Genomic DNA, 57,671 nt, shown 5'->3' with positions numbered 1-57,671 from the left:
GAAATAGCTACCAAACTGCTACCTACAGTAAATGCGACCTCTGGGCGGTCTTGCAAAAAATAAGCCCAGACTGTGGCGATACCACCTAACATTATTCCTAAAAAAGCCCCGGCGATCGCTTCTCTGCCAATTACCTGCCATACTCCCAGGGATCTGATTTCATCGGTACTCATGCCGCGAATGACCACTGTAGAAGATTGAGCGCCCACATTACCACCAGTACCTGTGAGCAAAGGGATAAAGGCCGTCAGTATTACCACTTGTTCTAAGATATCTTCCTGGGACTTAATAATTGTGCCAGTGATTGTATTAGTGATGAGTAAGACAAACAACCATAGTACCCGCTTCCGGGCAACTTGTACCAAACTCATTTGAAAATAGTTGTCACCATCGGACTGCACACCACCGCCCAGGGCGTAGATATCTTCAGTAGTCTCCTGTTCGAGAATATCAATCACATCATCAACCGTGACAATACCTACTAGACGCTGTTCTTTATCCACCACAGGTAGAGCTAAAAAATCATATCTTTGAATTAATCTAGCGACTTCTTCTTGGTCTGTATCAGTGTAAACAAACACAACTTCACGGGTCATAATTTCGCCAATGGTTTGCTCTGGCTGAGATACTACCAACTCTCGTAAAGAAACAATACCCGTCAAACGCCTGACGCTATCGGTAACGTAAAGGTAGTAAATCGTTTCACTCAGATGAGCCAGACGGCGAATGCGTTCTATGGCTTGAGATACCGTCAGACGTTCTTTGATATAAATTAACTCTGGGGTCATGATCCGCCCAGCTGTACCCGCTTCATAACCTAAGAGTTGGGCTGTAGCTTGACGTTCTGCTGGGCTGAGTTGTTCTAGCAAGCGGTTGACAACTTTGGTTGGTAACTCGTCAAATAATCTGGCGCGGTCATCCGGGGACATTTTATCTACAATGTCACGGACATCCTGGCTTTTGAGTTCCTCAATTAAATGTTCTTGAACACTATAGTCGAGATATTCATACACCTCAATAGCCTCAGTTTTAGGAAGCAAGCGAAAAACCAAAGCTTGCATTGCTTCTGGTAAACCTTCAATGGCCTCAGCAATATCCGCAGGTTGTACGGGTCTGAGAATAGATTTTGCTGCTTGTAAGTCCCCCAATTCTAGGAACATTCGTAGCTCATTTCGCACCAGGTCTTGCAATTCGCTACGGCTGACATTTGGAGTGGTGAAGTTGAAATTATTTGTTTCAGTCAAAATCTACTTTCCTCATGCAGTTGCAACAGGTTTACTACTTTTAGTTTAGGGGAATAATGAGTTTTATTGACGTAAATTTAACTCAGGCACTCTGTGGTACATCGCCGGTCAATTATTAATCTGCTTATGGCTAATTTCCGCCATTCCTACAGTTTCCCTGAGAGTTTTTTGGGCAATTTTTGTGATATATACTGTTATGGCAATAGTGGCAAGTAACCCAATTATTTGCATGACCCATTGCCAGATTTGCGCTTGTGGATGACTGGGCTGATTGGGAGTATTGACCATGGCTAAATCACCGGTCTAAGGAACCTATATAAACGTACATAACTGTACCGGGAATTATGCCCAAGGAACCTAAGATATAGTCTTTTAGAGAAACTTGTGTAACTCCAAAGGCGTAATTTAACAAGTTGAATGGGAAGATGGGAGATAAACGCGTGAGTAAGACAATTTTCCATCCCTCTTTAGCGACTGCTAAGTTAATGGCTGTAAATTTAGGATATTTATCAAGCTGTCGAGACACCCAATCACGGCATAAATAACGTCCGATCATAAAGGCTACAATTGCTCCGATCACTGCTGCAATTAAGACATATACAGACCCCCAAAACAGACCAAATAAGCAACCACCTTTGATAGTTAAGACAGAACCTGGTATAAATAATATAGTTGCTAAGTTGTAAATTATCATATAAGCTATGGGTGCTAAAATACCAAGACTTTGCACCTGTGAGATGGCATCATTGAAAACTTGTTTAACTGGGAAATATTGCGCCAAAATAATTAGGCTAGCAACTAGAAAACTAATTATTAATAATTTAAGTCTTCTATGTAATTGGTTTTTTGTATCCATAAAATATTTCTTTAATCCTAAGGTACTAAAACACAAAGGTAATTTAATAAAAGATGAATGGTATCCAAATATTAAGATGTTTAATTTTTGGATATATTAATATAGGATATTTATCAAGTTTTTATCGCCGATACCAGCGGCGAATGCGTTTCGGTGATATACCCAGAAGGTAAGCAGTAATCACTATTTGATTCAGGATTGTAGTGTAAAATACTCCTTTTTGCAACCATCTCCGCGCAGAAGTAATAACTGGTACAGGGATGATGATAATTTTGCCGATGCTTTGTAAACGACGGATGAGTTCAAAATCCTCCATGATAGGTAAATCTGGAAAATGACCAACTTGATCGAATACTTCTGCTGTTAAAAATATTGCCTGGTCACCATAGGGCATTTGACAAAAACGCGATCGCCAATTTACTCCTTTTTCTACCCCTCTCAAAGTCCACAGGGTGGCATTAATCTGTAAAGCAAAGGCTCCCGCTACCATCTGCGGCTGTTGTACCGCTGTGCGGATCATACCATCAAAGCCAGCCGGTAAGCGTGTATCGGCGTGGAGAAACAGGAGGATGTCCCCACTTGCAGCCATAGCACCTGTATTCATTTGAGTAGCACGACCAGGAGCCGAGGCGATGACCTTGACGTTTAAAGACTCAGCTATGGTAACAGTGTCATCTTGTGAGCCTCCATCTACCACTATTAACTCTACATTAGTGCTGGGTTGAGTACAAGCGATCGCCTCTCGAATATTTCCTGCTTCATTATAGGTGGGGATAATAATTGAAATTTTGTTATACACTGCTTTTGTGAAGTCTCACAAGAGGTTATTTTAGAGGATATTTAGAATAATACTTGGAATTGAAATACCCCCTTCCGTGTATGACAGGAAGAGGGTTAGGGTTATCTTATCTACTTAATTACGAATTACCTTGGCGTAGCGCTTCCGCAGGGAAAAGGAAATATGAGCGATTATTTCAGTATCCGCCTTCTTCTTCGTATTCTGGCTGTCTTTCTTTGATTTTCTTGGGAATATTCACTGGCTTTGGTGCATCCTCCCAAGCATCGCCTTCTACATCATCATCATCGTCGTATTCGTTGGTGTAAGCTTGGGTTTCATATCTAGGTTTAGGTGGCTCTTGATATCTATCCCTAGGAGTAACTTCACTCCAGTTATCTTCCTCGTCTTCTTCGTATGGAATAGATTCGTACTGTTGGGCCCGCATGACTTGACGACGGGGGATTTCTTCTTCCACATAGTCCTGGGTCCATTCCTCCTGTTCCACAGGTTCAGGAGCGCGGACTCTGGTTTTAGGTGGTTGTAATGGTACTCCACTAGGTAGCTGATTCGTTGGTGAAACTGTGCGGGGAATATAGCCATATTCCTCTTCTGCTTCTCTTTCCCAGGGTGCTTTACCGATACCTAAGCGCTCTAGTACGCCCACTGTTAACTGGTTAACTCGCTCTTCGGCTCCTTCAAATACAATCAACCTACTCGGTCCGGTGCTGACGACTTCATCCATCGATAACTCGTAGGTGCTGAGAAATTGGTCAGGAATTTGGGGGACTCCTAAAGAGGCGACGACTATGGAAAGAATCCGACCAGTTTCGCCATTGAACTTGAAACCCCGCACTCTCCCTAATACTTCACCCGTCTCTGTGATTACTTCCCAGTTAATCAGGTTGCTTAAACTCTCAATCTCAATATCTTCGATCGCATCTTCGTTATCAACTAGAATTACATCACCAATTTGGTTGATAGTGTTGAGGTACATATAGCGTGGCAGACCCGAAATAGAGATCAGGCTGTCTCGCAAACCAAGAGCCACAACCTCTCTTTGATCAATATCAACCCAAAGTTGATTGACGATACCGAGCCGTTTGCCGTTATCGCGAGTAATCACCTGGGTGTTTAATATGTCGGAACGCCTAATTATCTGTTCAGAGGTCATTCTATACCGAGTCCTGATCTCGAATCCGGTTTATCTATACACTATTATTAACAAAATCTCAAGCAGATGCATTGGATGATTTTAATTTAATCCCCAATACTTGAGTGTAAGCTCCTCGTGCTTGAGTAACGCCAATAGTCCGTTCGGCCGATTCTATCATCGGACGGCGTAAACTCACAACTATAAATTGGGCTTGTTGGGCTTGTTGTTTAATCATTTTAGCTAATCGCTCGACGTTGGCACCATCTAAAAACATATCTACTTCGTCAAAAGCATAAAATGGGGAGGGGCGGTAACGTTGTAGAGCAAAGATGAAACTTAAGGCTGTGAGGGATTTTTCCCCCCCGGACATGGACGCAAGGCGCTGTACTGGTTTACCTTTGGGGTGGGCGACTAGATTTAGCCCACTGTTAAAAATATCTTCGGGATCTTCTAGTTGCAAATAGCCGTCACCTTCGGAAAGAACGGCAAAAATAGATTGAAAGTTGGTGTTGACCGCATCAAAGGCTTCTTTAAATGCTAGCTGTCGCAATGTGGTAAAGTTTTCAATCCTTAGGAGTAATTCTGTGCGTTCGCCTTCTAGGGTCTGTAGTTTTTCCGTTAGTTCTTCTAGGCGGTTCTGGGTGCGTTCGTATTCCTCTAAGGCCAACATATTCACTGGTTCCATGGCCTGTAAGCGTTTGGTTAGGCTGCGCAGTTCTTTTTGCAGTTCCTCTAAATCTACCTGGTCTGGTACTTCTGGTAAGGGATTGGGCAATTCTGCGCCGGTTTCTCGTAATTGGTTTTGCAATGCTTTTAACTCTTCGATCCGTTTGTGTTGGCTTTCTTGGAGTTTTTCTATTTCCCATTGCAGTTGTTGTTGATGTAAAAGTTGCGATCGCAATTCTTGTTCTATTTTGTCCCGTTTTTGTTTCTCTAACCCTAAATTTTCGCTGATTTGCTGTAAATTGACCTGGTTTTGATTAATTTCACTGCTGAGGTTAACTGATTGACTATTCAGGGAATTTAGTTGATTTTCTTGGCTGGTTTGTTGTTGCTGATATTGCTGGATTTTAGCTTCAGCTTCTTGGATGCGTTCTTGCGATCGCTGTTGTTGAGTTTGACAATTTTTTAATTTTTCTTCCGCTTCCCTTAATTCTCTCTCTTTTTGTTGTAGTTGTTGCTCTTGGTTTTTAATAGTTATTTGCATTTCTTGCCATTCTCTGGGGGTTTGAGATGCTTCTAATTCCCCTAACTCTTGTCGCAATTGTTGTAACTCATTTTCTTTTATTGGTAATTCCCGATCTAACACTGATAAACGGGATTGGGCGCGGCTGATTTTTTCGGTATTTTGGGTCAGTTGCGATCGCGTCCCATGCAATTGCTCTGTTAAATTCTTGACTTCTTTTTGCAGTTGTTCCCATTGTAACTGCTGTTCTCTCCGGGTTTGTTTTGCTTCTGCGAGTTCCTGGGTGTATTGTTTAGTTTGAGCCGATAAAGTAGTTATGGACTCAGTACAACGTAATAAAATTCGCTCAATCTCTCCCAAGCGCCCCTTTAAAGCTATAGCTTCCTCAGATTCCGCTGACTCAGTTTTCCCAAACCGCAATACAGAACGCTGACTATTACTCCCCCCTGTCATAGCGCCGCTAGTTTCTAACAATTCCCCATCTAAGGTGACAATCCGATACAAACCCATATTTTGCCGGGCTGTTTGGATACTCGTAAATACTACAGTATTACCGAATACATAACTAAACACATCTTGATAACGGCGATCGCATTCAATTAAATTCATGGCATAATTGACAAACCCGTGGGCATAACGCAAGGTGGCATCCTGAGTAAATTTACTAGGTTTTACCTTATTTAAAGGTAAAAAAGTTGCCCTTCCTGCCCGTTTTTGCTTGAGTAATTCAATTCCCGCCGCGGCTACGCTGTCATCTTCTACGACAATATGACCCAAACGCCCACCAGCGGCAATTTCCAAGGCTAACTGATAGCGGGGGTCTACCTTACCCAACTGTACCACCAAACCGCACAACCCCGGCAGTCCCGACTGTAAAATTACCTTACTGGCTTGGGTTCCCTGTACCTCCTGTTGGGCTTGGGCTTGGGCTTCAATTTTATCTAACTGGCGTTGTTTTTCCCGTTGTTCTTGTAAAAGTCGCTTTTGGGTTTCCTGTTGGATTTGTAACTCTTGTTCTGTAGCTGCGAGAGTTGCGGTTAAATTGGCTATGGGTTCGCCCCCTCCCTGAAACTCCATTTCCCAGCGACTACATTCAGCTTGTTTACCACTTAACTCCGGTTCCCAACTATTAACCAGCTGAGTTTGTTCAGTAATTAGCTGCTGTAACTGCTCATAGCGTTCCCTCAGTTGTGCTTGTTCAGTGCGTTGGGGTTCCAGGATTTGCAGTAAAGATTCAATTTGACGATTAAAAGCTGTTTGTTGCTGTACCCAAGCTTCCGAAGCTGAAGCGATCGCCGCAGCTGCTGACCTGGAAGCATCTAAAACCCCTTGGGCTTGATTTCGTGCTTCCACACAACCCAGAATAGATTCTCTGGCTAAAACCTCAGTTTGGGCTAAACTTGTTAATGACTGCTGATATTGTGCCACATCCTGGTGAGTTTGGCTCAATTCTTGGGTTGTTTGGGTGATGGCTGCGGTTAATTCCTGTTGTCGGCGCTGGAGTTGTTTAAATTCCGCCTCTTGGGTGGCTAAAGTAGTTTGGAGCGCCAAGAGTTCCTCCTCACCCAAAGCTTTGACATAAGCATTGAGTTGTTCTAGTTGCTCCGTCTGGAGAGTAATGGTAGAATTGAGGTTATTTAACTGAGTAGTAAATTCAATATAACTGCGATCGCCCCCTTGAATTTGCGCCACCAAATTTTCTTGCTGTGCTTGAAGAGAGCGCCAAGATAAAACCGCCTCCCAGGACTGCTTACACTGAAACTCACTGCGGAGTACTTGATACTTTTGCGCCTTAGCACGGGCTTGAGATAGGCGATCGCGCTGTATAGTTAACTCAGTCTGAATAATCCGACAACTATCCTCCTTGTCCTTCACCTCATCCAGAGTTTTCTTAGCTTGGACAATTTTACGGTCAAAAGCCGCCACCCCAGCCAACTCATCAATAATTTCTCGACGTTCCCTAGCATTCATAGAGATAATACTAGTAACATCCCCTTGTAACACCACATTGTAACCCTCTGGATAAATCCGCAGGTTATTCAACTCCTCATGTAACTCCGTCAGAGTACAAGGCTCACCATTAATATAATAGTTAGAGGTATAACTACCCTGCTGACTTACCCGCAACCTCCGGGTTACAGTCCACTCAGTGACAGCACCCTCCCCAATCTGGGTTTGTGTCCCGGATACATCCCCCGACAAATCAAAGGTTACCGTCACACTGGCCTCAATTCCAGCGCGTCCTTTAGGCTTTTGAGCATTATTCACCAAATCCGGTAACCTATCCGCTCGCATTCCCTTAGAACTAGAAAGCCCTAAACAAAACAGCAACGCATCCAGGATATTAGATTTACCCGAACCATTCGGCCCAGAAATGACGGTAAACCCCGGTAATAGAGGAACCGAGGTAGTACCACCGAAGGATTTAAAGTTAGTGAGTTCCACGCGCTTGACGTGTACCATAGATGCTGCTTAACTGGGCTAATGTAGCATAAGTGTATCAATTAATTAAGATTTGGCAATAGGGATAAGACCACTTTTTAGCATCCTCTAGGGGAGAACCAGATTTAGGTTAAGTATGAGTTGACATTAAGCTGTTTCAGAATGGAGAATCATCATTCAGATATTTAATTCTATCCATAGCAGTTTGATAGTCTTTTGTTTTTCCTTGTCTTTTATATATATTGGCAGCAGTCTCAAAATCATCAATTGCACTGTGCTTGTCTCCTAAAAGATAGCGAGCTAACCCCCGGTTGAAGTAAGCATTAGCAAGATTAGGGTCAATCTGAATAGCTTGGGTATAGTCATCAATTCCACCCTGGTTGTCTCCTAACTTAGAGCGAGCATTCCCCCGTCCGTAGTAAGCTAGAGCATCATTAGGGTCAATTTTAATAGCTTGGGTATAGTCATCAATTCCACCCTGGTTGTCTCCTAACTTAGAGCGAGCTAACCCCCGGTTGTTGTAAGCTAGAGCAAAATTAGGGTCAATTTTAATAGCTTGGGTATAGTCATCAATTCCACCCTGCTTGTCTCCTAAGTCAGAGCGAGCTACCCCCCGGTTGTTGTAAGCTAGAGCAAAATTAGGGTCAATTTTAATAGCTTGGGTATAGTCATCAATTCCACCCTGGTTGTCTCCTAAGTTAGAGCGAGCATTCCCGCGGTTGTTGTAAGCTAGAGCAAAATTAGGGTCAATCTTAATAGCTTGGGTATAGTCATCAATTCCACCCTGCTTGTCTCCTAAGTTAGAGCGAACTACCCCCCGGTTGCAGTAAGCTAGAGCAAAATTAGGGTCAATTTTAATAGCTTGGGTATAGTCATCAATTGCACCCTGGTAGTCCCCTAAGTCAGAGCGATATACCCCCCGGAAGAAGTAAGCATCAGCATAATTAGGGTTAATTTTAATAGCTTGGGTATAGTCATCAATTCCACCCTGCTTGTCTCCTAAAAAATAGCGAGCTAACCCCCGGTTGTTGTAAGCTTGAGCAAGATTAGGGTCAATCTGAATAGCTTGGGTATAGTCATCAATTGCACCCTGGTTGTCTCCTAAAAAATAGCGAGCTACTCCCCGGTAGCAGTAAGCTTGAGCAAGATTAGGGTCAATCTGAATAGCTTGGGTAAAGTCATCAATTCCACCCTGCTTGTCTCCTAAGTTAGAGCGATCTACCCCCCGGTTGAAGTAAAATTGAGCATTTGGCACAGGTTTATCAACTGGGGAAACTGTCAAACTTTCTAAATAGCCCCGTAAACCCCCACAATAGAGCAACTCATTGATTTTTACCCTGGCTTTCCCCCCGGTCACAGTGGTCATATTAGTGGGTAAAAACCCTGCTAGGACTAAATGATATTGATTTTGTGCCTCATTGACTTCCTCTTCAATTAAAATACAAACCAAAACAGCATTTTTGTGAATTTCTTCTTGACTAATTGACCATTCAATCTGATTAAATCTACCCTGACGGGCTTTTACCTGAATACCAATAGATGAATCAGCGGTGAGGGTAAAGTCTACCTTACCATCACCACCCTGATATTGTTCATAGTCAACCTCCGTGAGCAGATCACCTAAACGGGTTTTAACTACCTCCTCCCCTAGCTTTCCCTTCATGTTGTTAACAAACACATCCTCACTCTTAGAGTTACTACGTTTATATTTATCAACCATGCGCCAGCAAAACCGCCGTAATTGCTGTAAGGAGTCACCGGTGATCACCGTTAACTCACTGTGCTGTCCTGGTTGGTCACACTGGAGTAAATTACCGGATTCCAGTCGGTTGATGAAGTCTGTCTGTTGGGCTTGTAATATAGTTTTCCAGTCCATTAGTAAAAATTCGCCTTCATCTGACAAGGAATATTAACATCTTGAGGAGATATGCAGACGCGGGAAAAATCACAACCATCAAAAACCCAAGGGTGTCCTTGAGGCTTTGGAGCATTATTCACCACATCCGGTAACCTATCCCCTCCCATTCCCTGAGAACTAGAAAGCTCTAAACAAAACAGCAACCCATCGAGAATATGAGATTTTACCGAACCATTGGGGCTAGAAATGACGGTAAACCCCGGTAGTAGAGGAACCGAGGTAGTACCACCGCAGGATTTAAAGTGAGTGAGTTCCACGCGCTTGACGTGTACCATAGATGCTGCTTAACTGGTCTATTATAGCACAAGTGTATCAATTAATTAAGCCTTGGCAATAGGGACAAGACCATTTTTTAGCATCCTCTAGGGGAGAACCAGATTTAGGTTCAGTATGAGTTGAGATTAAGCTGTTTCAGGATGGAATATCATCGTTGAGATATTTAATTTTATCCATAGCAGTTTGATAGTCTTTTGTTTTTCCTTGTCTTTCATATATATTGGCAGCAGTCTCAAAATCATCAATTGCACTCTGGTAGTCTCCTAAGTCAGAGCGAGCTAACCCCCGGTTGTAGTAAGCTTTGGCATAATTAGGGTCAATGTGAATACCTTGGGTATAGTCATCAATTGCACCCTGCTTGTCTCCTAAGTCAGAACGAGCTAACCCCCGGTTGTAGTAAGCTTGAGCAAGATTAGGGTCAATGTGAATAGCTTGGGTAAAGTCTTTAATTCCACCCAGGTTGTCTCCTAACTTAGATCGATCTACCCCCCGGTTGTGGTAAGCTTGAGCCAAATTAGGGTCAATGTGAATAGCTTGGGTATAGTCATCAATTGCACCCTGCTTGTCTCCTAACTTAGAGCGATATACCCCCCGGTTGAAGTAAAATTGAGCAAAATTAGGGTTAATGTGAATAGCTTGGGTAAAGTCTTTAATTCCCCCATGGTTGTCTCCTAACTTAGAGCGATATACCCCCCGGTTGAAGTAAGCTTGAGCCAAATTAGGGTTAATGTGAATAGCTTGGGTAAAGTCTTTAATTCCCCCCTGGTTGTTTCCTAACTGAGAGGGATATACCCCCCGGTTGAAGTAAAATTGAGCATTTGGCACAGTTTCATCAAGTGGGGAAACTGTCAAACTTTCTAAATAGCCCCGTAAACCCCCACAATAGAGCAACTCATTGATTTTTACCCTGGCTTTCCCCCCAGTCGCAGTGGTTATATTAGTGGGTAAAAACCCTGCTAGGACTAAATGATATTGATTTTGTGCCTCATTGACTTGCTCTTGAATTAAAATACAAACCAAAACAGCATTTTTGTTAATTTCTTCTTGACTAATTGACCATTCAATTTGCTCAAATTTACCCTGACGAGCTTTTACCTGAATACCAATAGATGAATCAGCGGTGAGGGTAAAGTCTACCTTACCATCACCACCCTGATATTTTTCATAGTCAACCTTCGTGAGCAGATCACCTAAACGGGTTTTAACTACCTCCTCCCCTAGCTTTCCCTTCATGTTGTTAACAAACAGATCACGAACAGAAGAGGACTTATTTGTATACTTGTCAGCCATTTCCCAGCAAAAATCCCGTAATTGCTGTAACTGGTCATCGGTGATCACCGTTAACTCACTGTGCTTTCCTTGCTGGTCACACTGGAATAAATCACCGGATTTCATTCGGTTAATAAAGTCTGTCTGTTGGGTCTGTAATATAGTTTTCCAGTCCATTAGTAAAAATTCGCCTTCATCTGACAAGGAATATTAACACCTTGAGGAGATATGCAGACGCGGGAAAAATCACAACCATCAAAAACCCAAGGGTGTCCTTGAGGCTTTTGAGGATTATTCACCACATCCGGTAACCTATCCCCTCCCATTCCCTGATAACTAGAAAGCTCTAAACAAAACAGCAACCCATCGAGAATATGAGATTTTACCGAACCATTGGGGCTAGAAATGACGGTAAACCCCGGTAGTAGAGGAACCGAGGTAGTACCACCGCAGGATTTAAAGTGAGTGAGTTCCACGCGCTTGACGTGTACCATAGATGCTGCTTAACTGGTCTATTATAGCACAAGTGTATCAATTAATTAAGCCTTGGCAATAGGGACAAGACCATTTTTTAGCATCCTCTAGGGGAGAACCAGATTTAGGTTAACTATGATTTATGACTTTTGATCGCCGTTGCGTGAGAGCAGTTCAATTTTATCTACAGCATATTGATAGGATATTTCATCCCCTGCTGTTTGATAGATATATGCAGCAGCTTTCCAGTCATTAATCGCACCCTCGTTATCTCCTAAATCACAGAGGGCTAACCCCCGGTTGAAGTAAGCAGAAGCATAATTAGGATTAATCTTAAGGGCTTGGGTATAATCTGCAATTGCTCCCTGATTGTCGTCTAAGTAATAACGGGCTGAACCGCGGTTATTATAAGTATCAGCATCATTGGGGTTAAGTTTGAGGGCTTGGGTATAATCTGCAATTGCTCCCTGTTCATCTCCTAGGTCAGATAGAATATTCCCCCGGTTATTGTAAGCATCAGCATCATTGGGGTTAATTTTGAGGGCTTGGGTATAATCTGCAATTGCTCCTTGGTTATCTCCGGCATCATAACGAGCTAACCCCCGATTGTAGTAAGCTAAAGCGTAATTAGGGTTAAGTTTGATGGCTTGAGTATAATCATTAATTGCGCTCTGGTTATCTCCTATATCGGAGTGAGCTAAACCCCGGTTGTAATAAGCTAAAGCATCATTGTGGTTAAGTTTGAGGGCTTGGGTGTAATCTGCAATTGCAGCAATGGTTTCTCCTAAGTGATAGTGAACTAGACCCCGCAAGTAGTAAGCTGTGGCGAAATTAGGGTTAATTTTGAGGGCTTGGGTATAATCTGCAATTGCTCCCTGGTTATGTCCTAAGTAATAACGAGCTTTTCCCCGGTTGTTGTAAGCATAAGCTAAATTAGGGTTAATGCTGATGGCTTGGGTATAATCTGCAATTGCATCAGCGGTTTCTCCTAAGTAATAGCGAGCTACTCCCCGGTTGTTATAAGCATAAGCATCATTGGGGTTAAGTTTCAGCGCTTCGGTATAATCTTTAACTGCTAATTGCCTATTCCCTAATTTACTGTAAGCATTACCCCGGTTGTTATAAGCATAAGCGTCATGGGGATTAATTTTAATGGCTTGGGTATAATCTTCAATGGCTGCGCTGATTTCTCCTAAGTAGTAGCGCGCTTTACCCCGCTGGAAGTAAGCGCCAGCATTGTCTGGTTTTAGTTGTAATGCTTGATTACAATGAGCGATCGCACTCTCATAATCTGTTTTATTAAGGTATTCTTTAGCCATATCAATATACTCCTCAACTTCCACAGATGTCTAAGTTTCTAAATAACTATACAAATCTTAGCATTTTACCTCAAGTCACAAAAATTACTCGTCTTTGGAAAATTAGGCTGATGGGGTGATAAAATCAACTGGAACCTCACCTGAACACCCCTGGTTGATTTGACGCGGGTATGTGTGGTATTCTGCAATTTAGTTGCTAGGATTCGTGAAGTGTATCTGTAGGTGATGCCTTAGTTTGGAGTAAGTTCAGTTCTTGGCGTGCGTCACGAAGACTATTTTGATCTCCAGTTTTTTGGAAAAGTTTAATAGCTTGTTGAAAATCGGCGATCGCACTTTGTGTATTTCCCTGTTTTGTGTGATTCACAGCCCTGTTATAATAGGCTAACCCATATTGAGGATTAATGGCGATCGCCTGAGAGTAATCTTTATCCGCAGCTTTGTAATTTCCCAATTGTAGGTGAACATTACCACGATTATTGTAAGCCGCTACATCCTGAGAATTGAGTTCAATAGCTTTAGTATGGTCTGCAATTGCACCTTGGTAATTTCCAAAAGAAAGACGATGAATACCTCGGTGATTATAAGCTGCTCCCCACCGGGGATTTAGCTCTAAAGCTTGATCATAATCTTTACCAGCTTTTAATCTATATCCTAACTCGCTGTGCATATCGGCCCGTCGGAGATAGGCGACTGCTTGAGGATGGCGATTAATGGCGTGAGTATACTGCCGAATGGCTGCATATTTTTGATTTTTGCTAGCGTAAATTAAACCTTTTTGATAATAAGGTCTAGCATCACCGGGATTAATCTTAATGATAGCATCAAAATCCTCCATAGCGGTTTGGTAAATTCTCAGACGACGGCGGAGAATACCCCGTTGTAAATAAGCCTCAATATAATTAGGTCGCAGCCTGATGGCCGTGCTAAAATTCTCATTAGCGCTTCTATTGTCATTCATCTGTACTAAGGCTAAACCCCGAGCATAATAAGCATAGGCATGACGAGAATTTAAGGCGATCGCTTTGGTATAATCAGTAATTGCTTCTTGGTATTTACCCAATCCATATAAAGAAAATCCCCTATCATAGTAAGCATCAGCATTTTCTGGGTTTAATTCAATAGCTTTAGTAGCATCTATCTTTGCTTGCTGATAGTTTCCCAACCGGTAAAATGTATTTCCACGGCTCTTATAAGCCTGATAATTGCTTGAGTCTAGTCTAATAGCTTGGGTAAAATTCTCAACTGCAGATTGATAGTTTCCCTCTTGATATTTTCTCAATCCCTCCTGGTATAGTTGCTCAAATTTTACTGGAGAAGCAATAGTTATCAGTGATGAAACTAACCTCAATACTGTCACTATCCCTATAAAACCTATTCCCCCTAGGATTAACCAAACTTTTGGGAGTTGCTTGTAAGTAAATTCATGAGTTTCCACCTGCTCTATATCTTTTAAAACTTCAATTACTGACTGGTATCGCTTCTGATAGTCAAAGCGTACCATTTGATCTAAAATTTTTCCTACCTCCTGACAAATTTGAATATTTTTCCGCCGCCAAATAATTGCCCCTGTTAGCAAACCTTTCTGCTGTTGTAAGGTTGATATTTCCTGCTCTGTTAAACCCATAATTGCCGCAATGACAATTATCCCTAAAGCATATATATCACTATTATATTGAGGTTGACCGCGCAATTGTTCTATAGGTACATATTCAAGATTAGCGACGGTATTGGTTATCAGTTCGGGAATAGCGCCAAAATTAACTAAAACTAATTTGTGATCTGACTCTCGACGGATGATATTTGCGGGGTTAATATTCTGGTGAATCACTCCCCGCTGATGTGCAAATACCAAAACTTCTAATACTTGAGATAAAACACTAATTACCTCTTCCTGTGTTAAAGGTATGCCCTGTAAAATCTCATTGGTTAAGGTATTACCAATAATATATTCTTCAACTAGATAGAATTTTCCATCTTCTTCAAAATAATTGACTAGATTTTGGATTTGGTCATGTTCCTGACTAAGTTGCTGTAACTTGTGTCCCTCATGGAGAAATAACTCTCGCAGTAGATTTAAACCCGGGAGAGTATCACCATCAGGATGTAGCTCCTTGACTACCAATTGACGACCGGGAACGATAGCATCTTCAGCCAAATAGGTTTGTACCTTCTCCTCTACATTCAGGACTTCCAGGATGTGATAACGCGTATCTAAGATTCTACCAGTCATAAGTCTATCAGTGATTACACTTATAATAATGCCTATTTCCTCAAAGCAATTGTAGTCATGAATCACTGAAGACCTAGGCAGATATTCAATGAATAATTAGGCGGGAACTACAAACTTTTCGGTACCAGCTAACCCAAAGGCGCTGTGAATAACCTGCAAAGCTTTGACACCATCTTCTTGTGCTACAACACAACTAATTTTGATTTCTGAGGTAGCAATCATTTGGATATTAATTTGGTTTTCGGCTAAAGCGTCAAACATTTTCGCCGCAATACCTGGTTGTCCCACCATCCCTGCACCAACGATACTTACCTTGGCGATCGCATTATCTAAGACAACCTCACCCCATTCTAATTCTCCCGCCACTTGAGTGAGCATTTTTTGTGTACTTTCCCCATCCATCTGCGAGACAGTAAAAGCAATATCCCTTCTAGGAATACCGTCAACTATTCGACACCGTTGAGATTGAATAATCATATCCACACTGACATTATGCTGTGCTAATAGTCCAAATAACCTGGCCGCCATCCCTGGTCGGTCGGGTACTTGACGAATTGCTAGACGTGCTTGGTTCATATCGAGGGCGACACCACGCACTGCGGGAGCAGATAACACAGCAATTGCTTCTGGTTTCTTAATATTCTGGTCTTCTGCAATTTCAAAAGCTTGACGCAGTGCAGCCACAGCGCGATCGCACTCTGTCGCATCTACTACACAACTAACTTTAACTTCACTAGTAGAAATCATCTGAATATTTACTTGTGCTGCGGCTAAAGTCGCGAACATTTTAGCTGCTACCCCGGGACGCCCAATCATTCCCGCCCCAGCAATACTGACCTTAGCAATATTTTGCTGTACCATCACCTCAGCCTCATCAGAGTTGGGGTGATTTCTCAATGCTGGGGCGATGGCGGATGCTACCGCTTCCGCGCGTTTTAATATCGGTGCTGTGACGGTGAAAGCAATGTCATTAGTATTACCTTCATGTATAGACTGAATAATCAAATCTACATCTACATCTTGCCGGGATATTTCTCCAAATAACCGCGCTGCTACCCCTGGTTTATCGGGGACGCGCAACAATGCCACCTTGGCTTGGTCTGTATCAAACTCTACATCATCCACAGGGCGGGCAATTTCTAGATTCACTAGCGATCGCCCTTGGGGTTTAGGGGATGTTACCCAAGTACCAGGGTCATCACGCCAACTAGATTTTACCACCAGTGGCACCCCATAATTGCGGGCAATTTCCACAGCGCGGGGATGTAAAACTTTCGCCCCCAGGCTTGCGAGTTCGAGCATTTCATTACAGCTAATCTCCTCCATTAACTGAGCTTCTGCTACCAGGCGGGGGTCTGTAGTCAATATACCAGGGACATCGGTATAAATTTCACAAAAATTTGCCCCTATAGCCGCAGCAATAGCCACAGCGGAGGTGTCGGAACCACCCCGACCCAAAGTAGTAATCTCCATATCTCTGAGACTAGATATACCCTGAAATCCAGCAACTACAACCACTTTCCCTTGAGCAATTTGATGACGCAGCCGTTGGGTTTCAATATGTAAAATTCGCGCGCGGGTATGTTCAGCTTCAGTCACAATTCCTACTTGACCACCAGTCATAGAAATTGCTGGCTGTCCAATTTCTTGCAATGCCATACTAACTAAAGCAATAGTGACTTGCTCCCCAGTAGAAAGCAACATATCCATTTCCCTGCGGTTGGGATGGCGAGAAACTTCCTGAGCCATTTTCACCAGTCCATCTGTGGTTTTACCCATCGCCGAAACCACGACGACCACAGAGTTACCCGCCTTAACAGTCTTGTAAACACGCTGTGCAACAGCTTGAATACGTTCTACAGAACCAACAGATGTACCACCGTATTTTTGAACTATGAGCGCCATAAGTTTATATGTAATCAATGCTGCCTACTTTGATCAATGCCCCCCAGGGGAAGCCGAGAAAGTATTCCTGGTTGTTTAGTTTATTAATATCAGAATCAGCGCCGACAAAAAACCAGTAATTTCGCTTTGTTGGTAATACTGTGTTCCCTGTTCGGTGTGTTCCCTGTTCGGTGTTCCCTGTTCCCTCAGATAAAAATTACCTGTTGAAAACTTATTATCAAACATCCTCTCAGACACTGTTGTTACAAATTGGCACATTTGTTTTATAATTCTTAAACATCAGCATAATTTTGTCACTAATCTGTAGAAGTCAACAGCCGGGTGTATAAGAAGCTGTTGCAGGGCTGTAACACAGTAAAATTGAGGGATGCAAAATGTCAGATAGCCCAGGATTATATATTCTACTAGTCAGTGTTCACGGGTTAATTCGGGGTAAGAATCTAGAATTAGGGCGAGATGCTGACACCGGGGGACAAATTAAATATGCGGTAGAACTGGCTCAGGCTTTAGCAGCGAACCCACAAGTAGAACGTGTAGACCTGGTAACTCGTTTAATTAATGATCCAAAAGTTAGTTCCGATTATGCTCAACCGGTAGAAGTTCTGGGTGACAAGGCCCAAATTATTCGTGTTAATTGCGGTCCCCGGCGCTATCTGCGCAAAGAAGTTCTCTGGCCGCATTTAGATAATTTTGCCGATGAATTACTCAAGCACCTGCGCCAAGTGGGAAAACTACCCGATGTCATTCATAGCCATTACGCCGATGCTGGTTATGTAGGTTGTCGGGTTGCTGGTTGGTTAGGTGTACCGCTTGTGCATACTGGTCACTCCTTAGGACGCGTGAAACAACAACGACTTTTAGACCAGGGTGCTAAAAGGGAAACCATTGAAAGCACTTATCACATGAGTACCAGAATTGAGGCTGAGGAAACCACTTTGGCCAGGCCGCTTTAGTTATCGCTAGTACCCATCAAGAAGTCACCGAGCAGTACGGTATTTATGACCACTATCAGCCTGATAGAATGGTGGTCATTCCGCCGGGGGTAGCACTCAAGGACTTTTACCCGATTCCAGAAAATTGGCGGGAACCAGGAATTTACCAGGATTTAAAACGATTTCTCAATCATCCGGAAAAGCCGATGATTATGGCGCTTTCTCGTCCAGCAATTAAGAAAAATGTCGGTACTCTGGTGAAAGCTTATGGTGAAGATCCACAGTTGCGTCATTTAGCAAATTTAGTCCTGATTTTAGGAAATCGCGATGACATCAGCACCATGGAATCAGACCCACGCCATGTGTTTGCAGAAATTTTTCACTTAATCGATCGCTACGACCTTTACGGATACGTCGCCTACCCCAAACACCATTCATCTGATGAAGTTCCGGAACTATATCGATTGGTGGCGAAAACACGGGGAGTGTTTATCAATCCCGCATTAACTGAGCCATTTGGTCTCACCTTAATTGAGGCTACAGCCTGCGGTGTGCCAATTATCGCCACATCGGATGGTGGTCCACGAGATATCCTGGAGGTCTGCCACAATGGAATGTTGATTGATCCTCTAGATGTGACACAGATCCAGGATGCTCTGCGTACAGCCATCACGGATACAGAACAATGGCAAACTTGGTCTGAAAATGGATTACATCGAGTGCGGGATAATTTCTCTTGGTCTAGTCACGTAGAACGTTATCTCGAACAGGTGCAGCAGTTATCTCAACGACCAGTGCAATCTCAGCTGAGTCCCCTACCAAGGGCTTTAGCAAGTGACCTCCCTGATTGGAATATCCCTGACCAAAACCGGTTACCGATCGCAGATCGGTTTCTGGTTTGTGAAATTGATAATACCTTGTTAGGCGACCAAGAAGCTTTACACAAACTGATTGAGCGAGTACATCAGGAAGGTCAATCTACCGGCGTGGGTATTGCTACAGGGCGGAATTTGCAAAGTTCTTTGGATATGTTGGAAGAATGGGACTTTCCCAGACTAGATTTGCTGATTGTCTCGGCTGGTACTGAAATCTATTATGGACCCCAGGTAGTCCCAGATAGTAACTGGCAAAGACATATTAGTTACCATTGGAATGCTGAGGCTGTCCGTCAAGCAATGGAGACACTACCGGGTGTTTCTCTGCAACCCCCAGAAGCTCAAGGTCAGTTTAAAGTCAGTTACTTTATTGATGAAGTGAAATGTTTAAGCTTTAAGGAAATTATGCGTCATCTGCGGCGGCATAAGCTCCATGTTAAAGGAGTCTATAGCCATAATATGTATCTTGATTTGTTGCCTATCCGGGCTTCTAAGGGAGATGCTATTCGTTATTGTGCTTTGAAGTGGGGACTACCAATACAACGATTTTTAGTAGCAGGTGCATCTGGTAATGATGAATCAATGCTGTCTGGTAATACTTTGGGTGTGGTTGTGGGTAATTACAGCCGTGAACTGGAAAAGTTACGGGAATATCCACAAATTTACTTTGCTCAAGGAAATTATGCCTGGGGTATCTTGGAAGCACTAGACCGCTATGACTTCTTTGGCAGTCTATCTACAGCACAGATGCATAGTCTAGCAGATAATTAGCTGATTGTCAATGGATTTTCAGGACTACTAATGTCATATCATCGGTGTTTTGCCTTTCACCACCGATAAATTCCAGAACTTGCTCAAACAAATAATCTACAATTTCCTCTGGTCCACTGCAATACCTGCAAGCGGCATTAAAAGCAGCCACAAAATTCTCTTCATCGAAGCGATCGCCACTAGCCGCCGCCGCATCAGTCAAACCGTCTGTATAATAGATGACTGTATCCCCAGGTTCTAAATGTGCCTGGGCATTTTCGTATTGGCTATTGGCATCTAAACCAATCAGCATTCCCAAAGTATCCAAGCGGGTAATAGTTTTCGTGGCTGCGTGCCACCACAACGGAGGATTGTGTGCGGCATTACTATAAGATAAAACCCGATTTACAGGATTATATTCTGAGTAAAAAAGAGTCACAAAGCGATGGGAATTTTCCAAATCCGCATACATAACGCGATTCAAATTTTGCAGAATTACACATGGGGAATTACCATGGAACACTTCGCCACGAAGCATTCCCCGCATCATGGTCATAATTAGTCCTGCTGGGACACCTTTACCCATGACATCGCCAATTACCAAACCCCAGCCCCTTGTTTCCTGGGTAGTTTTACCATTTACCTGTACTTGATTGTGATTGGTGGGGATAAAGTCATAGTAATCTCCACCCACACGATTAGCGGGTTTACAGCGTGCGGCCAGGGTCGCACCGGGAATAATCGGACATTGACGGGGTAGAAGTCGCCGTTGAATTTCTGCCCCAATTTCTAGTTCTTGATCTAAGCGCTCTTTTTTCCTCAATTCTACGGCTAGTTCTTCGTTTTCAATGGCTACAGCTGTTTGATCTGCTACCAGTCTGACTAACTTTTGTCTGGTATCCGTCCAGCTATATTCAGGATCGCGGCTGAGGACGTAAAGCCAACCCCGTTCTGTATGCTTGACGAGAATTGCTGTGCCAAAGATTTGCACATCTGGATCTAAGTAGCGATGGATTTGGTCATCTAACATCCCTGTAGCTGTTGCTAAAGGTCCTGTATGAGATAGAAGTGTGATTTGACTACTAGCTGTTTCTAGAGCTTTGCGGATATTCTTACGCTGGCGGCTATCCTGCCAGTGTAGTTGCTCTAAGCGAATTTGACCATTAGGTTTATGTAGGAATAAAGCACTACCATCTGCATCTGTGACTCGAGTGGCGATCAGTGGTATCAGCTGCAAAAACTGGTTCAAATTATTGAAACTTCTGAGGGCAAATCCTAAAGAACTGAGTAAATCTTGGATTTTATTTTGTTCTCGGCGCAACCGTTCCACAAGTTCTTTGAGTGCCACAACTGGTGTGACATCCGTCTTAGCACTACTATTAGTATCAGTGGGTTGAGAGGGCAGTTGAGACACAGGCAAAGGTATGATTGCACTTAATATAGAGTTTAGGTTACTGAATAAATCAAGTAAATTGCTAGGTTATATTGGGACAAGGTGGATATTTTTAGCAATAGTCACAAGACTTAACATCGAACTAGAGAGAATTATTGTATTTGCTTATGATATCTCTAGCTAAATATTGATGCAATTTCCATCAACAATGAGTAGGTAAAAATCCGCCAATACTCTCATAACATATAAATACCCTAATTTTTCTAGAACTTAATTAGCAAATCATACATCTTTGGAGCCAAAAAAATTTTAATTTTATTATTGCCCACAGGTTTCTCATCCCCCACAGTAACTTTTATAGGCAATTACTCCTTACCTTAATTATTGAGTGTTCTGTTTGTATTTGGCTCTGGGTGGGGCAAAAACCAACACCGCTGAGATTTATCAATCCGTGATGTGGGGAAAACCAACACACCAGGACAGATGTCTGAGGGGATGAAACAATTTTTGCCGACTGAAACACCAGCTAAATGGGGGTCTGTGCCCCCACAGGAGACGAATCAGCCAGACCCAGAAGAAATATTAACTAAAAAAATCGCAATTAGCCACTCAAGAGAGCTTCAACAAATTCGTAGCTAGAAAAAGGACGCAAATCTTCCATACCTTCACCAGCACCAATAAAGCGAATGGGCAAACCCAGCTGCTGCACCACGGCTAAGGCAACACCTCCCTTGGCTGTACCATCTAGCTTAGTTAAGACTACGCCCGTGAGTTGGGCGGCTTGGGAGAAAACTTGAGCTTGGCGCAATCCATTTTGACCTAAAGTGGCATCTAAAACCAATAGGGATTCTATTTTGGCATTAGGGGCTTTTTTGTCGATGATCCGGCGGACTTTGCCGAGTTCGTCCATTAAGTTTTTCTTATTTTGCAGTCGCCCGGCGGTGTCTACCAATAGTAACTCGGTTTCTCGTGCTTGGGCGGCGGCGATCGCATCAAAGACCACGGCGGCGGGGTCTGTATTTTTCCCCGGATTAGCAATGACTTCCACACCGCTACGCTGGCCCCACACCTTCACCTGTTCCACTGCTGCGGCCCGAAAGGTATCTGCGGCCCCAATCAAGCATTTATAACCAGATTTTTGGGCTAGGTGGGAGATTTTGCCGATAGTAGTGGTTTTCCCTGCCCCATTCACCCCGGTAATCAACCAAATATTCAAAGTTTCCTTTTCTGGGGCGAAGCTGAAACTTGGGGCTTTTTGTAGTGGCGCGTCTAACATATCGCGCAAAATTTGTTTCAGGTAGGCGATCGCCTCTTCTGGGGGCGTTACCTCTGCTAACAGTTTTTTCTGGAGGGTATTCACAATGTAATCTGTAGCCTCCACACCCACATCAGCTTGGAGAAGTGCGGCTTCTATTTCCGACACAGCCGCTTGATTGAGTCCTTGGCCGACAATTGCCTTAAGTTGGTTAAGAATATTGCGGCGGGTTTTGTCTAAACCTTGCCGGAGTTTTTTCAGCCAGGTAATTTCCTCCACAGAAATATCTTCTGCTCGCCTACCTTGGGCGGCCAATACTTCTGCTGACCAGAGAAAACCTTCATCAAAAGCTAATGCTTCTTGATCTGGGGTAGTTTCTGCGGTGGTAGCTGGGGTTACCACCTCTGGTTGAGCCACTTCAATAGCCGCGGCTATCAGCCTTTCTTGCTTGGCTTGCCGTTCTGCGGCCGCCCGTTCTAAAAAGGATAAATTACTGGGGGCTGTGGGTTCTGGTGTAGCTGCATCTAGACTCAGGGAGTCTATAGTGGCAGTTTCCACATCTAACTCTGCTGTAAGGGCGACTTCACTGACTACAGGGGCGGTGTCTAGCACAGTTTCTATTGTTTGTGCTTCCACATCTGCGACTTCTGGTGCTGTTGTTACTGGTGAAGCTTGTTGTTTTTGCTGGATATTTTTATAAGCAGATTTGGCAAAGGCCAATAAATCTTCTGTGGGGTCTACTTGGGGTTCTGTTACTGGAGGAGTTACCTCTTGTTTTTCGGCGGCTGGGGTATCAGAAGAATCCTGATGTTGACGCTGGAACCAATTAAAAGCCATTACATCTATAAGTATTAGTTGATGATTTATTTTGATGATTTTAACTAAATATCCTCAAGGGTCTTGAGGATATTTGGGGGGGGGTGAGAAAATTTGCGCTTTAATCTACACAGGTGCTTTTTGTTCGGTAAATCGGCGCAGAACACCATTAATAAAACGATGACCCTCATCTCCACTGTAGCGTTTAGCTAGCTCTACAGCTTCATTAATAGCTACTCTGTCAGGCAGATTGAAAAACATCATTTCTGCCACTGCGATCCGCAAAATATCTCGGTCTATTTGAGCTAGGCGAGTCACTTGCCAATCTACTAAAGCTGAGGAAATATGTTCATCGATAATCACTCGGTGTTCGTTGACTATTTTCACCAGTTTAATGGCATATTTGCCAACTTCCTTATCTTGATTTGCTAATTGAATCAATTCTGGGAACTCAACTGCAGCTCCCAGTTGATTGATGGCGGTTTGGGTGTAGTTAATGGCCTCTTTCAGGAGGTTTCTGGCCGTATCGATGTCTGAAGCACGAGTTTGGCTAGTTAAGAGGCGATCATTACTGCGTTGTAGTTCTCCAGTAGCATTATCTAGAGTATCTTGCACTTCTGATCTCAGGGTGCGGACTGTGGCTAGTATTAATTTTGGTAGATGCTCTTCTGTTAATTTTTTGGGGTTAATTGGCAACTGGCTGAGACTTAAAAGTGCCAATTCACGGGCAATTTGCTGGGGTTTTCGTTCTTGCATGGAAGTATGTGCTTAAGCACTAATGAGAAAGGTGAGTATAGCCGCAATGGTGGCAAAGTCAAATAATCATACTATCTATTGACTGGAAACTTTGCCGTTTTCAGGGTTGTGTTTCTATATTGCGCTCCTGAGGTATAACTAGGGGGGGTAGAGTCTTATTCTCAGCGATAATCCCTCCAGAGACTAATACTTTAAAAGCATCTTCTATGGGGATAGATAGAGTTACTACCTCATCTTCTGGAACTATGGCATACCAGCCGGTGGTAGGATTGGGGGTACTGGGAATAAACACACTCAACATGGGACGGGGCATATGAGCTTGAATATCGGTACTGATATTACCCGTAACGAAGCCGATCGCCCATATTCCTTTTCGGGGATACTCTATTAGAATTACCCGGCGAAACTTGTCGCTGGAATCTTTGACCAGGGTTGCTAACAGCTGTTTGAGAGTTTTGTATACCTGCCCCGCTAGGGGAATTGCCTGCAATAGGCGCTCTCCCAAATCCAATAACCAACGCCCAGCAATGTTCCTAGCCATCAACCCTATTAAAAGAATACTTAGTAAAGGGACTGCCAGCCCCACAGCTAAATTCAGTATATTTACTACTATAGGTTGGAGTCCGTCAAAGGGATTGAGTTGTTTAGGAATTTTCGTCAGGAAGTTGATTACCCAATTAGCAATGGTAATAGTTAGCCAAATAGTTGTTGCTAAAGGAATAACTACTAATAAACCGGCAATTAGGTCATTTTTTAAGTCTTGTTTTAGCTGATTAATTCCCCAGTCTCTATGCTCCTGTTTGAGATTACTAGAATTTTTGTGATTGCTATTCATACCAGCACACTTATCAAATTCTCAAGAGTTAATTGTAATATTTCATACTTTAGCTAGAGGGTAAAGATTGCTAGCATCTGGAATAATGCTGTAAAAATATACACTTGCTGCTCAGGAAACAGCATTTTTCTAGTCGGGTGCATATAGAGATTGACTAAGGAAGAACATGGGGGATGGGATGTGTGAGACTTGTAAACCATTATTGCAAGTCTCTAATATACTACTGATCCTATCGCGCTGAGTGAAAACCTGCTGAAAATTCTGTAAGTCTTAGATTACAGCTAAAGAAGGATGATAATTTGTCACTGAGCGGGGGTTTTTTTTGTGAAAATTAAGTTAATAATATTTATCTTCACTAGTGACCGAGATATGTTTCATCCTTCTTAAACCTGTCCAGCCAATAATGATATATCCCAGGGATAAGAGCAAACTACTCACACCAATTCGCAGTCCAGACTTCCAAGCGTTTCCTCTGGCTTGTTTTTCAGCTTCTTCGCGACGTTGGCGAATTTCGGTTAATCTTTGATTTGCTTGTGCTTGGGGGTCTGTTTGCTGGGCGATAAAAGTCTCGAGTTCTGAGGGATTGGCTTTAAATTTCTTGAGTAATTCTTTCTGTTGTGCGGGAAGTTGAGGGTTATTGAGTGCTTGTTGGTATGTTTGGTCATTTTTGAGCAGCTCGGTAAACTGACTTCTGAGTTGGTTGCGCAGTTGTTCTAATTGAGCTTTTCCTTGCTCATTGTTGATTTGGGCTTGGAATTGGGATAACCGATTGTTAACTTCATTTTCTGCTTGTTGAGCTTCTTGGCGGATTTGGCCGAGACTGTTGGCGCTCGCTTGTCGGACATTATTCAAGTGTAAGGGGAAAATTAAGAGGAAAATTAACCCTAAAATACTGGAGAGTATCAAGATAGGAAATCTGATATCTATAGGTTTGGGGCCATCGCTATGATGAACAGTATCAGCCCAATAACCGGCGAATAGCATTCCTATACCCACTAAAGGTACAATACCTCTGTCAACTAATGAGGTAGCTAAATTGATTTGCCATCCCGGATCGGTGGGTTGGAAGGGTAAAATCACAATTAAAAACTCTAGGAAGAAGGACAAAAGTAAAATTATCCCCACTACCTTGAGTGTCAAAGCAGCATTACCCGCAGCAAGACGATTAGTCATAATTATTTTTCGTGTATGAAAGTAATTTTCCTATTTAAAGTTACCTGAATATTGTTGCCAAATCGCTAAATCCTCTGGAAGATCCACATCACCTAAAGGAGGTAGGAAAGAAACTGATATTTTCAGGTTTTCAGCAATATTCATAGTTTGTTGTAAGACTTGAGAAGTTCCCCAATGGATATTAAACAATAATTCTGGGAAGGGACGACACAAGCCAATCAAGTAATAACCGCCGTCAATGGCCGGACCCAATACCAGGTCATGGGTGTGTAGCTGCTCAAAAGCTTGGGTGAGAATGTGAGCATTGATTCCGGGACAATCTACACCAATAATAATTACTTTTTGAGCGCCAGATTGCCAGGACTCAGTTAGCGATCGCCCCATGCGGGAGCCTAGATCTCCTTCTCCTTGGGTATGGTAGAGTAAATCATATCCTAGCCAATCTGCCATCAGTTGCAAGTTACCACCGGTGAAACGTACTTCCCAGGATATAGGAGTAGTTTTTTGTAGTGCTTGCACCTGAAGTATTGTATGTTCTGTCATCTGCCGTTGTAAATTGGCAGCACCCACAGCACCCAAAGCAGGTATAAGTCGGGTTTTGGTCTTACCTGGTTCTGGGTAGCGAGTAAAAATAATTAAGTGCTGTTGCTGAATATCTAAAAATTTTAGCACATTCTATATTAAGTAATTATTCGTTGATTAGCTTGATAATTTAGGGATTGTCCCAAATTGAAAAAACCCCCACTTGGGGGGTATAAGTATTCTCTCTCAGGTAAATAGTAAAAATTAAATCTTGTACTTGATACCTTTTTTCACAGCTTAGTAATGATTAAGATTAATTCCGGCTTCTTTAGCCATGGCTTCTAAGCCTTTGGTTTCTAGGGTTTTGATGGCTTTGGTGGAGAGCTTCATTTTTACCCAGCGATTACCACCGGCCCACCAAACACGCTTATTTTGTAGATTTGCGTGTTGTAGGCGTTTGGTACGGCGGTGAGAGTGAGAAATATCAAAGGCATTGTTAGCTTTTTTACCAGTTAATTCGCAGCGACGAGACATAGCAACTATCTCCAAGTTTTTATTTGAATACAACCTTTCTATTGTAGTCCCCAAAAGGGCGTGTGTTTCTATTTGCTGGCTTGTTCTGTCAGCTTAGTCAGCACTTCATTGGAGCGTTCAACAAAGGATTTCATTCCTTGGGGGTCAAATCCTTTTTGAGTCATGAGGGCTAAATCATAGACGTGTTGACAAATCATGGTAACTAATGGCTCTGTAGATGATTGACCATCTCCCTGAATAATACTACCTTGGTTGAGATTTGCTAGGTTTTGAATCAGAGGATGAGCGGTATTCACCAATAAAATATGGTCTTCGGGGAATTCTACATTTTGTTGTTGCATCATGGCGCTCATTTCCCGCATACGACGCAGAATTTCTGGTAAGAGTACCATTGCGGGTGGTGTTCCTTGGGGGTCTTCTGATTTTAAGGCTTCGGTGCGGATGTTAACCTTGGGTTTGTTGAGGGATTTTTCAAAGAGTTCTTTAATGGTCTCGCTCTTGGTTTTGTTGGTTTTGGGGTCAACTATTTCCCCGGTTTTGTCTTGGTCTAGCAGGGTATTATCTAGGTCGGAGTCTACCCGGGTAAATTTCACATCGGAGTATTCCCGCTCTAGGAAGTTAATAAAGTGGGTGTCGATGAATGAGTCCATAAATAGAACTTCTAACCCTTGGTTTTTGTGGAGTTCTATATATGCGGATTGACTGGTTTCATCGGTGCTGTAGAATACGCGGTTTTTATGGCGTTCTTCGTTACGTTCCAGGTATTCTTTCAGGGTTGTGTATGGTAGCGCAGATGAGTTTGAGGTGGTAGTTTCCCACGCATCCCCTTCTGATGTGGGGGTTTCGGCTTTTTCTTCCAGTTTGGCTGTGGTGCGGAAGATGATGATGTCTTCGATTTGTTTTTTAAATTTCTCGTCGTTGAGAACACCGAATTTTACAAAGGTGCCGAGGTCTTTCCAAGCGTTGATGTATTGGTCGCGGTGGTCGCGGTATAATTCTTTGAGGCGATCGCCTACTTTCTTGGCTATATAGTCGCCGATTTTGCGGACTGTGCGATCGCCTTGTAATGCGCTGCGGGAGACATTCAAAGGAATATCTGTACTATCAATTACACCCCGCATGGGCATAAGAAACTGTGGTATAATTTCTTCACAGTTATCGCTGACAAAAACCTGATTACAGAACAGCTTAATTTGTCCTTTAGTCACATCCACATCGGGTCGCATTTTAGGGAAATACAAAATCCCGTTAATAATAAAGGGGTAATCAGTATTCAAATGCACCCATAACAGTGGTTCTTCCTGAAAGGGGTACAAATAGCGATAAAATTCTAAATAATCTTCCTGAGTGAGGTTATGAGCAGACTCCCGCCAAGGTGCCTTTTGCCTATTCAAAACTTCACCTTCCAGTTTAATCGGTACTGGCATGAAGTCGCAATAAGTCTTGACAAGATTCCTAATTCGTGCTGCTTCTAAAAATTCTTCTTCCTCTCCTTGGAGGGTGAGAGTAATAGTAGTACCGCGTGTGCTGCGGGTGGACTCATCTAAAGTAAAAGCTGGGGAACCGTCACAGGTCCAGTGAACAGCTTCGGCCCCTTCTTTATAGGACAGTGTATCAATTTCTACTTTTTGCGCCACCATAAAGGAGGAGTAAAAACCCAAACCGAAGTGACCAATTATCGGTTGGTCTGATTTACCTTCATACTTGTGAATAAATTCTTCAGCACTGGAGAAAGCCACCTGATTGATATATTTCTTCACTTCTTCGGCGGTCATACCAATGCCATTATCACTGATGGCTAGGGTTTTTTTACCTTTATCGATGGTAATGTGAATTTCTGGTTCACCGATATCGCCGCTAAATTCCCCAGCACGGGATACCATATTCAGCTTTTGGATGGCGTCAACGGCGTTAGATACTAATTCCCGGAAGAAGATTTGATGGTCTGAGTACAGGGACTTTTTGATAATGGGAAAAATATTTTCAGTATGAATACTGATGGTGCCTTGTTCGAGCATGACTGGTAAATTTGATGTTAATATCTGATTTTAGCTGTCAGTAGGATTTAGAGATTCCTACCTATAGAATTTTAAAGGTATAGTCCCGGCTATTGCACCGTAATTTGGGCATTGTTTCCCCCCCATGGTATGATTCGGATTTCCGTATCTTGGCTGAGATAGTTAGGTCTACCCTAGGGGAGAACAGAACTTTTTACTGGCTTTTTGACTCTAATACTGTGAGGGTGGAGGGTGAAATGGTCACTTTGAGGGGGACTGTTTTACTAAAGGTTAAACCCTGGTCTTGTTTATCGATGTAAATAGTATCTCCAGGGATGAAGGTATTTTCTAGTAATTTGGTAGCTAGGGGGTTTTCTACTTCTCGCTGAATTGCTCTTTTTAAAGGACGTGCGCCGTAAATTGGGTCATAGCCTACTTCTACTAAATAATCACAGGCGGCGGCGGATATGTCAAAGGATATTTTCTGCTCTTGTAAGAGGTTTTCTACCCGTTTTAGTTGGATGCGGATGATGTCGCGCATTTCTGCACGGCTCAGGGGGTGGAAGAGGATGATATCATCTACCCGGTTGAGAAATTCTGGGCGGAAGTGCGATCGCAGTGCATCTGTGACCCGTTTTTGCATCATTTCATACTTACTGTCATCCCCAGACACATCTAAAATATATTCGCTACCGATGTTACTAGTCATGACTATGACGGTATTTCGGAAATCTACGACTCTACCCTGAGAGTCGGTAATTCTCCCATCATCTAAAACTTGCAGCAATATATTAAATACATCGGGGTGGGCTTTTTCGACTTCATCTAGTAGCACCACGGAATAGGGGTGACGGCGCACAGCTTCGGAAAGTTGACCCCCTTCCTCATAACCCACATATCCTGGAGGCGCACCCACTAGGCGAGATACAGAGTGTTTTTCCATATACTCGGACATATCCAAACGGACTAAAGCATCATCGGAATCAAAGAGAAACTGCGCTAAAGCCCTCGCTAGTTCAGTTTTACCTACCCCTGTGGGTCCCATAAACAGGAATGAACCAATGGGACGGCCGGGGTCTTTCATTCCCGCACGGGCGCGACGAATGGCTGCGGATACGGCGGTGACTGCTTCCTGCTGTCCAATTACCCGTTGATGTAAATGTTGTTCTAGTTTTAGGAGTTTTTGGCGTTCCGAGGCTAAGAGGCGATTCACCGGTATACCAGTCCACTTAGCGACAATTTCGGCGATGTCGGCTTCGGTGACTTGTTCCCGCAATAATGTAGAGCCTTGGCTTTGAATTTTTAATAGTTGGGCTTCTTTAGCTTCGCGATCGCGTTGCACCCCTTCGAGTTTACCATACTTTAACTGGGCTGCTTTATTCAAATCATAGGCTCTTTCTGCCTGTTCAATTTGCACCCGTAAAGCGTCCTCTTCTTTTTTTAAGCTACTAATAGCCTCTAATAACTGTTTTTCCCCTTGCCATTGTTCATTAAACTGTTGCTGTTTCACCGTCAAACTGGCAATTTCTTGTTCAATGCGCTCAAAGCGCTCCCTAGCTGGGGCGGTTTCCCGTTCTTCCCCCGCCAAAGATAGCTTTTCCATTTCCAACTGCATCAAGCGGCGGTCAATAGCTTCTAATTCCGCTGGTTTAGAGGTAATTTCCATTTTCAATTGAGCCGCGGCTTCATCTACCAAGTCTATGGCCTTATCTGGTAAAAAGCGGTCAGCAATATAACGGGCGGACAAAGTAGCAGCGGCGACTAAAGCTGAGTCAGAAATTTTGACATTGTGGTGAACTTCGTACCGTTGCTTTAACCCCCGGAGAATAGAAATGGTGTTTTCTACACTGGGTTGACCGACGACAATCTGCTGAAAACGGCGTTCTAGAGCTGCGTCTTTTTCAATAAATTTCCTGTATTCATCTAAGGTAGTCGCTCCAATACAGCGTAGTTCTCCCCGTGCTAACATGGGTTTGAGTAAGTTACCCGCGTCCATGGCTCCTTGTTGATTGGAACCAGTACCGACAACGGTGTGTAGTTCATCGATAAATAGGACAATTTGACCGTTAGACTCGGTGACTTCCTTGAGAACCATTTTCAGGCGTTCTTCAAATTCCCCCCGCAATTTCGCCCCGGCGATTAAACTACCAATATCTAAGGAAATCAATTGACGAGTTTTTAGAGACTCCGGGACATCGCCATTAACCATACGCTGTGCTAGAGCTTCGGCGATCGCAGTTTTACCCACCCCTGGTTCCCCAATCAGCACGGGGTTATTCTTACTGCGGCGAGATAATACCTGAATTACCCGGCGAATTTCGTCATCTCTCCCAATTACCGGGTCTAATTTTCCTGCTTTAGCTTGTTCTGTTAAATCTCTGCCAAATTTTTGTAGTGCTTCATAGCGAGATTCTGGGTTTTGGTCTGTCACCTTTTGGGTACCGCGAACACTTTTAATGTGAGTTGCTAACTTAGCGCTATCTGTGTCAAAACTTTTGAGAATCCGTTTTCCAATCCGTTCATCATCGGCAAAAGCCAAAATGATGTGTTCTACTGAGATATAACCATCCTCCATTCTTAGCCTGGTTTCTTCTGCCTTATCTAGTAACATATCTAAAGAGCGACCCAGATAAAGCTGATCATTTTTCCCAACTTTGGGTTGACGCTTGGTAAAGGCTTCTAACTGCTGTTGTAAACGCAGGGTATCAATCTCAGCGCGAGTAAATATCCGCACAGCTAAACTGGTAGGTTCTTGTAAAAGGGCTATAATTAAATGTTCTACTTCTAATTGTTGTTGTTGATATCCACGCACTATATCCTGAGATTTGACAATCGCTTCCCAGGCTGTATCAGTAAATTTATTGGGATCTGTAGGCTGCATCTTTAAAGGGTTTGAGATTGGGTAGGTTCAGAAAAGTGTTAATCTGTGAGTTTTGGGTGACGGTCGGGCGCAGGTTTCTGACGCTCTCGCCGTCTCCTCTGTAATTAGCCTAGGATGAAAATATTGTTTAGTCATCCTCAATTATTTTAATGATTTTGCCAGTCACCACTTCCCATACAGTTAGGATAAAACTCTTGTCATGGGGTGAAGATTGGGAGGAATTTCCTGAGCAATTGTAGCCGATGAGTGTCAGACCCAAAGCCGCCCATCCCTGACAGACTATCTTATCTAGGTGCTGACCCTTCCCATCTGAATTAGTTCAATTTTATATCCATCTGGGTCTTCTACAAAAGCAATAACTGTAGAACCGTGTTTCATCGGTCCTGGTTCCCGGGTTACCTTACCGCCCCGTTGTTTAATTGCCTCACAAGTGGTATAAATATCATCTACACCCAAGGCGATGTGACCATAGGCGTTACCTAAGTCGTACTTTTCTACTCCCCAATTATAAGTTAATTCTATCACGGTGTTTTGGCTTTCATCGCCGTAGCCGATAAAGGCCAAGGTAAATTCCCCACCAGGGTAGTCTTTTTGGCGTAACAATTTCATCCCCAGGAGTTCGCAGTAAAATTTCAAAGATTCTTCTAGGTTACCTACTCTGAGCATTGTGTGTAGTAATCGCATATTCACCTTACTGTTAATTCTGACTTGTATTTTATTCTTCTATTCTAAAGCCAGACTGCTGTAGGCGATCTGCTTGCAGCAGCGCTTCGCGATCTGCTTGCAGCAGCGCTTCGCTATCGCCTAGGGTAAGTTGTAGCCATTATCGCTGTAAATTCGATACTAGATGACAATGGGATTTGCTCAGGCGCCGGGGGTTAGAAACCCCCGTCTAAAAGCGGAAGTCGGATGAATCCGACTGAATGAGTGTTAAATATAACATTATAAATCGGGTCTGGGTTGCCTAGACTATCCTATGTAACCTAATAGTCCACTTTTAGTGGACTTTGGCTATCAGACAGGGAATTTATTCCCCGGATGCACTGAGCAGCAGAGATCACGCGATCTGCTTGCAGCAGCGCTTCGCGATCGCTGCCAATTTTAAGATCACCGGACTTTCTAGCAGATTTTGACGTACCCAAGGTTAATAGTAGATTTCCACTAATACAAAAGTAAAAATAATCGCTTCCATAATGTGCGATCGCTGATTCACATTAATCGGCAGTTTCGCGGTTGTTTTCGCTTTTTGCCATCGCCTATTCAGCATTTAAGCTTTTAAGAATTTTCTGAGCTAACAATTCCTTAATTTCTGTATGTCTTGGTACAGCTTCAATGACTCCGGTTTCAGGGTTAATCCACAGAGAATGAGAAGCACCGTAACTTTTGTTCTAATTCCTTACGTTTCATGGAATTGAAATAGTCTCTTCTATTGATTCCTCTGTTAGTCCCCTGCGGATATCTGCGACACGATCTTCAAGAATCATTTGAATAGCAAGTTTTAAGTTTTCTTTGGCTTCTTCTATGCTTTCACCTTGTCCATTAGCACCGGGAATTTCTGGACAAATTGCCCAGTATCCTCCTTCCGTTGCTTTTTCAATGATGGCAGTTAATTCTGCTTTCATATCAATTTTTTTAGAACTCTACTATATTTTAAATGATAATTCGTGACAAGATCAGCGATCGCATCGCCGGTGTAAATTCGATACTATAGTCATCCTATTTGAGTTGAGAAATTATCAGTGAGGAAAGGGAACACACCGAACAGGGAACAGGGAACAGAAATTGTTCAGAAATCGAATAGGAGTCCTATATGTGACAATGGGATCTGCTCAGGGAGTCGGGGGTTAGAAACCCCCGTCTAAAAGCGGAAGTCGGATGAATCCGACTGAATAAGTGTTAAATATAACATTATAAATCGGGTTATGGGTTACCCAGAGTATCCTATGTAACCTAATAGTCCACTTTTAGTGGACTTTGGCTATCAGACGCTTAATTTATTCCCCGTCTGCTGGGTGCCGCAGCCCTAGTGCGATCGCCCCTTTTGCGCTCTGTGCGATCTGCTTGCAGCGCTTCGCGTAATGATATATTTAAATAACATAAAAGGGTGATCGCGTGAGGGCTAACCAATGCAAATTACCTTAAACTTACCTGAGAGCCTTAGCCAGACCGAAACTTTTAACCAGAGCGACTGGCTGCGGGAGATTGCCATTGCTCTGTTTGTGCAAGAGCGAATTTCCCTGAGCCGCGCGAGCAAAATTGCAGGGATGGAAACCATGGACTTTCAAAAACTGCTCTCAGAGCGGGACATTTGTATCCACATCTCCAGTCAGGGGTGCAAAGGTGCGGTAAGCTGCTAATGCTGCTTGTTTGACTGGTTCGGGAACAATGGGGAATGTGGTGAGAATATAACTAAATTCTGCTTCTGTTAAACCGTAAAGATGGGCTATGATTCCATCTAGTTCTGCACGCAGTTGGGCGCGTTCTGTTTCGTTGGTTACGCCATTTTTATGAGATTCTAGTCCAACTTCTTGGGCGAGTTCGTCAAATTCTGGTGTGGTACAAATAAGTTTGGCTGCCCGTTGTACTATGTCGTTAAAGTATTTGTCTCCTTCTGTTAAGCGGGGTACTGGTAGTTGGTAAACAAAAAACATATTCAGGTTAGTAGTTACTTTTTGGCGTAAACAATAATCAATCACAAAACTATTAAATATTGTTATTCCAAATAACATTTCTTGGTTATTTATAGCAACTTTATAATCTTCTGAATATATTTGTGACACCAATAATGAGTTACCACAAAATACAGATTGAGGTACAATACTTGAAATTAGTGAACGCTCATTTGTACTAGATGCTACTGAACGAAAACCAAGTCTATATGTTTGATAATCTAAACTTTGACCCTCATCAATTTCTTTCTTTCCTAATAACGCTTTTCTCCCTTTCTGTTCATCTACCCAATACCTGGGTTCAGCATAAAGGTGAGTAAACTGATGAATCATTTTCCCTTCATAAAGTGGTAATTTCCCCTTCCCTGGTTGCTGCTGAAATAACTTGCTATCATTTGTCATATCAAATTCACGAGTTAACCGCAAATTCCACTTACCGTTTATCTTTTCACCAAGTAAGGGAAACTTAAGCATTTTTTCAGCAATGCAGATATCTAGCTCTTTCTTAAACTCCATCACAGAGAGAGAATCAGGTGATAATCTACGAATTAGGGGAACTGAAATTTTAATATGTTCATCATGATTTTGTAAAAATAGCTCAATTTCATTAACTCGCACAGCTTCTCGTGGGTCGATACGAAATGCAGACCTAAATGAATTTGTCACTCCTCCTTTTTCAAAAGTTAATAAGCAGAATTTAAAGCGATGGTCTACACCTTCAAAAATAAATCTTTCATTAGACAGTCCAAATACTGCATCAATCTTAGTTTGGGTAAATAACATTTCCCTGAGTTGCTTAGTACCCAAATCTGTGTAAATACCAGAGGGAATAATAATCCCACACTCCCCACCTTTGCGTAATAGGTTAAAACATTGTTCTACAAATAATTTATAAAGATTAATATCTGTACCAGACTTTTTACCGTTCACAACAGAAATCTGATTTTTATACTGTTCTGCTGAACGATAGTAAGCACTGACATGGGGAAATTCACTCTGATATTGTAACCAAGCTTCAGCAATTTTAGGAGTTTGTAAAAGTTTCTTTTGTTCTTTCTCAAACTCTTTAATATTCATTTTGGTTTTTCTCACTAATTCATTATGCTGAAGGAAAAACTCTCTAGCATTAGGTTTAAATATTTCCCAAGGTGGGTTAGTAATAATTGCATCGAAACCTTTTTTATTCTTTTGTAAAATTTCATCAAACTCGTAACCCCAATGAAAAGGTTGAAAAGCTTCAATATCAGCCAGTGTTAAATCCCGTTTTTGTGATTTACCATTTAATTGTACTTCCTCGTATTTAATTCTTAATTTTTTAAACTCTTGCAACAAAATATCATTCAAAGTCTTTTGTGCTTCTGCTTTTTTAGCATCAATATCTTGACGTAATGCTTGTAAATCTTCACTATAACTACTAGCATGACGATAAGCAGAAATCAGGCGATTTTTTTCTTCTAATAACTGACTGTAAGTCTTACTGAATAAATCCAACTGTCCCCGACGAGAAGAATCATAATCTGCTTCATTTATCTGCATCAAACCAATTAAAGAATTACCTGCCATAATATTAAAATCAATATTAGGTAATGGTTCTAATTCATCCACAGTATGAGCAGAAGCAACCAATTCTAAAAATAACCGCAGTTTGGCAATTTCTACCGCTTCCGGCATAATGTCAACGCCGTAAAGATTATTAGTGATAATTTGCTTTTTAATATAATATTGTAGAGAAATATGTGCGGATCTGTCTTTATCTAGACGCTGTTTAAGACTCGGATCTTTAATTCTAATTTCAATCGTGGCAATTACACTAGAATAAATGTAAATCAGCGTTTGCAGTGCCGCAATCAAAAATGCACCAGAACCACAAGCCGGATCTAATAAAGAAAGATTTGGTAAAATATCATAAAGTAACCGTTGACATAAATTACTATCTAGTTTGGTAATTAAATCATTAATACTGTCAAACTTGCGGGGTGCTACTAATTGGTTTACCCGGTCGAGAATGAGTTTATTGATGGTTCTGTCGCATAAATAAGAGGTAATTTCAGGACGGGTATAGTAAGCACCGAAAGCTTTTTGGTTAATATACTTTTCAAAAATATAACCTAATACATAGGGATTAATTTCATTATCATTACCTCCTAGTGTATCATCCAAATTCCAAGAGAATTTAGCAAATAAATTCAATACATTTTCAAAAGCCGAATCTGGAATAGAAATATTATTGTATTCTTGCTCAATTTTATGCTTTAAAAATAATCCACCATTCAAATATTTAACATCACCAATTAATGCTTTAGCGGGTTCAAGACGTTGTGATTCTGGTTTCGCAAACCCTTCAAAGAACAAAGCGTTTAAAAATTCTTGAAAAAATAAATTTTCACCTCTTGCTTGACTTTTTTGTAATTGATTTTGCAAATAGAGAGTATTATCAACATCATCTGCAAACCCCCTAATAAATCCCTTGCGTTGGAGAAAATAGACAAGCATTAAGCGGTTTAGTAAAACCGAGGTATACCAACGCCTATCCGCCTCATTATCAATCCCCTTAATTAAACTTAAAAAAGTAGTATGTTGTTGTTGAAATTCATTGAAAAATTTCTTGGTTACTCGTTCAACATCGAAACCTCTTTGTAAGCGTTCTGCAATATCAATAACTGTAATATTTTCTAATTCCTCAATGGGAACTCGCAAAGCACTAATTTTACCTAAGAGTAAATCACCGGCTTGACTTTTAGTATAAACATGGTTGCGGGGATAAATTTTATTTCCTTCTCTCTTCACCCAATACCATAATGATTGAGTGCGCTCACTATCAATAAAAATTAACAAATTTTCTAAATGTAATTCAGCGATTTCTCTATAAATTGCCTCAAGGGTCTGACTATTAGGTATTTGACCAGAATCAGAGGTAATTTGCAATACAACTGCCCCCGCTAATTCTGCTATTTTACTACGGGTGTAATTTTCGCCATCAACTTCCATCACCACAGGTTTTTCTCGTCCTGGAGACTCCCACCCTAGTTGTTGGATGAATAAGTCCTGAAAATTAAAATTTTGCAGCAGTTCGCGGCTTGAGGTGAAGTCAATGGACATATTATTTAAGATAAAGAAACTGCATGAACCAGCCATAGTCCCCAAATACTTTGATGGTGACTAGCATCATTAGTTTTTAATTATACACAATAGGTGTAATATATGTCATGTTAAAAAAAGTGAAGATTAATTTACATCTGTTACGCTTGAAACAATCCCAATGAACAAATAATTTGGGGTTCTCGCTTCTCTACTTCTTCACTGACAATACACAAGCGTTCGTCCATTCGCAGTGCTACCACTAAATCCGCCAACTGCTGATTACTGATACCGCTTCGTAGTTGCCGATTGAGAGTATCAATTGCTGACTGTCGCAAGGGATAACGGTAAATATCATCAATAGCTTTCAGCAGTTCATCTGTGACAAAAAGTGTACCTTTCATCTCCTGTGCATAACTTTTGAGTCGTTCATAGGTACGGAATCTTGCACCAGAAGGTCTTCCCAACTGACCACCAGCATTTTTTTCTTCTTGGGCAATTAATTCCGCACCCTTTTTCACTAATTCATGGTGCTGCTGATTTTTAGGTATAGCTGGTGTAGATTCTGCACAGGCCGCCGCCCTCAGCACTCCCAATTGGGATTGAGTAACGCTGTTACCTTCCCTGTCAACATAAATTAACGAATCATTACCATCGGTGGTTTTCATGTACAGTAGTACGCCTTCTGGTTGCACAGGTTGGGGAGTATGAGCGCGGGTGGAATAAACCACACTTGGCATTTCCTCAATTATCTTTTTCAAAGCTGGGTTATTATCAGTGGCTTTTTTCCAAATTTGAAATGCTTCTGAGGTTAAATCTACTTCTGCATCTTCTTCCCCATCTAAAATTCCCGATTTTTCATTATATAAATCAAGAATTACTTGAGTATCGTCATCTTCAAAAAATGCTTCATCTGTTCCTACAACTTCGGCATTTTCTTGTAATCTTTGGCGAAGTCTCCCCCGTAAATTAATAATCCGTTCTACTCCCTCTGCTGGTAAAAAGGAATAGCAGAGAATTTTTTCGGCATTTTGTCCAATTCTGTCTACCCGTCCAGCCCTTTGAATTAAACGGATAATTGCCCAAGGTAAATCCCAATTGACAATAATTGCACAATCTTGTAAGTTATGACCTTCGCTGAGAATATCAGTGGCAATTAAAACGCGCAATTCTTGTTTTGATGATATCTGTTCTCGTTTACCATTACTCACAGGACTAAATCTGCTGGTGATTTCTGTTGGATGTTTAGATTGTCCTGTTACTCCAGCCACATTAGTAATATTCCAAGTTGGCAAATTCTCAGTTAGATAATGAACTGTATCTGCAAATTGTGTGAAGATTAGAACTTTCTCATGAGGGTGAGTTTTGGTTAAAAGGTTAACTAGGGCTGCAAGTTTTGTATCTGTCTGAAGTTGCCATTGTCCAAGTTCTTGCAATACTTTTATTAAAGCTTTGGCATCTGCTAATAAATCTCGTTTTAATCTTTTAACGTCAAATAATGTAGAACGTAGCCACTTAAATCGCTTTTTATATTTGGATGTATATTCTTGGTAAATTGATTCTGCTTTTTGAGAAAAACTCTTTTCTGTTACAGTTGTATTTTCCTGTTCTTCTTGTGGAATCTCGTTACTAGAATCATCTTCTTCTGTTTCGGTATCAAATAAAGTTGCTGCAACTGAATCTGTATCTTCATCGTTATTCCTAGTATCTAATAGTTCAGCATCCTGAGTACCAATAGGAATATCTAACCCCTGTTCTATTGCATATAAATAAATAAAGTTACGTAAAATATGGCGTTCAATTGATTGAACAAAAGCAATACCGCTACTTTCTAAGCGTTTAAATAAGTTGGTACGGGAAAAACCCATCAACCTTCTCCCACCGCGAAATAAACTATTTAGTTGGCGTTGTTCTGATTCTGTCGGTGGTTGTTTATGTTTGGAATTAATGTAATTACCCAGTCCATAGCGGGGTAGATTAAGTTGATTAATTACTTCGACTATTGATGCCGAATAAAGTTGAGAGTATGGGTCAGAATTGGCATTTTCTAAGGTGAATTTAATGGTACGAGGTATGCGGTCTGGGAAAAAAGAACGACTGCCATCTGCAAATTTTAAATATTTACGTCCAGCTTCGTCAACATGGGCATAATTTTCTTTAATAAATGAACGAGTCCGACGTACCATGTAGCGTTTCATCAATTCTCGCCAATCATCAGGATGTTCGCTTTTTTCAAATGCTGCTAAGGAACGTACAGAACATTGATGCTTTTTAATAAACTCTAATTCTCCTCTAGTTCCGCCTCCCAGTTCATTAATTAAAGCTTCTGGTCTAAATCCCAAATTTTCGTCTTCTGGGACAAATAGCCGCAATTGGGAAGAAAGGTCTAAATAAGTTTTATTGTAGGGAGTAGCAGATAAGAGAATACATTTACTTTCATTAGCAGCGATATATTCGGCAATTGCTCGATAACGTTTTCCTTCCCGGTTACGTAAATTATGACTTTCATCAATTAATACAACGCGGTATCGGCGTAGTTCTGGTAATTGATTCTGGACTTTACTAATTGGCATTACCTTAGCATACAGCCGATATTTATCTACATATTCCTGCCACATTTCTACTAAGTTTTTAGGACAAATAATCAGCGTCTCTAAATAACAATCTTCTTGTAATATTTTCGCTAGGGCAGTTCCTACTAAGGTTTTCCCTAAACCAACTACATCACCAACCAGTACACCCCCACGTCTGGTAACATGACGTGCTGCTAATTGTACTGCTGCTTTTTGGAATTCAAACAAGTTATTAAATTCACGGGGAATGCGAAATTCGGAAATTCCGGCGATAGCTTCATGGGATAGATGATAAGCAATCTTGAGGTAGATATGATAAGGAGGAATTAATTCTGATCTTGCCCAACTTTCATCAATAATTTGCCCTAATTCTTGGGAGATATCTATACAACCGTAATCTTTCCAACGGTCGTCAAACCATTTTTGGAGTTTATTACAAGCATCATGATCTAAAATGTCAACGTTTAATTCTCCTTGCTTTGCCAAACCAGGAAGTGTGAGGTTACTGCTACCTAAAAATCCTACTGTGGGTGTGTTCGGGTCTTGGCGATGGACAAGATATAGTTTGGCGTGGAGAGGGTGACGCAGAAACAGTTTAATAATTAATTTTTTGGTTTTCAGTTGGTGGCTTAATCGCCTTAACCCTGTTTCATCTTCATTGGTAGGCGCACCAATAGTTAACTGTTGGCGAAATTCAGAGGCCATGCGTTTTTTGAAGCGAACAATAGCACTATTATCAATTTTTCCTTCACCAGTACCAAGGGTAAATGCAGCATGGACTTCATCACTGGGTAAAGTTTGCATTCCTATTAGTAACCGACAACAAGCGCGTTCTCCACCAATATATTGTTCAATTAAATCATCTATTTTTCGCCAACCTCTCAGATTAAAATAGCCAACACAAAAATCTGCTCTATAGGAGACTTTAAGTGTATCTCTTAATATGGGCAATAATTGTAATTCTATGTTGTCAAATATGCGCGGCATAATTTATTTTTATCAATTATTAAATTGACCTAATTTTTGCTACTAAAATCTTTTTTACCTTTTGTTTGACTTAGATTAACTCAGATAAATATTATTATTTATTTTAACAAAAAAACGATTTTATGTAGTTATTTTTATATAAATTTTTAATATAAAAATAAGTTATTAATAGGACTGACGCAACTGGCACAGGCGATCTGCTTGCAGATCGCTAAATGAAAGTACATTAGTATTGGGTTTTATTATATAAATTGCTCTCTTTCCAGGCATAATCTCTTTGATATACAGGGATAATAAAAGTGTTATCTTTGCCTTGTAGGAAATCATCAACAAATTGTTTTTGGACTTGCATAGTCGAAAAAATAAGAAAGGGGTAAATTCCAGCATATCCTTGATCCTACTTAGTAGGATATCAGACAATGGGGGCAAAGCGATCGCCCCACCCAGCGCCAACATTGGAAATCTTGTTTAATCTGGGTGGAATTTGCCCCAGTACCCCTTATGCTAACCATTGGGTTATGAATAAACTGTAATAGTTCAACCCTGACCACAGACTGAGCAAAAAGGATGAAGCACGGATGAGTAAATTTATTGATACTGCAATTGAAGCCATTGTAGCCCGGGAAATTCTCGATTCCCGGGGGAGGCCGACAGTGGAAGCGGAAGTACATCTAGCTGGTGGTGCTGTGGGGGTAGCTCAGGTTCCCAGTGGTGCTTCCACCGGGACATTTGAAGCCCACGAGCTGCGGGATGGGGACAAAAGCCGCTATGGTGGTAAGGGGGTACTCAAAGCGGTAGAAAATGCCAATCGGGTATTAGCACCCAAATTACTAGGCTTGGATGTGCTGAACCAAGAACTGTTAGACCGGACGATGCTCGCTACAGATGGTTCCCCTAACAAAGCCAATTTAGGGGCTAATGCAATTTTAGCCATTTCCTTGGCAGGAGCCAAAGCCGGGGCGGAGGCCTTGGGGATTCCCCTCTATCGCTACTTAGGCGGACCGTTGGCGAATTTGTTACCTGTACCCTTAATGAATGTGATTAACGGGGGCGCACACGCTGCAAATAATGTGGATTTTCAAGAGTTTATGATTGTCCCCATTGGTGCGTCTTCTTTCCGGGAAGCTTTGCGCTGGGGTGCGGAGGTGTTTGCTACTCTCAGCAAGGTGTTAGATGACAAAGGTTTACTGACTGGTGTGGGAGATGAGGGGGGTTTTGCTCCTAACCTAGAGTCCAATCAGGTAGCTTTAGAATTATTGGTAGCGGCGATTAAACAAGCTGGTTACAAACCAGGGGAGGAAGTGGCTTTGGCTCTGGATGTAGCGGCCAGTGAGTTTTACAAAAATGGACAGTATGTTTATGATGGTAAACCCCACGCTCCCGCTGAGTTTATTGATTACCTGGGTCAATTAGTGGCAGAATATCCTATTGTCTCCATTGAAGATGGGTTACATGAGGAAGACTGGCAGAATTGGCAATTACTCACCCAAAAGTTAGGCTCTCAGGTGCAGTTGGTGGGTGATGATTTGTTTGTTACCAATGCTACCCGCTTACAAAAGGGGATTGAGCTAACAGCCGGTAATTCTATTTTGATTAAACTCAATCAAATTGGCTCCCTGACGGAAACTTTGGAAACCATTGATTTAGCTACTCGGAACGGTTTCCGCTCGGTAATTAGCCATAGGTCTGGGGAAACTGAAGATACTACCATCGCGGATTTAGCTGTGGCTACCCGTGCGGGTCAAATTAAGACCGGTTCCCTCTGTCGCAGTGAACGGGTGGCGAAATATAATCGCTTGCTGCGGATTGAGGATGAATTGGGCGATCGCGCTGTGTATGCGGGTACTGTAGGTTTAGGGCCGAAGTAGGGAGAGGGGAAATAAATTCCCCATGTCCCAGATTAGGGATAAAATCCTAATTGGGGCAGTCCCAAGGTTTCATCCCAACCCATCATTAAGTTTAAACACTGTATAGCTTGACCCGCCTGTCCTTTAATCAGGTTGTCAATGGCTGACATGACAATCACTCGGCGAGTGCGCGGGTCAACTTCTATGCCAATGTAGCAAAGATTGCTACCGCAAGCCCATTTAGTTTGGGGATAAGTACCATTATCGCAGACTTTCACCCAGGGGGCGTGACGATAGAAGGCTTTATAGATGGTAATCAGGTCATCCCGCACTAATCCAGGGTCGCGGAGTGTGGCGTATACTGTGGCTAAAATTCCCCGCACCATGGGGATGAGGTGGGGGGTAAATTGAACTTTGACATCGTGACCGGCTAAATCACTACAAATCTGCTCAATTTCTGGGGTGTGGCGGTGATTAACAACACCATAAGCCCCCAGGGAGTTATCCGCCTCAGCTAATAATAGGTTAATTTTCCCCTGTCTACCTCCCCCTGATGTGCCAGATTTAGCATCGATAATGGCGCTTTCAGGGACGATGAGACCTTGTTTAAGTAGGGGGGAGAGGGCTAAAAGGCTCGCAGTGGGGTAACAACCAGGACAACCCACTAGCTGGGCTTCTGCAATGCGATCGCGGTAAAGTTCTGGTAATCCATATACTGCGGTGGCGGCGATGGTGTCATCGGTTCTCTGACCGCCATACCAATTAGTATAAGTGGTTAAATCGCTAAATCGATAATCGGCACTCAGATCCAGTACCTTACATCCTTTAGCACACAATTGGGGCGCAATTTGATAAGCCAGGCCATTGGGTAGGGAAAGAAAGACTACCTCACAACGGTGAGCAATGACATCTGGTTCCACTGGTTCGATTGGTAAGTTAACCAGATGAGCCAGATGGGGGTAGAGGTCTGCAAAAGACCGACCAGCACTAGTTTCACCCCCTAAATAAACTAGTTCAACTTCTGGATGTTCCATCAGTAATCTGACTAGTTGCACTCCCCCATAACCTGACGCGCCAACAATTCCCACAGGTACGCGTCTAAAATTACCCATAATTATGAAATCCTCATCGGTTTTTAGTTAAGGTGGTTAATTCTCAAATATGAGCTAGAAAATGCACGGCATACAACAATACACCAATTACCCTCAATGCTGGGTTGTGGCAAGATTTTACACTTTTACTAGACAAAATCAACATTTATCTCCAAAGATCACCACAGATCAATATTTATTTAAGTAGCGTTACCCGGTATTCCGCTTCCCAAGTGTTACCGGAAAAGTGATCAGTCTGGCAATTTAGTTGTAATCCAAATAAACAAGCTACAATCTATAAGGAAGAAATTGTAAGAAAAATTTACTTTTGGTAGCTGGAATTTTCTGTGTCAAAGCCTAAGCCTATACGAAAGACTGATTCTACTCCCCTGAATGGGAACGACTCCCCCACGGTTGTACCGACCACCGGGGACAACATTGATGGTGCTGTCTCTTCAACTCCAGCCTTTAAATTTGATTCCATTGATGCTGCTTTGGCAGACTTAAAAGCAGGTCGTGTCATTGTGGTAGTAGATGACGAAAATCGCGAAAATGAAGGCGACTTAATTGGTGCAGCCCAATTTGCTACCCCAGATATGATTAATTTTATGGCGGTGCAAGCTAGGGGGCTGATTTGTCTGGCGATGACAGGCGATCGCTTGGACGAATTAGACTTACCCTTAATGGTAACCAACATCACAGATACTAACCAAACAGCATTTACAGTTAGTATTGATGCGGGTCCAGAACTAGGTGTTACTACCGGAATTTCCGCCGAAGACCGCGCCCGCACGATCCAAGTGGCCCTCAACCCAGGGACTAAACCTACAGATTTACGCCGCCCTGGTCATATTTTCCCCATTCGTGCCAAAATGGGGGGTGTACTCAAACGGGCGGGACATACCGAAGCAGCTGTAGATTTATCTCGATTAGCGGGGTTATATCCGGCTGGGGTAATTTGTGAAATTCAAAACCCTGACGGTTCCATGGCGCGGTTACCGGAGTTAATTGATTATGCCCAAAAGCATAATCTGAAAATTATTAGTATTGCGGATTTAATTAGTTATCGCCTCCAACACGATCGCCTAATATACCGTGAGGTGGTCACTAAACTGCCTAGCCAATTCGGTCAGTTTGATATTTACGCCTATCGCCATACTCTGGATAATACAGAACACGTGGCCATTGTCAAGGGTAACCCCGCTAATTTCCCAGATGCAACAGTGATGGTGCGGATGCACTCGGAATGTTTAACCGGTGATGCTTTGGGTTCTTTACGCTGTGACTGTCGGATGCAGCTCAAAGCAGCACTCAAAATGATTGAATCCGCTGGTCAAGGTGTTGTAGTTTACCTGCGACAAGAAGGGCGGGGAATTGGTTTAATTAATAAGCTCAAAGCCTATTCTTTACAGGATATGGGTCTGGATACGGTAGAAGCTAACGAGCGTCTGGGTTTTCCCGCTGACCTACGGGATTATGGAATGGGGGCGCAAATGCTCATGGATTTGGGGATCAAGAAAATTCGCCTGATTACTAATAATCCCCGGAAAATTGCGGGACTCAAGGGTTATGGGTTACAAGTGGTTGACCGCTTACCGTTATTGATTGAGGCTAATGATTATAATTCCTATTACCTAGCTACTAAAGCCCAAAAGCTGGGTCATATGCTGTTACAGACTTACTTGGTCACAGTCGCAATTAGTTGGAAAGATGACCAACAATTATTCACTCAACGCTATGAACGTTTAGAACAACTGCGACTGTTAGCTAAACAAAATCATCTATTATTACAGGAAGAAGCGCGCCCTCTGGGGTTGGCGCTGTTTGCTCAGTCGTCTTTAACAGTACATTTGGGCTTTGACCAAGCAAATGTGGCTGATAGTAATTGGTATCGGCAAAATGGCCATCCTTACTTACAAGCAATTTTCCAAATCCTGGATAATTTAGTTACTTTACCCTACGTGAATAAGTTAGAATTTTTGATTTCTGCTGGTAGTGACCCCTTAAGTAACTTGCAAGTTAAGCTAGACCGTCAGAATTTCTCTTTTAATACCCTACCTTCGGCAATATGCGATCGCCTGGAAACTCAGCAAATTTACAGCTTTACTTTAGCCTAAAAAGATATGACATAAATTAATACCGATATTTCCCTAGTACTTATGGCGGCTGGTATTATTCCGGTATATTGTGCGATCGCTATCTATATATAGTCATCCTATTTGACTTGAGAAATTATGAGTGAGGAAAGGGAACAGGGAACAGGGAACAGGGAACAGAAATTGTTCATGAATCATTTAGGATTGCTATATTCTGGTTCCCCTGTAGGATCTGTGCGATCGCATGGTGGGAGTAATTTTTAATATTATATTAAATACATAATATGAGTAATTTGTCAACCATCTAAACCCAGAGAATTATTTTGTTACTTGGCATTTTCTGGGCTAAATAGGTGATAAGATGACAAAAACTTGACATAATCAGGGTTTGAGAGTTGATGTTCTAACGCCAATTAAGTCAAGTGGTCAATAGATATTAAACACTTGCGGAAAACTTTGATCAAGTAACTACTCACCTATGGAAATTAATAATTCTAAAGCCATGAAAATGGCACTCGCTTCTCAAGAAATTTATCACAAGTTTGAGGTGATTTCTAATTCGGGTTTTTTTACTAACTGGTCTTCACCTCCACATCTCATTAATATAGAGGCGACTGATACTCAAGTGGCGATTTTAAGTGATACCCATGAGACTACTATAGTCTTTCGTGGCAGTGAATCCCGCTTAGATTGGAAAACCAATTTAAATTTCTGCAAGCAGAGAAAAGAGTTTTTTCAAGGGGTTATTGAGAAAGGAATTATTGCTGAATATCAACAAATCTATCCCTACTCTGCAAGTAAAAACTCTGGGATTTAATTCATCGGGGCTTTGCTAATGCTTATTTGTCTGTAAGATATCAACTTCATAACTATATTCAAACTAATCAGGTTTCTCGTCTGACTGTCACTGGTCATAGTTTAGGCGGTGCTTTAGCTACGATCTGCGCTCTTGATCTGCAATATAATTTTAATTCCATACTCTCTGATATTGAAGTCTATACTTTTGGCGCACCGAAAGTAGGTAATAAGAAGTTCTATCAGTCCTATGATAAACGTGTCCCCCAAACCCATCACTTTATCTACGGTCTTGATATCGTACCTTCTCTACCTCGTTGGTGGCAAGGTTATTTTTATGCTCCGCAAAGAATAAGATTAAGTTCTCGATGGAAATTAAACTTCTTATCTGCTCGGATTAAAGACCATTCTATTAGTAGCTATATTCGCTGGTTGGAAAAGTTACTTTAGACGATGTTTGATAACTTTTCAATAGGTAATTTTTATCTAAGGGAACAGGGAACAGGGAACGGGGAACAGGGAACACACCCAAGTATTTATAGCCTTTTTTATTCAATGATCAATCAAAAATTTAATTTTGAGCCTGATAGGTGGGAATTAGTTCCCGATAGCTATGAAGTAACCGTAAAAATTGATTACTATCAAAACTAATGGGGTCGCTTCTCTCTCCAGAACGGTCTACATAAGCATGGGTAGTGATGCGGTACTCTGGAACTTGACTTTGAGCAATTAACCAGGCCAGAGAATTATATTGTAACTCTGTGTAACCACTATGAGACCGCAGAGAATTTTTACCCCAAGCTTCCGGGGGGGTTTCTAAGGAAACATGATAAGCAAAATTATTGACGGAGGGTGGTAAACTAGGGTTAGTGGTTACGGTTTCTGCACCATTGGGACTCTCAAAAACCGAATTACCCGCGCCAAAAGCTCGTTTATTTGGGGGAACTAAATAAATAATTGTCCCATCCCGTTTAATTAGAGCGTGGTAACTAGCTTGTAGACTCTCATCTGTATGGGGGTTTTGAAAAAAGTTAACCGCACTAGAAGCAGAATTACCGGTTTCATGTAAGACAATCAGGGCTTGATTGTTCACAGGTACGCCATTAACATCATGAGAATAGCGATCGCCATAGTTGCTGGGGTCTACTGGGGCGATTTCATAGTTGGGTCTATATTGGGTAAAAGCTGCTGTAGTTCTGTATCTACTAGAATTTTCAGACTTGGTGACAGTAGGTGGGGGTAAATTTACGGTTGATTTTTCCTGTAATTTTTCCTCTAAGGTGTTTGAGGATTGTAATTGTGCTTGTGGATATTCGCCCCAGTCTGTAGTCACATCGGCTGTTGGTGGGTTAGAGTTGATTTTGTTACCTTCTCGTTGTGTAATTATTCCTAGGGATAACACTATAGTTAGTGTAGTGAATATCAGGAAAATCAGTAATACTCGCGTAGTCCAGTCTCTAAACCTCATTGTAATGGTACTGATAAAAAACTCAATTTAATCTTTCATCTCTTAATGTACAGTAGATTTTATATTTGGAGAGACCTTTTAAAAGTCAAAGTTAGTTAATAATCAAGCCAGTCCTCTGAGTATGATAGGAATCATGGCAATATAGATAGAAGTCTCAGAGGATGTCTCGGTTACTCACCGGTTACTCACCATTTATGCTTAACATCAGTTCACTAGAATCTTCTTTATGGGAAGCAGCAGACCAACTTAGGGCGAATTTATGAATATTTTCTCAACAAATTCGCCATGACAAGAGCGCAGGAAGGGGGAGAATTTTTTACACCACCTTCTCTAGTGCGGCTGATTGTAAATATTATTGAACCTGATCGCAGTTCCAATACTTGTACCTAATAAAAATATAAGACATCAATTTGATCAAAAAGTTTTATCTTCTAGGATATTAGTGCACAAGCTATTATAGTCATCCTATTTGAGTTGAGAAATTATCAGTGAGGAAAGGGAACACACCGAACAGGGAAGAGAAATTGTTCAGAAATCAAATAGGAGTCCTATAGATCAAAACCAAAAACTTAAATAAGCCCGTGATTTAATGCTACCACGCCTGATGAATGGAAAAATAACCGTGTAGAAATAATTAAGTTATAATATAATTAGTTTATGCCAGCAAGAGATAGATTTCACAATGCAGTCAAAAACGGACTACAAAAACAAGGATGGAAAATCACACATGATCCTTATACAGTGAGTTTCGAGTTAGGAGATATGTATATAGATTTAGGTGCAGATAAAATTTTAGCAGCAGAGATAGAAAATCAAAAAATTGCTGTAGAAATTAAAAGTTTTTTTAATACATCCGCAATTTCTGAATTTCACACCGCTTTAGGTCAATTTATCAACTATAGGTTAGCATTATCTGAACAAGAAGCAGATCGTACACTTTATCTAGCAGTTCCCATTGATACCTATACCTCTTTCTTTACCATACGACTGGTACAAAATATTATTAAAAGATATCAACTAAAACTGATTACTTATCAACCGGAAACGGAGGATATTATCGAATGGATAAACTAACCAAATATAAACAAATAATTCAACAACTTCTACAAGAATATGCAGCCTATTCTAGCCAAGATCAAGAAATAGAAACTCAACTAATTTCTGATACCCAAAATCATCATTATCAACTTGTCCATGTTGGTTGGAAAAATCAACGTCGTGTTTATGGCTGTATTGTACATCTCGATATCAAAGATGGTAAAATTTGGGTACAACACAACGGTACAGAAAACGAAATAGGAGAAGATTTAGTAAAATTAGGTATTCCCAAACAAGATATAGTTATCGGTTTTCATTCCCCATTTAAACGCCAATTTACAGATTATGCAGTGGGGTAAATATTAAACCTAAATATTAAAGCCCACCTTTGCTATCCCTGTAATATATCCTCACCAGGATTACTTTTAGGCGTATCCCAAGCGGAACTTGAGACTTCGCAAACAGCAGGGTAAATATATCATAAACCATATTTTAGCAATGTGGAAAATAAGATCCCCAACTTCTCATTGTATGTACTAACGATGAGTCCCGCGCCCGTTTCTATGTCTTAGCTAGGGAAGTTTTCCAGAAGAAAAAAGCCTTAATAACTGAACCCCAATTAACCGCACCCTATCAACCTAAATATAATGCCATAGAAGCTGTATATCAACATTTACAGGAACAAAATAAAATATCTGTTGATATTAATGCTGTGCTTTCTTACTTACAAAAAAATGTACTTAGTGAATTAATTAATGTTGATACTTCCCGTGTTCCTGGTGCAGCTTCAGGAAAAGAGTATGATATTAGTCAGATTAATTTTGATGTTTTAAAAGTTGAATTTACAAAATCTCCCACTAAAAACACTTCTGTACAAAGCCTGAAAGAAGCCATAGAGAAACAACTACAAAGAATGTTAAAACAAAATTCCTCACGGATGGATTATTACGCCCGTTATCAACAAATTATTCAAGAATACAACCGAGAAACGGACAGAGTAACTATTGAACAGACTTTTGAGGAATTGTTAAAACTGGTGCAAGATTTATCAGTAGAGGATACCCGCGCAGTCCGTGAAGGTTTAACTGAAGAATATCTAGCTGTTTTTGATTTACTTTGTGATGCTAAAAACAATTTAGATCCTAAAACCAGAAATCGTATTAAAGACATTGCTAAATCATTAATTGAAAAAGTGAAATTAAAATTACAAAAATTAGAAAACTGGCGAGATAAAGAATCCACAAAAGCCACAATTAAAAATTTTATTCGTGATTATCTCTACAGTGATGAAACGGGTTTACCTGTAGAAACCTATGATGATAGTGATGTGGATAATTTAAGTAATGTGGTATTTCTCCATGTCTATCAGCAGTATGTAAGTGCTAATCATCATCCTTATGCAGCTTGATAAGGTCTTGATATGTATACATCTTTGAATGTAATTGGTTTTTGGAGGCAAATATAATATCTTGGTGCTATAATAGCGGGTTTTGTTTTTTAGACCCTTATTTAGTACAATTGATCTATACATACAAGTGTAGACAAAATATCCAATTTCCAGTTCTAAAATATGGCACGCGGTGAAATTCTCAGAAAACTCTTCAAAAGCTTCTCTCGCAACGAAAGAGAAGAGTTTTTAGCTGCGGCACAAGAACTGATTCAAGAAGAAAGAAACAAAAATCACATCCTGCTGGCTAGAGATTTGGAAAAACTGTTGCACAATGGCAATGGCCATACCAAACCCCTATCATCTAACTTAGCTCCCACCAAATCATTTCCTGAACCACCCAAAGACAAAGACACTGGACTAGCTTTACTGGATGTCAAGCGATTTGACTTGACATGGGATCACATCGTCCTCAGTGAAAAAATATTTGATATCCTGCAAGGAATCGTTCTCGAAAACCGTAAGCAAGATATCCTTGCAGCTTATAACCTCAAGCCCAAAAACAAACTACTCTTTTGTGGTCTACCTGGTTGTGGCAAAACCCAAACGGCAAAAGTTCTCTCTAGTGTCTTGAGTCTACCCCTTGTGTACGTTAACCTAACAGCAGTATTTTCTTCTTACTTAGGTGAAACAGCTACTAATCTTCAGAAAATTTTTACTTACATTGAACAAGGGGAATGGCTGGTTTTATTCGATGAATTTGATGCGATCGCTCGTGATCGAGATAACTTAAACGAACATGGTGAAGTCAAACGTCTAGTTAATAGCTTGTTACAACTTATTGATAATGCAACTAATCAAAGTATATTTGTTGCGGCGACTAATCACGAAAAACTATTAGACAGTGCAGTTTGGCGAAGATTTGACGAGGTGATTTTATTTGACAACCCAACCCTGGAATTACGCACGGCTATTTTAAGCCGTTATCTGTCCGGTATTCGTTATACTAATATAAATCTATCTACTTTTGCAGAACGGCTAGAAAATGCCACTGGAGCAGATATAGAACGTATTTGTTCTGATGCCATTAAAGCGGTAATTCTACGGGGGGAGCGTACCTTGAGGGCTGATGATTTAGAAGTTGCGATAGGACGCTTTTTAGAAAGGCAAAGTATAATAGCAAACTCACAATAATCATCTACGCCAAATCCTCATGGTAAGTCACTTTGAACACCTTAAATTGCCAAGAATTATTAATATCGAATTACCTCGAAGACAGAAACCTGGCTTTGGTGGTGGAAAACGCACTAATCCCGTTGAACATGGTAGACATTTATTAGATCAACTTTCTGGACTGAGTGAGTCTACAAAGCAAAAAAGTAACCCTTTTCGTCTTGACCCAAAATTAATTTTTAAGATAAAAGCTCATCAAAAACTTTCAGACGATCTAGTTAATCAGACAGGATTAGATATCCTAGCATTTGAACCTGATAAAGCCATAGTTGTCTTCTCCTCTGATCTGGAATTAAAAGAATTTAGGAAACGTTTAGAAAATTACAGTCAAATCACCGAAGGACCAGAATATTCATATTTAGGAGCAATTGATGATTTAGTCCCTCTTGAAAGAGAAGATCGCATTGGTCGTCTGTTAGAATTAAAGCCTGTACAACCAGGTGAACTTGCAGCTTTAGATTTGGAACTTTGGCACACAGGCGATCGCAAAGAAATGAAAGCATCTTTAGAACATATTGCCGAAACGCTAGAATACTTTTCCAGCGATACTACTCCTATGAGAATGAGTGATAGCTACGTTGGAGAATATTTGTGTATTGCCAGAATTAAGGTTACTTACGAAGTTTTAGAGTTTTTACTGGAGTTAGAAACTGTTAAAGAAATTGATCGTCCTCCCCAACCTGCATTTGAGAGAACTACCGATTATAATTTACCAATTTCCAATTTTCCTGAAGTTATTTCTCCACCTGAAAAGAATTCCGGCATTCTTGTGATTGACTCAGGTGTACAGAGTGGTCATCCATTAATTGCTCCTGTACTTGGGGAAGCTGATGTATTTCCAGATCCAGGACAGCAATTAATAAAAGGTGGTGCAGAAGATGTAAATGGACATGGTACAAGTGTTGCTGGTATTGCTATCTATGGAGATGTTGAAAATTGCATTAAAAAACTTTGTTTTGATCCAACAGCTTGGTTATTTTCTGCTCGTGTAACAGATGAAGATTGTAAGTATTATGAGGATCTTCTCTTAGAAACTCAGCTTGATCGAGCAATTAAGGCTTTTGTTGATAATTACCCTAATTGTAAAGTTATCAATATCTCCCTGGGTGATTACGAAAAATTTTATATAGATGGAATGAAGCAGTTTCGATTAGCAGCAAAGATAGATGAAATTGCTTATCACTACCAAAACAAAAATATTATTTTTGTGATTTCAGCAGGAAATTCTTATCATGAGGAGTTAGAGTATGAAAAATTACGAACTGAATACCCAAATTATTTACTGAATAAGAATGCTCGAATTATTGATCCAGCAACTTCTGCGATCGCACTAACTGTAGGTTCTTTATCTTATGGACGTGGTAGTATGACAGAACCTGCGGATGTGCGTCGTCAGGCGATCGCAAAATTACCAGGATACCCTTCACCCTTTACCAGAACTGGTTTTGGAGTAGATGGAATGATTAAGCCGGATGTTGTAGATTTTGGCGGAGATTTAGCATTAGACCTCAGTTATCGAGAAGGTTTAGATTTGCCTAAAGTTAGTCAATTAGGAGATAATGTCGCTGGAGTTTCTGTTGTTACTTTCTCCAAAAATTTCCAAAGTTCTTTATTTCACATCTGTAGTGGTACAAGTTTTGCAGCGCCTCGTGTAGCTAACATTGCTGCTCAACTCTTCACAAAATATCCAAATGCAAGTTCTAACCTCATTCGAGCTTTGATTGTTAACTCTGCGGTGCTTCCCAAAGAAATTCCAGATGAATTTAGTAATGGTACAAAATCTCAAAAAATTAAAAAGCAGCTACAAATCTATGGCTATGGACAGACTGATTTAGAACGTGCAATGTATTCTGCTGAAAACTATGTTGTTCTATCAGAAGATAATATTGATATTCCAGTAGGCAAGTTTCATATTTATGAAATTCCCCAATTACCACAGGAATTTTTTGATATAAAAGGTACTCGAACATTATCAGTTACCTTGGCATTTGATCCTCCAACTCGTCCTACTCGTGGCGACTCATATCTAGGAGTAACGATGGAATTTGATCTTTTCAAAGGAATTGATCCTGAAGTTGTTATAAATGCTTATGAAGCTGCTAGTAAAGAAGCTGCTAGTAAAAATAATTCATCTGATGATTCTGTAGAAAATACAAAGACAAAGCTAAAGAAAAAATATGGTGATGGCATTGAAGTCAAATTTTCTCCACGTTCTAATATTCGTAAAAAGGGGACAGTACAAAGAGGACAAGTACAAATTTTCCCGCAGTCCACAAAATATGATCAAGGAAACATGATATTAGTGGTAAGTTGTAATCGTAAATGGGCAAATCCAGATGAAATTGAAATCCAGCGTTATGCTTTAGTCGTTAGTATTAGTCATTCCGATCCTCAAGTTAATTTATATAATCGTCTAAAACTAAAGGTTGATGAGATTGATTTAAGAGAAAGAAACCGAGCAAGGGTTTAAATACTAAAAAGCTGAAAATTAATGTCGTAAAAAGTAAATACATTTGAAAATGGTTTCAACAACCATCCCGACTAGGGGTGGGTTGAAAGAGAACTAGAATTGACTTGCATTAACCATTACAATGGTTGCAAAATAGAAATGTTCATGGGAGGGTTGAAAGGAGTGCTGTGATCAAACACATATCAATAATCAAATAATGCCCTTAGAGCAATAATTTATTGTGTTGTATAGTCAATGTTAAGTTCATGCGACATTAAGCGAAAACTGAGAATAATTAAATTGACTCTGAAAAAAAACACCGCGACATTAAGCGAAAAGCGACATTTAATGTGAGAACGTACAGCAATGTACAACAATGGAGAATAGGAGACTCGAACCCCTGACCTCTGCGGTGCGATCGCAGCACTCTACCAACTGAGCTAATTCCCCAAGGGAGTGGAGAGTAAAAAACCCTCACATACATATCATAATTTTAGCACCCAGGGGCGGTAAGTTTGATATCTTTTTGTAAAAAAACTTCCTGGACTCGTTCTAATTCTAAGTCATACAAATAATCCACAGTCCAGTTACAGCGACGCTGGAGCATATGGAATGGGTAGTTATGAGCCACCCCAAGTACTTGTATGTGGGCTTGTTTAGCCGCTGCGACACCCACGGGAGTGCCTTCAACTGCTAGACATTCAGCGGGTTGGAGATGGAAATCAGGGTATAATTGATTGAGACGTTCCACAGCCAGCAGATAAGCATCGGGTTGAGACTGGGTGGCGCTCAGGTCATCATCGGCGATAATAACAGAGAAATACTCCGACAGCAAAGCGCGTTCTAATACTAGTTCTATTTCCTGGCGAATTGCACCACTGATTAAGGCGAGTTTGACAGTTTGGCAATCATCAGGGGAAATACCGAGCGATCGCACCTGGTTAATAAAATTTAGCACACCTGGATATAAAGGCAGTTCTGAGATGTTTTCCAGTTGCTGGACATAGGCTTGGGCTTTCTGGTGTAGGAGTTTGTTGACATACTCCTGACTAACCACCCTACCACGAGAACTGAGCAACTCTTGTAAATAAGTGCGATCGCTCCTGCGGTATAAAGCCTGGTATTCACCCAGCTTCTGGGGTTGGAGATTTTCTTGGATGAGAATTTCATCTATTAATTGTGAGTGAATCTGCTCATGATTAATAATCACACTCTTAAAATCAAATAAAACTGCCTTTAAACTCATCTTGTTATGCCAAGCCCTGGAGATGCAAAGTCCTGCCAATTATTATTATCTATTGTGCGCGTTTTTTGGTATGGCTACCAAAAAACGCGCACAGTGCCCCTGGTTTCTAACTATGGGGGTGTAGTGCGCTAGGGACTTGGGTCGCATTCCTAAAAATCGTCTGTAAAAATATTAGCTTTAATGTATAATTTTAATACGAGGTGATGCAAGTGTTTAATCTGACTTACGAATTTAAGCTCAAACCAACTCAACAACAAATAGCAATATTTGAAGAATGGTTAGAAACCCATCGACGGGTTTACCGGAACTTGGCGGGAGCGTGAAAGCCCCTGAGAAGCAGCAACGCAGTTGCGTACTTCGTGCTTTAGACAGGGGATGAAACGCGACTTGGTAGGCTTCAGACCTGCTGTGTCCCCTTCGAGTTTTAGGCTATCAATCCAATCTTCAATTAAAGCAGTGATAGTTTTATCCTTTTGAGCAGCATATAAATAAAGTTTATTTCTTCTCCGCTCAGATAGACGTATTGTTAATGTTTTTCTCTTCATAATTGACATACATTGTTAGTATTTAATGTTAGTAAATATCAAGGAGGTGAAAACAATGTATGGATGTCAGCAAAACTTAGTTAACCCAGATAATGAACTTAGAGCAGTCCTTGAGTTTATTTGCTCAGAGTCCCATAAACTGACAAATTGTGGTATCTACTACGCTCGTCAGTGTGTGATTCGTTCTTCCTAAATGAGTAGAAATGCTCAGGGACGGAAGGCAAGACTGGGTAAAAACCAGACTCTTGTAACTCTGTGTTCATGTGGGTGAGAATCCCACCCCCTAGGTGCAAGGGTGACAGCATCTTCCTTACGGTAGCGACTAGCCATCAATCCGTAAAGCACCGAGGAAAAGGCGTTCTTACTGGGAGCCTAACTTGGTACACGCCGAGCAAAGTACCCATGAGTAGTTAACAAAGATGTGCTTGATAACGTCGTAAGCGTAAACCAGCCAAATCAGGCTGATAGGCTGGAACCAAAAGGTAAAGGATAAGGAGACGGCTATTATTGACTAGACCGTTACGCACTTCCAATAAACCCGGCGTAAAGCATCACTCTAAAGGTACACAGTATGAACACACGGAACGAAGTAACCCCTTGTTAGCTCTTTTAGAAGGTCGAGTCTAGAAGTAGGTGCTAACCGGATGCTGCAAGTGGGAAAGATTGAGTCAGAAGCGAACGCTTAGGGTAATGCCTAAGATATGCTGACAGATTCACGGTGATATGGATGATAAAGTCTCTAGTAGGAATTATGTCTAAAACGAGTGTAAAGACTACGGTAGAATGGAACACGATTAACTGGAAACAGTTAGAACGTCGCGTTTACAAAATCCAAAAACGAATTTATCAAGCCTCAGCCCGTGGTGATGTCAAGGTTGTTCGTGGACTCCAAAAGGTGCTGATGAAGTCCTGGTTAGCCAAAGCTTTGGCGACACGTAGGGTAACTCAAGATAACCAAGGAAAGAAAACCGCCGGAGTTGATGGAGTGAAAGCTTTATCACCCAAGGAAAGATTGGAATTGGTAGATGAGTTAAAGCTAGGGTCAAAACCCAAACCAACCCGGAGAGTCTGGATAGACAAACCCGGAAAGGATGAGAAAAGACCACTAGGAATACCCACGATGTATGATAGGGCATTACAGGCGCTTGTCAAACTGGCATTAGAGCCAGAATGGGAAGCTAAGTTTGAACCCAACTCATATGGATTTAGACCAGGGCGCTCATGCCATGATGCCATACAAGCAATATTCAAATCGATAAATCTCAAACCTAAGTTTGTACTAGATGCCGATATTGCCAAATGTTTTGACAAGATTAACCATCAAGCATTGTTAAAGAAACTCAACACCTATCCTAAACTACGCCGACAAATCAAGGCATGGTTGAAAGCAGGTGTGGTTG

Annotated in this window: 42 protein-coding genes, 1 tRNA gene and 4 pseudogenes (2 of these 47 only partly in view); 15 read left to right on the top strand and 32 right to left on the bottom strand. The window is 41.4% G+C overall.

Going from position 1 to position 57,671, the window contains the following annotated elements:
- The 12 genes and pseudogenes from mgtE to AC6IZ0_RS06730 all read right to left on the bottom strand — a co-directional run.
- On the bottom strand, positions 1-1,244 hold the 5' portion of the coding sequence (gene mgtE, locus AC6IZ0_RS06785; RefSeq protein ID WP_497725536.1) for a magnesium transporter. Its footprint begins 157 nt before the window's first position; 1,244 of the gene's 1,401 nt are visible here — the first part of the coding sequence; its start codon is at positions 1,242-1,244; its stop codon lies off the left edge, out of view.
- Positions 1,245-1,352: 108 nt separating this feature from the next.
- A pseudogene (locus AC6IZ0_RS06780) lies at positions 1,353-2,100 on the bottom strand (TVP38/TMEM64 family protein).
- Positions 2,101-2,221: 121 nt separating this feature from the next.
- A complete protein-coding gene (locus AC6IZ0_RS06775) occupies positions 2,222-2,899 on the bottom strand; it encodes a TIGR04283 family arsenosugar biosynthesis glycosyltransferase (protein WP_497725534.1) in 678 nt (225 codons plus the stop codon).
- Positions 2,900-3,074: 175 nt separating this feature from the next.
- Complete coding sequence (locus AC6IZ0_RS06770) at positions 3,075-4,049, bottom strand: PRC-barrel domain-containing protein (protein WP_271730958.1); 975 nt, start codon at positions 4,047-4,049, stop codon at positions 3,075-3,077.
- 58 nt (positions 4,050-4,107) lie between these two features.
- On the bottom strand, positions 4,108-7,680 hold the full coding sequence (gene smc / locus AC6IZ0_RS06765) for a chromosome segregation protein SMC (RefSeq protein WP_497725533.1): 3,573 nt from the start codon (positions 7,678-7,680) through the stop codon (positions 4,108-4,110).
- A gap of 136 nt (positions 7,681-7,816) precedes the next feature.
- On the bottom strand, positions 7,817-9,535 hold the full coding sequence (locus AC6IZ0_RS06760) for a tetratricopeptide repeat protein (protein ID WP_497725531.1): 1,719 nt from the start codon (positions 9,533-9,535) through the stop codon (positions 7,817-7,819).
- 95 nt (positions 9,536-9,630) lie between these two features.
- Positions 9,631-9,852 (bottom strand): annotated as a pseudogene (locus AC6IZ0_RS06755) (hypothetical protein); the annotation flags it as partial.
- Positions 9,853-9,988: 136 nt separating this feature from the next.
- A complete protein-coding gene (locus tag AC6IZ0_RS06750; RefSeq protein ID WP_497725530.1) occupies positions 9,989-11,299 on the bottom strand; it encodes a tetratricopeptide repeat protein in 1,311 nt (436 codons plus the stop codon).
- Positions 11,300-11,394: 95 nt separating this feature from the next.
- Positions 11,395-11,616, bottom strand: a pseudogene (locus tag AC6IZ0_RS06745) (hypothetical protein); the annotation flags it as partial.
- Between the two features lie 120 nt (positions 11,617-11,736).
- Positions 11,737-12,915: a tetratricopeptide repeat protein gene (locus AC6IZ0_RS06740; RefSeq protein ID WP_497725528.1), complete on the bottom strand. Its 1,179-nt coding sequence runs from the start codon at positions 12,913-12,915 to the stop codon at positions 11,737-11,739.
- A gap of 196 nt (positions 12,916-13,111) precedes the next feature.
- Positions 13,112-15,145 carry a tetratricopeptide repeat protein gene (locus AC6IZ0_RS06735; RefSeq protein WP_497725526.1) on the bottom strand — a complete coding sequence of 678 codons (2,034 nt, stop codon included), beginning with the start codon at positions 15,143-15,145 and terminating at the stop codon, positions 13,112-13,114.
- A 96-nt stretch (positions 15,146-15,241) separates the two neighbouring features.
- On the bottom strand, positions 15,242-17,050 hold the full coding sequence (locus AC6IZ0_RS06730; RefSeq protein WP_497725525.1) for an aspartate kinase: 1,809 nt from the start codon (positions 17,048-17,050) through the stop codon (positions 15,242-15,244).
- A gap of 374 nt (positions 17,051-17,424) precedes the next feature.
- On the opposite strand from AC6IZ0_RS06730, the pseudogene AC6IZ0_RS06725 reads away from it, so the two are divergent.
- Positions 17,425-19,628, top strand: a pseudogene (locus AC6IZ0_RS06725) (HAD family hydrolase).
- Positions 19,629-19,635: 7 nt separating this feature from the next.
- On the opposite strand, the gene AC6IZ0_RS06720 reads toward AC6IZ0_RS06725, so the two are convergent.
- The 14 genes from AC6IZ0_RS06720 to AC6IZ0_RS06655 all read right to left on the bottom strand — a co-directional run bounded on the left by AC6IZ0_RS06720 (position 19,636) and on the right by AC6IZ0_RS06655 (position 33,896).
- A complete protein-coding gene (locus AC6IZ0_RS06720; RefSeq protein ID WP_497725524.1) occupies positions 19,636-21,027 on the bottom strand; it encodes a PP2C family protein-serine/threonine phosphatase in 1,392 nt (463 codons plus the stop codon).
- Positions 21,028-21,601: 574 nt separating this feature from the next.
- Positions 21,602-23,092, bottom strand: coding sequence for a signal recognition particle-docking protein FtsY (gene ftsY / locus AC6IZ0_RS06715; RefSeq protein WP_497725523.1), 1,491 nt, complete (start codon positions 23,090-23,092; stop codon positions 21,602-21,604).
- A gap of 105 nt (positions 23,093-23,197) precedes the next feature.
- Positions 23,198-23,827, bottom strand: a complete 630-nt coding sequence (gene nusB, locus AC6IZ0_RS06710; protein WP_271730939.1) for a transcription antitermination factor NusB — start codon at positions 23,825-23,827, stop codon at positions 23,198-23,200.
- Positions 23,828-23,927: 100 nt separating this feature from the next.
- Positions 23,928-24,662 (bottom strand): DUF502 domain-containing protein, encoded by a 735-nt coding sequence (locus tag AC6IZ0_RS06705; protein WP_271730937.1) that lies wholly within the window; start codon positions 24,660-24,662, stop codon positions 23,928-23,930.
- 336 nt (positions 24,663-24,998) lie between these two features.
- Positions 24,999-25,835 (bottom strand): hormogonium polysaccharide biosynthesis protein HpsJ, encoded by an 837-nt coding sequence (gene hpsJ-B / locus AC6IZ0_RS06700; protein WP_280801529.1) that lies wholly within the window; start codon positions 25,833-25,835, stop codon positions 24,999-25,001.
- A gap of 30 nt (positions 25,836-25,865) precedes the next feature.
- Positions 25,866-26,507, bottom strand: coding sequence for a TIGR04282 family arsenosugar biosynthesis glycosyltransferase (locus tag AC6IZ0_RS06695; RefSeq protein ID WP_271730935.1), 642 nt, complete (start codon positions 26,505-26,507; stop codon positions 25,866-25,868).
- 147 nt (positions 26,508-26,654) lie between these two features.
- Entirely contained in the window at positions 26,655-26,891 is a 237-nt protein-coding gene (rpmB, locus tag AC6IZ0_RS06690) for a 50S ribosomal protein L28 (RefSeq protein ID WP_271730934.1), read from the bottom strand.
- A gap of 68 nt (positions 26,892-26,959) precedes the next feature.
- Complete coding sequence (gene htpG / locus AC6IZ0_RS06685) at positions 26,960-28,909, bottom strand: molecular chaperone HtpG (RefSeq protein ID WP_497725521.1); 1,950 nt, start codon at positions 28,907-28,909, stop codon at positions 26,960-26,962.
- A 193-nt stretch (positions 28,910-29,102) separates the two neighbouring features.
- Positions 29,103-31,769: an ATP-dependent chaperone ClpB gene (gene clpB, locus AC6IZ0_RS06680; RefSeq protein WP_497725520.1), complete on the bottom strand. Its 2,667-nt coding sequence runs from the start codon at positions 31,767-31,769 to the stop codon at positions 29,103-29,105.
- Positions 31,770-32,057: 288 nt separating this feature from the next.
- Positions 32,058-32,453: a lactoylglutathione lyase gene (gene gloA / locus AC6IZ0_RS06675; protein WP_271762409.1), complete on the bottom strand. Its 396-nt coding sequence runs from the start codon at positions 32,451-32,453 to the stop codon at positions 32,058-32,060.
- A gap of 299 nt (positions 32,454-32,752) precedes the next feature.
- Positions 32,753-32,911 carry a hypothetical protein gene (locus tag AC6IZ0_RS06670; protein WP_497725518.1) on the bottom strand — a complete coding sequence of 53 codons (159 nt, stop codon included), beginning with the start codon at positions 32,909-32,911 and terminating at the stop codon, positions 32,753-32,755.
- 2 nt (positions 32,912-32,913) lie between these two features.
- Entirely contained in the window at positions 32,914-33,036 is a 123-nt protein-coding gene (locus AC6IZ0_RS06665; protein ID WP_280791694.1) for a hypothetical protein, read from the bottom strand.
- Positions 33,037-33,172: 136 nt separating this feature from the next.
- Positions 33,173-33,391, bottom strand: a complete 219-nt coding sequence (locus AC6IZ0_RS06660; protein ID WP_271762411.1) for a type II toxin-antitoxin system HicB family antitoxin — start codon at positions 33,389-33,391, stop codon at positions 33,173-33,175.
- A gap of 367 nt (positions 33,392-33,758) precedes the next feature.
- Positions 33,759-33,896 carry a hypothetical protein gene (locus tag AC6IZ0_RS06655; protein ID WP_497725517.1) on the bottom strand — a complete coding sequence of 46 codons (138 nt, stop codon included), beginning with the start codon at positions 33,894-33,896 and terminating at the stop codon, positions 33,759-33,761.
- Here AC6IZ0_RS06655 and AC6IZ0_RS06650 point away from each other — a divergent pair.
- On the top strand, positions 33,896-34,126 hold the full coding sequence (locus tag AC6IZ0_RS06650; protein WP_497725516.1) for a UPF0175 family protein: 231 nt from the start codon (positions 33,896-33,898) through the stop codon (positions 34,124-34,126). The genes AC6IZ0_RS06655 and AC6IZ0_RS06650 overlap by 1 nt on opposite strands.
- Here AC6IZ0_RS06650 and AC6IZ0_RS06645 read toward each other — a convergent pair.
- On the bottom strand, positions 34,064-37,537 hold the full coding sequence (locus tag AC6IZ0_RS06645; protein WP_497725514.1) for an Eco57I restriction-modification methylase domain-containing protein: 3,474 nt from the start codon (positions 37,535-37,537) through the stop codon (positions 34,064-34,066). The genes AC6IZ0_RS06650 and AC6IZ0_RS06645 overlap by 63 nt on opposite strands.
- Positions 37,538-37,677: 140 nt before the next feature.
- Positions 37,678-41,076: a helicase-related protein gene (locus AC6IZ0_RS06640; RefSeq protein WP_497725513.1), complete on the bottom strand. Its 3,399-nt coding sequence runs from the start codon at positions 41,074-41,076 to the stop codon at positions 37,678-37,680.
- Positions 41,077-41,654: 578 nt separating this feature from the next.
- On the opposite strand from AC6IZ0_RS06640, the gene eno reads away from it, so the two are divergent.
- Positions 41,655-42,944: a phosphopyruvate hydratase gene (eno, locus tag AC6IZ0_RS06635; protein ID WP_497725512.1), complete on the top strand. Its 1,290-nt coding sequence runs from the start codon at positions 41,655-41,657 to the stop codon at positions 42,942-42,944.
- Between the two features lie 32 nt (positions 42,945-42,976).
- Here eno and argC read toward each other — a convergent pair whose 3' ends face one another.
- Positions 42,977-44,035, bottom strand: a complete 1,059-nt coding sequence (gene argC, locus AC6IZ0_RS06630) for an N-acetyl-gamma-glutamyl-phosphate reductase (RefSeq protein WP_497725511.1) — start codon at positions 44,033-44,035, stop codon at positions 42,977-42,979.
- Positions 44,036-44,361: 326 nt separating this feature from the next.
- On the opposite strand from argC, the gene ribBA reads away from it, so the two are divergent.
- The 3 genes from ribBA (at position 44,362) to AC6IZ0_RS06615 (ending at position 47,355) form a co-directional block, all read left to right on the top strand.
- Positions 44,362-46,131 (top strand): bifunctional 3,4-dihydroxy-2-butanone-4-phosphate synthase/GTP cyclohydrolase II, encoded by a 1,770-nt coding sequence (ribBA, locus tag AC6IZ0_RS06625; protein WP_497725510.1) that lies wholly within the window; start codon positions 44,362-44,364, stop codon positions 46,129-46,131.
- Positions 46,132-46,588: 457 nt separating this feature from the next.
- Positions 46,589-46,927 (top strand): hypothetical protein, encoded by a 339-nt coding sequence (locus AC6IZ0_RS06620; RefSeq protein ID WP_497725509.1) that lies wholly within the window; start codon positions 46,589-46,591, stop codon positions 46,925-46,927.
- 26 nt (positions 46,928-46,953) lie between these two features.
- On the top strand, positions 46,954-47,355 hold the full coding sequence (locus AC6IZ0_RS06615; RefSeq protein WP_497725507.1) for a lipase family protein: 402 nt from the start codon (positions 46,954-46,956) through the stop codon (positions 47,353-47,355).
- A gap of 121 nt (positions 47,356-47,476) precedes the next feature.
- Here AC6IZ0_RS06615 and AC6IZ0_RS06610 read toward each other — a convergent pair whose 3' ends face one another.
- Positions 47,477-48,373: a peptidoglycan recognition protein family protein gene (locus AC6IZ0_RS06610; RefSeq protein WP_497725506.1), complete on the bottom strand. Its 897-nt coding sequence runs from the start codon at positions 48,371-48,373 to the stop codon at positions 47,477-47,479.
- Between the two features lie 285 nt (positions 48,374-48,658).
- On the opposite strand from AC6IZ0_RS06610, the gene AC6IZ0_RS06605 reads away from it, so the two are divergent.
- The 6 genes from AC6IZ0_RS06605 (at position 48,659) to AC6IZ0_RS06580 (ending at position 54,501) form a co-directional block, all read left to right on the top strand.
- Positions 48,659-48,763 carry an N-6 DNA methylase gene (locus AC6IZ0_RS06605; protein ID WP_497725505.1) on the top strand — a complete coding sequence of 35 codons (105 nt, stop codon included), beginning with the start codon at positions 48,659-48,661 and terminating at the stop codon, positions 48,761-48,763.
- Between the two features lie 267 nt (positions 48,764-49,030).
- Positions 49,031-49,447 (top strand): XisH family protein, encoded by a 417-nt coding sequence (locus tag AC6IZ0_RS06600; protein WP_497725504.1) that lies wholly within the window; start codon positions 49,031-49,033, stop codon positions 49,445-49,447.
- Positions 49,435-49,770 (top strand): XisI protein, encoded by a 336-nt coding sequence (locus AC6IZ0_RS06595; protein WP_271733403.1) that lies wholly within the window; start codon positions 49,435-49,437, stop codon positions 49,768-49,770. Before AC6IZ0_RS06600 ends, AC6IZ0_RS06595 begins: the two co-directional genes overlap by 13 nt.
- Positions 49,771-49,937: 167 nt before the next feature.
- Complete coding sequence (locus AC6IZ0_RS06590) at positions 49,938-50,819, top strand: type I restriction enzyme endonuclease domain-containing protein (protein ID WP_497726012.1); 882 nt, start codon at positions 49,938-49,940, stop codon at positions 50,817-50,819.
- Between the two features lie 162 nt (positions 50,820-50,981).
- Entirely contained in the window at positions 50,982-51,992 is a 1,011-nt protein-coding gene (locus AC6IZ0_RS06585) for an AAA family ATPase (RefSeq protein ID WP_497725503.1), read from the top strand.
- A gap of 19 nt (positions 51,993-52,011) precedes the next feature.
- The gene (locus AC6IZ0_RS06580) at positions 52,012-54,501 is read left to right on the top strand and encodes a S8 family peptidase (protein ID WP_497725502.1); all 2,490 of its coding nucleotides are present in this window, start codon (positions 52,012-52,014) and stop codon (positions 54,499-54,501) included.
- Positions 54,502-54,857: 356 nt separating this feature from the next.
- On the opposite strand, the gene AC6IZ0_RS06575 is transcribed toward AC6IZ0_RS06580, so the two are convergent.
- Both AC6IZ0_RS06575 and AC6IZ0_RS06570 read right to left on the bottom strand, forming a co-directional pair.
- Positions 54,858-54,930 (bottom strand) — tRNA-Ala (locus AC6IZ0_RS06575).
- Between the two features lie 43 nt (positions 54,931-54,973).
- A complete protein-coding gene (locus tag AC6IZ0_RS06570) occupies positions 54,974-55,726 on the bottom strand; it encodes an HAD family hydrolase (protein WP_497725501.1) in 753 nt (250 codons plus the stop codon).
- Between the two features lie 209 nt (positions 55,727-55,935).
- Between AC6IZ0_RS06570 and AC6IZ0_RS06565 the strand changes: the two genes are divergently transcribed.
- The 3 genes from AC6IZ0_RS06565 to ltrA form a co-directional block, all read left to right on the top strand.
- Positions 55,936-56,049, top strand: a complete 114-nt coding sequence (locus AC6IZ0_RS06565; RefSeq protein WP_280802073.1) for a helix-turn-helix domain-containing protein — start codon at positions 55,936-55,938, stop codon at positions 56,047-56,049.
- A gap of 277 nt (positions 56,050-56,326) precedes the next feature.
- Positions 56,327-56,464, top strand: coding sequence for a hypothetical protein (locus AC6IZ0_RS06560; protein ID WP_497725498.1), 138 nt, complete (start codon positions 56,327-56,329; stop codon positions 56,462-56,464).
- 558 nt (positions 56,465-57,022) lie between these two features.
- Positions 57,023-57,671 carry the 5' portion of a group II intron reverse transcriptase/maturase gene (ltrA, locus tag AC6IZ0_RS06555; RefSeq protein WP_497725497.1) on the top strand. It continues 1,136 nt past the right edge of the window, so 649 of the gene's 1,785 nt are visible here — the first part of the coding sequence; the start codon lies at positions 57,023-57,025; its stop codon lies off the right edge, out of view.

The sequence above is a fragment of the Anabaenopsis sp. NIES-4685 genome, from assembly GCF_059725405.1.
This window is presented reverse-complemented; position numbering and strand designations above follow the sequence as displayed.

What these genes read in the sequence shown, in the direction of transcription:
- AC6IZ0_RS06770 (WP_271730958.1), bottom strand. Translation starts at nt 4,049, where the DNA reads ATGACCTCTGAACAGATAATTAGGCGTTCCGACATATTAAACACCCAG.
- smc (WP_497725533.1), bottom strand. Translation starts at nt 7,680, where the DNA reads ATGGTACACGTCAAGCGCGTGGAACTCACTAACTTTAAATCCTTCGGT.
- AC6IZ0_RS06760 (WP_497725531.1), bottom strand. Translation starts at nt 9,535, where the DNA reads ATGGACTGGAAAACTATATTACAAGCCCAACAGACAGACTTCATCAAC.
- AC6IZ0_RS06750 (WP_497725530.1), bottom strand. Translation starts at nt 11,299, where the DNA reads ATGGACTGGAAAACTATATTACAGACCCAACAGACAGACTTTATTAAC.
- AC6IZ0_RS06740 (WP_497725528.1), bottom strand. Translation starts at nt 12,915, where the DNA reads ATGGCTAAAGAATACCTTAATAAAACAGATTATGAGAGTGCGATCGCT.
- AC6IZ0_RS06735 (WP_497725526.1), bottom strand. Translation starts at nt 15,145, where the DNA reads ATGACTGGTAGAATCTTAGATACGCGTTATCACATCCTGGAAGTCCTG.
- AC6IZ0_RS06730 (WP_497725525.1), bottom strand. Translation starts at nt 17,050, where the DNA reads ATGGCGCTCATAGTTCAAAAATACGGTGGTACATCTGTTGGTTCTGTA.
- ftsY (WP_497725523.1), bottom strand. Translation starts at nt 23,092, where the DNA reads ATGGCTTTTAATTGGTTCCAGCGTCAACATCAGGATTCTTCTGATACC.
- nusB (WP_271730939.1), bottom strand. Translation starts at nt 23,827, where the DNA reads ATGCAAGAACGAAAACCCCAGCAAATTGCCCGTGAATTGGCACTTTTA.
- AC6IZ0_RS06705 (WP_271730937.1), bottom strand. Translation starts at nt 24,662, where the DNA reads ATGAATAGCAATCACAAAAATTCTAGTAATCTCAAACAGGAGCATAGA.
- hpsJ-B (WP_280801529.1), bottom strand. Translation starts at nt 25,835, where the DNA reads ATGACTAATCGTCTTGCTGCGGGTAATGCTGCTTTGACACTCAAGGTA.
- rpmB (WP_271730934.1), bottom strand. Translation starts at nt 26,891, where the DNA reads ATGTCTCGTCGCTGCGAATTAACTGGTAAAAAAGCTAACAATGCCTTT.
- htpG (WP_497725521.1), bottom strand. Translation starts at nt 28,909, where the DNA reads ATGCTCGAACAAGGCACCATCAGTATTCATACTGAAAATATTTTTCCC.
- clpB (WP_497725520.1), bottom strand. Translation starts at nt 31,769, where the DNA reads ATGCAGCCTACAGATCCCAATAAATTTACTGATACAGCCTGGGAAGCG.
- gloA (WP_271762409.1), bottom strand. Translation starts at nt 32,453, where the DNA reads ATGCGATTACTACACACAATGCTCAGAGTAGGTAACCTAGAAGAATCT.
- AC6IZ0_RS06665 (WP_280791694.1), bottom strand. Translation starts at nt 33,036, where the DNA reads ATGCTGAATAGGCGATGGCAAAAAGCGAAAACAACCGCGAAACTGCCG.
- AC6IZ0_RS06660 (WP_271762411.1), bottom strand. Translation starts at nt 33,391, where the DNA reads ATGAAAGCAGAATTAACTGCCATCATTGAAAAAGCAACGGAAGGAGGA.
- AC6IZ0_RS06650 (WP_497725516.1), top strand. Translation starts at nt 33,896, where the DNA reads ATGCAAATTACCTTAAACTTACCTGAGAGCCTTAGCCAGACCGAAACT.
- AC6IZ0_RS06645 (WP_497725514.1), bottom strand. Translation starts at nt 37,537, where the DNA reads ATGTCCATTGACTTCACCTCAAGCCGCGAACTGCTGCAAAATTTTAAT.
- AC6IZ0_RS06640 (WP_497725513.1), bottom strand. Translation starts at nt 41,076, where the DNA reads ATGCCGCGCATATTTGACAACATAGAATTACAATTATTGCCCATATTA.
- eno (WP_497725512.1), top strand. Translation starts at nt 41,655, where the DNA reads ATGAGTAAATTTATTGATACTGCAATTGAAGCCATTGTAGCCCGGGAA.
- argC (WP_497725511.1), bottom strand. Translation starts at nt 44,035, where the DNA reads ATGGGTAATTTTAGACGCGTACCTGTGGGAATTGTTGGCGCGTCAGGT.
- AC6IZ0_RS06620 (WP_497725509.1), top strand. Translation starts at nt 46,589, where the DNA reads ATGGAAATTAATAATTCTAAAGCCATGAAAATGGCACTCGCTTCTCAA.
- AC6IZ0_RS06610 (WP_497725506.1), bottom strand. Translation starts at nt 48,373, where the DNA reads ATGAGGTTTAGAGACTGGACTACGCGAGTATTACTGATTTTCCTGATA.
- AC6IZ0_RS06605 (WP_497725505.1), top strand. Translation starts at nt 48,659, where the DNA reads ATGACAAGAGCGCAGGAAGGGGGAGAATTTTTTACACCACCTTCTCTA.
- AC6IZ0_RS06600 (WP_497725504.1), top strand. Translation starts at nt 49,031, where the DNA reads ATGCCAGCAAGAGATAGATTTCACAATGCAGTCAAAAACGGACTACAA.
- AC6IZ0_RS06595 (WP_271733403.1), top strand. Translation starts at nt 49,435, where the DNA reads ATGGATAAACTAACCAAATATAAACAAATAATTCAACAACTTCTACAA.
- AC6IZ0_RS06585 (WP_497725503.1), top strand. Translation starts at nt 50,982, where the DNA reads ATGGCACGCGGTGAAATTCTCAGAAAACTCTTCAAAAGCTTCTCTCGC.
- AC6IZ0_RS06580 (WP_497725502.1), top strand. Translation starts at nt 52,012, where the DNA reads ATGGTAAGTCACTTTGAACACCTTAAATTGCCAAGAATTATTAATATC.
- AC6IZ0_RS06570 (WP_497725501.1), bottom strand. Translation starts at nt 55,726, where the DNA reads ATGAGTTTAAAGGCAGTTTTATTTGATTTTAAGAGTGTGATTATTAAT.
- AC6IZ0_RS06560 (WP_497725498.1), top strand. Translation starts at nt 56,327, where the DNA reads ATGTATGGATGTCAGCAAAACTTAGTTAACCCAGATAATGAACTTAGA.